This is a genomic window from Lederbergia graminis (assembly GCF_042655485.1).
GTDB lineage: Bacteria > Bacillota > Bacilli > Bacillales > Bacillaceae_C > Lederbergia > Lederbergia graminis.
In genome coordinates this window covers 115,344-173,014 of the sequence record NZ_JBHSMC010000003.1, presented here as the reverse complement: position 1 = coordinate 173,014, position 57,671 = coordinate 115,344, and the positions used below count along the sequence as shown (strand labels likewise).

At 35.1% G+C, this 57,671-nt stretch carries 70 protein-coding genes and 1 pseudogene (1 of these 71 only partly in view); 8 read left to right on the top strand and 63 right to left on the bottom strand.

Features of this window, described 5'->3' with window-relative positions; genetic code table 11:
- Window positions 1-61, bottom strand: the 5' end (the start) of a protein-coding gene (locus ACFPM4_RS05415) for an aminoglycoside phosphotransferase family protein (protein WP_382348692.1). Its footprint begins 824 nt before the window's first position; the window shows 61 of its 885 coding nt (coding positions 1-61); the start codon lies at window positions 59-61; the stop codon falls past the left edge of the window.
- Window positions 62-330: 269 nt separating this feature from the next.
- Between ACFPM4_RS05415 and ACFPM4_RS05410 the strand changes: the two genes are divergently transcribed.
- On the top strand, window positions 331-813 hold the full coding sequence (locus tag ACFPM4_RS05410; RefSeq protein WP_382348689.1) for a hypothetical protein: 483 nt from the start codon (window positions 331-333) through the stop codon (window positions 811-813).
- A gap of 58 nt (window positions 814-871) precedes the next feature.
- Here the strand turns inward: ACFPM4_RS05410 and ACFPM4_RS05405 are convergent, their stop codons facing one another.
- The 13 genes from ACFPM4_RS05405 to ACFPM4_RS05345 all read right to left on the bottom strand — a co-directional run bounded on the left by ACFPM4_RS05405 (window position 872) and on the right by ACFPM4_RS05345 (window position 8,455).
- On the bottom strand, window positions 872-1,345 hold the full coding sequence (locus ACFPM4_RS05405) for a phosphotransferase family protein (protein WP_382348686.1): 474 nt from the start codon (window positions 1,343-1,345) through the stop codon (window positions 872-874).
- Window positions 1,333-1,806 (bottom strand): phosphotransferase, encoded by a 474-nt coding sequence (locus tag ACFPM4_RS05400; protein WP_382348683.1) that lies wholly within the window; start codon window positions 1,804-1,806, stop codon window positions 1,333-1,335. The genes ACFPM4_RS05405 and ACFPM4_RS05400 overlap by 13 nt, the downstream gene beginning before the upstream one ends.
- 49 nt (window positions 1,807-1,855) lie before the next feature.
- Window positions 1,856-2,650, bottom strand: coding sequence for an alpha/beta hydrolase family protein (locus ACFPM4_RS05395; RefSeq protein ID WP_382348680.1), 795 nt, complete (start codon window positions 2,648-2,650; stop codon window positions 1,856-1,858).
- Between the two features lie 73 nt (window positions 2,651-2,723).
- Window positions 2,724-3,272 carry an AAA family ATPase gene (locus ACFPM4_RS05390; RefSeq protein ID WP_382348938.1) on the bottom strand — a complete coding sequence of 183 codons (549 nt, stop codon included), beginning with the start codon at window positions 3,270-3,272 and terminating at the stop codon, window positions 2,724-2,726.
- A 76-nt stretch (window positions 3,273-3,348) separates the two neighbouring features.
- Window positions 3,349-3,846, bottom strand: a complete 498-nt coding sequence (locus ACFPM4_RS05385) for a kinase (RefSeq protein WP_382348677.1) — start codon at window positions 3,844-3,846, stop codon at window positions 3,349-3,351.
- 10 nt (window positions 3,847-3,856) lie between these two features.
- Window positions 3,857-4,285, bottom strand: a complete 429-nt coding sequence (locus ACFPM4_RS05380) for an NUDIX hydrolase (protein ID WP_382348674.1) — start codon at window positions 4,283-4,285, stop codon at window positions 3,857-3,859.
- Window positions 4,286-4,318: 33 nt separating this feature from the next.
- Entirely contained in the window at window positions 4,319-4,792 is a 474-nt protein-coding gene (locus ACFPM4_RS05375) for an NUDIX hydrolase (protein ID WP_382348671.1), read from the bottom strand.
- A gap of 42 nt (window positions 4,793-4,834) precedes the next feature.
- Window positions 4,835-5,512 carry an HAD family hydrolase gene (locus tag ACFPM4_RS05370; RefSeq protein WP_382348668.1) on the bottom strand — a complete coding sequence of 226 codons (678 nt, stop codon included), beginning with the start codon at window positions 5,510-5,512 and terminating at the stop codon, window positions 4,835-4,837.
- A gap of 21 nt (window positions 5,513-5,533) precedes the next feature.
- Window positions 5,534-5,785 carry a hypothetical protein gene (locus tag ACFPM4_RS05365; RefSeq protein WP_382348665.1) on the bottom strand — a complete coding sequence of 84 codons (252 nt, stop codon included), beginning with the start codon at window positions 5,783-5,785 and terminating at the stop codon, window positions 5,534-5,536.
- A gap of 76 nt (window positions 5,786-5,861) precedes the next feature.
- On the bottom strand, window positions 5,862-6,188 hold the full coding sequence (locus tag ACFPM4_RS05360; RefSeq protein ID WP_382348662.1) for a hypothetical protein: 327 nt from the start codon (window positions 6,186-6,188) through the stop codon (window positions 5,862-5,864).
- Window positions 6,189-6,210: 22 nt separating this feature from the next.
- Window positions 6,211-6,834: a hypothetical protein gene (locus ACFPM4_RS05355; RefSeq protein WP_382348659.1), complete on the bottom strand. Its 624-nt coding sequence runs from the start codon at window positions 6,832-6,834 to the stop codon at window positions 6,211-6,213.
- A gap of 22 nt (window positions 6,835-6,856) precedes the next feature.
- Window positions 6,857-7,636, bottom strand: a complete 780-nt coding sequence (locus ACFPM4_RS05350) for a Cof-type HAD-IIB family hydrolase (RefSeq protein WP_382348656.1) — start codon at window positions 7,634-7,636, stop codon at window positions 6,857-6,859.
- 249 nt (window positions 7,637-7,885) lie between these two features.
- Window positions 7,886-8,455, bottom strand: a complete 570-nt coding sequence (locus ACFPM4_RS05345) for a DUF6434 domain-containing protein (protein ID WP_382348653.1) — start codon at window positions 8,453-8,455, stop codon at window positions 7,886-7,888.
- Window positions 8,456-8,701: 246 nt separating this feature from the next.
- Between ACFPM4_RS05345 and ACFPM4_RS05340 the strand changes: the two genes are divergently transcribed.
- Window positions 8,702-9,460 (top strand): polyphosphate polymerase domain-containing protein, encoded by a 759-nt coding sequence (locus ACFPM4_RS05340; protein ID WP_382348651.1) that lies wholly within the window; start codon window positions 8,702-8,704, stop codon window positions 9,458-9,460.
- A gap of 1 nt (window position 9,461) precedes the next feature.
- Entirely contained in the window at window positions 9,462-10,130 is a 669-nt protein-coding gene (locus ACFPM4_RS05335) for a DUF4956 domain-containing protein (RefSeq protein ID WP_382348648.1), read from the top strand.
- 48 nt (window positions 10,131-10,178) lie between these two features.
- Here the strand turns inward: ACFPM4_RS05335 and ACFPM4_RS05330 are convergent, their stop codons facing one another.
- The 8 genes from ACFPM4_RS05330 to ACFPM4_RS05295 form a co-directional block, all read right to left on the bottom strand.
- A complete protein-coding gene (locus tag ACFPM4_RS05330) occupies window positions 10,179-11,138 on the bottom strand; it encodes an alpha/beta hydrolase (protein ID WP_382348645.1) in 960 nt (319 codons plus the stop codon).
- Between the two features lie 39 nt (window positions 11,139-11,177).
- Window positions 11,178-11,522: an HIT family protein gene (locus ACFPM4_RS05325; RefSeq protein WP_382348642.1), complete on the bottom strand. Its 345-nt coding sequence runs from the start codon at window positions 11,520-11,522 to the stop codon at window positions 11,178-11,180.
- Entirely contained in the window at window positions 11,509-12,567 is a 1,059-nt protein-coding gene (locus tag ACFPM4_RS05320) for a DUF2332 domain-containing protein (protein WP_382348639.1), read from the bottom strand. Before ACFPM4_RS05320 ends, ACFPM4_RS05325 begins: the two co-directional genes overlap by 14 nt.
- Window positions 12,568-12,676: 109 nt before the next feature.
- Window positions 12,677-13,465, bottom strand: a complete 789-nt coding sequence (locus tag ACFPM4_RS05315; protein ID WP_382348636.1) for a DUF2935 domain-containing protein — start codon at window positions 13,463-13,465, stop codon at window positions 12,677-12,679.
- An 86-nt stretch (window positions 13,466-13,551) separates the two neighbouring features.
- Complete coding sequence (locus tag ACFPM4_RS05310; protein ID WP_382348633.1) at window positions 13,552-14,016, bottom strand: NUDIX domain-containing protein; 465 nt, start codon at window positions 14,014-14,016, stop codon at window positions 13,552-13,554.
- Window positions 14,017-14,043: 27 nt separating this feature from the next.
- Complete coding sequence (locus tag ACFPM4_RS05305) at window positions 14,044-14,532, bottom strand: NUDIX domain-containing protein (protein WP_382348630.1); 489 nt, start codon at window positions 14,530-14,532, stop codon at window positions 14,044-14,046.
- Between the two features lie 157 nt (window positions 14,533-14,689).
- Window positions 14,690-15,208, bottom strand: a complete 519-nt coding sequence (locus ACFPM4_RS05300) for a GNAT family N-acetyltransferase (protein ID WP_382348627.1) — start codon at window positions 15,206-15,208, stop codon at window positions 14,690-14,692.
- A gap of 13 nt (window positions 15,209-15,221) precedes the next feature.
- The gene (locus ACFPM4_RS05295) at window positions 15,222-15,884 is read right to left on the bottom strand and encodes an HAD family hydrolase (protein WP_382348624.1); all 663 of its coding nucleotides are present in this window, start codon (window positions 15,882-15,884) and stop codon (window positions 15,222-15,224) included.
- A 241-nt stretch (window positions 15,885-16,125) separates the two neighbouring features.
- Here ACFPM4_RS05295 and ACFPM4_RS05290 point away from each other — a divergent pair, with 241 nt between their 5' ends.
- A complete protein-coding gene (locus tag ACFPM4_RS05290; protein WP_382348935.1) occupies window positions 16,126-16,569 on the top strand; it encodes an 8-oxo-dGTP diphosphatase in 444 nt (147 codons plus the stop codon).
- A 117-nt stretch (window positions 16,570-16,686) separates the two neighbouring features.
- Here the strand turns inward: ACFPM4_RS05290 and ACFPM4_RS05285 are convergent, their stop codons facing one another.
- The 8 genes from ACFPM4_RS05285 to ACFPM4_RS05250 form a co-directional block, all read right to left on the bottom strand.
- The gene (locus ACFPM4_RS05285; protein WP_382348621.1) at window positions 16,687-17,295 is read right to left on the bottom strand and encodes a transglutaminase-like domain-containing protein; all 609 of its coding nucleotides are present in this window, start codon (window positions 17,293-17,295) and stop codon (window positions 16,687-16,689) included.
- Between the two features lie 56 nt (window positions 17,296-17,351).
- Window positions 17,352-17,969 (bottom strand): class I SAM-dependent methyltransferase, encoded by a 618-nt coding sequence (locus tag ACFPM4_RS05280; protein WP_382348618.1) that lies wholly within the window; start codon window positions 17,967-17,969, stop codon window positions 17,352-17,354.
- Window positions 17,970-18,073: 104 nt separating this feature from the next.
- Complete coding sequence (locus ACFPM4_RS05275; protein WP_382348615.1) at window positions 18,074-18,700, bottom strand: NUDIX hydrolase; 627 nt, start codon at window positions 18,698-18,700, stop codon at window positions 18,074-18,076.
- 37 nt (window positions 18,701-18,737) lie between these two features.
- Window positions 18,738-19,187: a DUF3997 domain-containing protein gene (locus ACFPM4_RS05270; protein WP_382348612.1), complete on the bottom strand. Its 450-nt coding sequence runs from the start codon at window positions 19,185-19,187 to the stop codon at window positions 18,738-18,740.
- Between the two features lie 35 nt (window positions 19,188-19,222).
- Window positions 19,223-19,699, bottom strand: coding sequence for a GNAT family N-acetyltransferase (locus ACFPM4_RS05265; protein WP_382348932.1), 477 nt, complete (start codon window positions 19,697-19,699; stop codon window positions 19,223-19,225).
- Window positions 19,700-19,908: 209 nt separating this feature from the next.
- A complete protein-coding gene (locus ACFPM4_RS05260) occupies window positions 19,909-20,916 on the bottom strand; it encodes a DUF3231 family protein (protein WP_382348609.1) in 1,008 nt (335 codons plus the stop codon).
- A 139-nt stretch (window positions 20,917-21,055) separates the two neighbouring features.
- Entirely contained in the window at window positions 21,056-21,445 is a 390-nt protein-coding gene (locus ACFPM4_RS05255) for an HIT family protein (protein WP_382348606.1), read from the bottom strand.
- Window positions 21,446-21,478: 33 nt separating this feature from the next.
- A complete protein-coding gene (locus ACFPM4_RS05250; protein WP_382348603.1) occupies window positions 21,479-22,000 on the bottom strand; it encodes a GNAT family N-acetyltransferase in 522 nt (173 codons plus the stop codon).
- A gap of 803 nt (window positions 22,001-22,803) precedes the next feature.
- Between ACFPM4_RS05250 and ACFPM4_RS05245 the strand changes: the two genes are divergently transcribed.
- Entirely contained in the window at window positions 22,804-23,418 is a 615-nt protein-coding gene (locus tag ACFPM4_RS05245; RefSeq protein ID WP_382348600.1) for a class I SAM-dependent methyltransferase, read from the top strand.
- On the opposite strand, the gene ACFPM4_RS05240 is transcribed toward ACFPM4_RS05245, so the two are convergent.
- The 4 genes from ACFPM4_RS05240 to ACFPM4_RS05225 are packed head-to-tail and all read right to left on the bottom strand — an operon-like array spanning window position 23,419 to window position 25,559.
- Entirely contained in the window at window positions 23,419-23,874 is a 456-nt protein-coding gene (locus ACFPM4_RS05240) for an SRPBCC family protein (protein ID WP_382348597.1), read from the bottom strand. It abuts the gene before it with no gap.
- A gap of 22 nt (window positions 23,875-23,896) precedes the next feature.
- Window positions 23,897-24,436, bottom strand: coding sequence for a GrpB family protein (locus tag ACFPM4_RS05235; RefSeq protein WP_382348594.1), 540 nt, complete (start codon window positions 24,434-24,436; stop codon window positions 23,897-23,899).
- Between the two features lie 13 nt (window positions 24,437-24,449).
- On the bottom strand, window positions 24,450-25,037 hold the full coding sequence (locus tag ACFPM4_RS05230) for a YdeI/OmpD-associated family protein (protein ID WP_382348591.1): 588 nt from the start codon (window positions 25,035-25,037) through the stop codon (window positions 24,450-24,452).
- Between the two features lie 30 nt (window positions 25,038-25,067).
- Window positions 25,068-25,559 carry an NUDIX hydrolase gene (locus ACFPM4_RS05225; protein ID WP_382348588.1) on the bottom strand — a complete coding sequence of 164 codons (492 nt, stop codon included), beginning with the start codon at window positions 25,557-25,559 and terminating at the stop codon, window positions 25,068-25,070.
- Window positions 25,560-25,814: 255 nt separating this feature from the next.
- Here ACFPM4_RS05225 and ACFPM4_RS05220 point away from each other — a divergent pair, with 255 nt between their 5' ends.
- Window positions 25,815-26,144 carry a PadR family transcriptional regulator gene (locus ACFPM4_RS05220; protein WP_144926561.1) on the top strand — a complete coding sequence of 110 codons (330 nt, stop codon included), beginning with the start codon at window positions 25,815-25,817 and terminating at the stop codon, window positions 26,142-26,144.
- Between the two features lie 16 nt (window positions 26,145-26,160).
- Window positions 26,161-26,886 carry a pentapeptide repeat-containing protein gene (locus ACFPM4_RS05215; protein ID WP_382348585.1) on the top strand — a complete coding sequence of 242 codons (726 nt, stop codon included), beginning with the start codon at window positions 26,161-26,163 and terminating at the stop codon, window positions 26,884-26,886.
- A gap of 118 nt (window positions 26,887-27,004) precedes the next feature.
- On the opposite strand, the gene ACFPM4_RS05210 is transcribed toward ACFPM4_RS05215, so the two are convergent.
- The 4 genes from ACFPM4_RS05210 to ACFPM4_RS05195 all read right to left on the bottom strand — a co-directional run bounded on the left by ACFPM4_RS05210 (window position 27,005) and on the right by ACFPM4_RS05195 (window position 29,464).
- Window positions 27,005-28,051 (bottom strand): phosphotransferase enzyme family protein, encoded by a 1,047-nt coding sequence (locus ACFPM4_RS05210; RefSeq protein ID WP_382348582.1) that lies wholly within the window; start codon window positions 28,049-28,051, stop codon window positions 27,005-27,007.
- A gap of 46 nt (window positions 28,052-28,097) precedes the next feature.
- Window positions 28,098-28,505 (bottom strand): NUDIX hydrolase, encoded by a 408-nt coding sequence (locus ACFPM4_RS05205; RefSeq protein WP_144926552.1) that lies wholly within the window; start codon window positions 28,503-28,505, stop codon window positions 28,098-28,100.
- Between the two features lie 154 nt (window positions 28,506-28,659).
- Window positions 28,660-29,121 (bottom strand): SRPBCC family protein, encoded by a 462-nt coding sequence (locus ACFPM4_RS05200; RefSeq protein ID WP_382348579.1) that lies wholly within the window; start codon window positions 29,119-29,121, stop codon window positions 28,660-28,662.
- Window positions 29,122-29,254: 133 nt separating this feature from the next.
- On the bottom strand, window positions 29,255-29,464 hold the full coding sequence (locus ACFPM4_RS05195; protein WP_382348576.1) for a hypothetical protein: 210 nt from the start codon (window positions 29,462-29,464) through the stop codon (window positions 29,255-29,257).
- A 248-nt stretch (window positions 29,465-29,712) separates the two neighbouring features.
- Between ACFPM4_RS05195 and ACFPM4_RS05190 the strand changes: the two are divergent.
- Window positions 29,713-30,681: pseudogene (locus ACFPM4_RS05190) on the top strand (NAD(P)-dependent alcohol dehydrogenase).
- Between the two features lie 168 nt (window positions 30,682-30,849).
- Here the strand turns inward: ACFPM4_RS05190 and ACFPM4_RS05185 are convergent.
- The 25 genes from ACFPM4_RS05185 to ACFPM4_RS05065 all read right to left on the bottom strand — a co-directional run bounded on the left by ACFPM4_RS05185 (window position 30,850) and on the right by ACFPM4_RS05065 (window position 57,229).
- Window positions 30,850-31,683, bottom strand: a complete 834-nt coding sequence (locus ACFPM4_RS05185) for a nucleotidyltransferase domain-containing protein (protein WP_382348573.1) — start codon at window positions 31,681-31,683, stop codon at window positions 30,850-30,852.
- A gap of 121 nt (window positions 31,684-31,804) precedes the next feature.
- Complete coding sequence (locus tag ACFPM4_RS05180) at window positions 31,805-32,200, bottom strand: hypothetical protein (protein WP_382348570.1); 396 nt, start codon at window positions 32,198-32,200, stop codon at window positions 31,805-31,807.
- A 28-nt stretch (window positions 32,201-32,228) separates the two neighbouring features.
- Window positions 32,229-33,080, bottom strand: a complete 852-nt coding sequence (locus tag ACFPM4_RS05175; protein ID WP_382348567.1) for a DUF817 domain-containing protein — start codon at window positions 33,078-33,080, stop codon at window positions 32,229-32,231.
- A 61-nt stretch (window positions 33,081-33,141) separates the two neighbouring features.
- Window positions 33,142-33,357: a helix-turn-helix domain-containing protein gene (locus ACFPM4_RS05170; RefSeq protein WP_382348564.1), complete on the bottom strand. Its 216-nt coding sequence runs from the start codon at window positions 33,355-33,357 to the stop codon at window positions 33,142-33,144.
- Window positions 33,358-33,368: 11 nt separating this feature from the next.
- Entirely contained in the window at window positions 33,369-33,845 is a 477-nt protein-coding gene (locus ACFPM4_RS05165) for a DUF2975 domain-containing protein (RefSeq protein WP_382348561.1), read from the bottom strand.
- Between the two features lie 168 nt (window positions 33,846-34,013).
- Window positions 34,014-34,469: a hypothetical protein gene (locus tag ACFPM4_RS05160; RefSeq protein ID WP_382348558.1), complete on the bottom strand. Its 456-nt coding sequence runs from the start codon at window positions 34,467-34,469 to the stop codon at window positions 34,014-34,016.
- 119 nt (window positions 34,470-34,588) lie between these two features.
- Window positions 34,589-34,975, bottom strand: a complete 387-nt coding sequence (locus ACFPM4_RS05155) for a hypothetical protein (RefSeq protein WP_382348555.1) — start codon at window positions 34,973-34,975, stop codon at window positions 34,589-34,591.
- A 129-nt stretch (window positions 34,976-35,104) separates the two neighbouring features.
- Complete coding sequence (locus ACFPM4_RS05150) at window positions 35,105-35,887, bottom strand: class I SAM-dependent methyltransferase (RefSeq protein WP_382348552.1); 783 nt, start codon at window positions 35,885-35,887, stop codon at window positions 35,105-35,107.
- Window positions 35,888-35,921: 34 nt separating this feature from the next.
- Window positions 35,922-36,539 carry a hypothetical protein gene (locus tag ACFPM4_RS05145; protein WP_382348549.1) on the bottom strand — a complete coding sequence of 206 codons (618 nt, stop codon included), beginning with the start codon at window positions 36,537-36,539 and terminating at the stop codon, window positions 35,922-35,924.
- 12 nt (window positions 36,540-36,551) lie between these two features.
- On the bottom strand, window positions 36,552-37,145 hold the full coding sequence (locus tag ACFPM4_RS05140; RefSeq protein ID WP_382348546.1) for a class I SAM-dependent methyltransferase: 594 nt from the start codon (window positions 37,143-37,145) through the stop codon (window positions 36,552-36,554).
- A gap of 19 nt (window positions 37,146-37,164) precedes the next feature.
- Window positions 37,165-37,755 (bottom strand): AAA family ATPase, encoded by a 591-nt coding sequence (locus tag ACFPM4_RS05135; RefSeq protein WP_382348543.1) that lies wholly within the window; start codon window positions 37,753-37,755, stop codon window positions 37,165-37,167.
- Window positions 37,756-37,782: 27 nt separating this feature from the next.
- Window positions 37,783-38,343, bottom strand: a complete 561-nt coding sequence (locus tag ACFPM4_RS05130; protein ID WP_382348540.1) for a GNAT family N-acetyltransferase — start codon at window positions 38,341-38,343, stop codon at window positions 37,783-37,785.
- 200 nt (window positions 38,344-38,543) lie between these two features.
- A complete protein-coding gene (locus ACFPM4_RS05125) occupies window positions 38,544-39,860 on the bottom strand; it encodes a DUF4129 domain-containing protein (protein WP_382348537.1) in 1,317 nt (438 codons plus the stop codon).
- A 15-nt stretch (window positions 39,861-39,875) separates the two neighbouring features.
- Entirely contained in the window at window positions 39,876-40,973 is a 1,098-nt protein-coding gene (locus ACFPM4_RS05120) for a DUF58 domain-containing protein (RefSeq protein WP_382348534.1), read from the bottom strand.
- A gap of 3 nt (window positions 40,974-40,976) precedes the next feature.
- Entirely contained in the window at window positions 40,977-41,939 is a 963-nt protein-coding gene (locus ACFPM4_RS05115) for an AAA family ATPase (protein WP_382348929.1), read from the bottom strand.
- Window positions 41,940-42,002: 63 nt separating this feature from the next.
- Complete coding sequence (locus ACFPM4_RS05110) at window positions 42,003-43,190, bottom strand: ROK family protein (protein WP_382348531.1); 1,188 nt, start codon at window positions 43,188-43,190, stop codon at window positions 42,003-42,005.
- A gap of 137 nt (window positions 43,191-43,327) precedes the next feature.
- A complete protein-coding gene (locus ACFPM4_RS05105) occupies window positions 43,328-46,468 on the bottom strand; it encodes a glycoside hydrolase family 97 N-terminal domain-containing protein (protein ID WP_382348528.1) in 3,141 nt (1,046 codons plus the stop codon).
- Between the two features lie 234 nt (window positions 46,469-46,702).
- Complete coding sequence (gene srtB, locus ACFPM4_RS05100; protein ID WP_382348525.1) at window positions 46,703-47,542, bottom strand: class B sortase; 840 nt, start codon at window positions 47,540-47,542, stop codon at window positions 46,703-46,705.
- Between the two features lie 66 nt (window positions 47,543-47,608).
- Window positions 47,609-48,940: an LPXTG cell wall anchor domain-containing protein gene (locus tag ACFPM4_RS05095; RefSeq protein WP_382348522.1), complete on the bottom strand. Its 1,332-nt coding sequence runs from the start codon at window positions 48,938-48,940 to the stop codon at window positions 47,609-47,611.
- Between the two features lie 97 nt (window positions 48,941-49,037).
- The gene (locus ACFPM4_RS05090; protein ID WP_382348519.1) at window positions 49,038-49,688 is read right to left on the bottom strand and encodes an LPXTG cell wall anchor domain-containing protein; all 651 of its coding nucleotides are present in this window, start codon (window positions 49,686-49,688) and stop codon (window positions 49,038-49,040) included.
- 453 nt (window positions 49,689-50,141) lie between these two features.
- Window positions 50,142-51,923, bottom strand: coding sequence for a glycoside hydrolase family 66 protein (locus tag ACFPM4_RS05085; protein ID WP_382348516.1), 1,782 nt, complete (start codon window positions 51,921-51,923; stop codon window positions 50,142-50,144).
- Between the two features lie 234 nt (window positions 51,924-52,157).
- Window positions 52,158-53,384, bottom strand: a complete 1,227-nt coding sequence (locus tag ACFPM4_RS05080) for an extracellular solute-binding protein (protein WP_382348513.1) — start codon at window positions 53,382-53,384, stop codon at window positions 52,158-52,160.
- Window positions 53,385-53,430: 46 nt separating this feature from the next.
- Window positions 53,431-54,975, bottom strand: a complete 1,545-nt coding sequence (locus tag ACFPM4_RS05075; protein ID WP_382348510.1) for a response regulator transcription factor — start codon at window positions 54,973-54,975, stop codon at window positions 53,431-53,433.
- Window positions 54,968-56,764, bottom strand: a complete 1,797-nt coding sequence (locus ACFPM4_RS05070; protein ID WP_382348507.1) for a sensor histidine kinase — start codon at window positions 56,762-56,764, stop codon at window positions 54,968-54,970. The genes ACFPM4_RS05075 and ACFPM4_RS05070 overlap by 8 nt, the downstream gene beginning before the upstream one ends.
- Window positions 56,765-56,953: 189 nt before the next feature.
- Window positions 56,954-57,229 carry a hypothetical protein gene (locus ACFPM4_RS05065; protein WP_382348504.1) on the bottom strand — a complete coding sequence of 92 codons (276 nt, stop codon included), beginning with the start codon at window positions 57,227-57,229 and terminating at the stop codon, window positions 56,954-56,956.
- Window positions 57,230-57,671: the final 442 nt, after the last annotated feature.

Sequence of the window (57,671 nt, the reverse complement as noted above, 5' to 3'; positions counted from 1 at the left end):
CCCATTGAGGAAATTGTTCTCTAATTAAACTTTCAACTAACTTAACATTAAAAATAACCATGTTTTACATTACCCCTATTTTGTTTTAGGGGAACGACGTTGTTTCTGGGCTACTTACGCGTTATCCCCTTATTGTTTTGCCCTCTAATATTTTGATTGTTTCTCATTTCAATCGCCTCCCATTTATATATACGATACCATATTATCCAATATATCCCACCTATATTTCGAATTTTGTAGGCATTTACACTGTCATCTAGGTGCTTACCTACATATGGTACAAATAGCGAATGCCCAAATACGTTTGTTATGAAGGAATGGAGGTATGGCATGACAAATTTTCTTTCTTTTACTGGAACAGTCACAATGATTAATAATTTTTTTACGAATGAAAATGATGGCTGTCATAAAATAATTACGGTAGAAAACGGACTAGGAGGAATAGTAAATTTTGTAGTATCCCCTAGCACTTACATTGTCGACCATGTAGCGTTGACAATTGGGGATCTTGTAACGGGTTATTACGATGGAGATGCACCGGCAATTCTTATTTATCCACCACAGTATCCAGCACTTGTGATGGTGAAAAATAGTCCATATCAAAATGTAAAAGTTGACTATTTTAATCAGCAATTGGTGAGTAGTGATGGGCAATTACAATTAAATATATCCCCATTCACGAAAATTTTCATAAGAAATGGGCTATCCTTTACAAATAGCCCAGCTAACCGTGATTTAATTGTAATCTATGGTGTTGCCACAAAAAGTATCCCAGCTATGACAACACCTTTTAAAATTATTGTTCTATGTTAAATAACTCGACCACATTTGTGGCGAGTCTCCTTTTTTTGTACAAGTTTATTGTATCTATCTAATCCAGCGTCATTTCCACCACTCGTCTCGCAAACTTTGCATAGGCCTCAATTAGATCGGGGCTTTGATCAAATGCCCATCTCACATTGTCGAAGGCCCTTAACAGCATAAAAGGTTTCATATTTGTCAGGTCTTCTTCTTTTAAACCATAGCCTTCTAAAAATGCACTCAATTCCTGCGAAGTAGGACCTCCACCAAGCATTTGGCACTTCCATATTTCATTAATGTCTTCATGTGGTACTACACTAACTTGTGCACTGCCCCAATCTAGCAATGATACTTGTCCTTCGTCGCTAATAATCGTATTTTTCAAGGAAATATCTCCATGATTTAAGCCAAATTTGAATTTTTCATTCTTGATATTCTCGAACAATTTTCGAACTCTTTTTGATTCTGTCTTATTGATGACACCTAACTCAATTAGTTGATCATGTTCCGTTAAACTGTTGATATTATAATTTACGTAGCCCAACCAACTGCATCTGACCCTGGGTGGGGAGGAGAAGAAAAAACACCTTGTCCTGCATCATCCAAATTTTCTCCAAATCCTTTAACGGGTATATTGTGAATAATATGGAGGTATTCTCCAAGTTTTCGCCAAATTTGATCTCGATGTTTTGGACTATCTAACCCATTATCACCATCTACGAACGTTTGAATCATATATGCTGTTTCACCAAATATCCCCACTGACAGAACTTCTGGACTAGGAATTCCTGCAGCTAGCGCTTGCTCAATGCACCATTTTTCTTTCAAAAATGTAGGATATGTATCTTTACTGTTCATGCGGATGACGACTTTATTGCTATTTGTTTCTACAACACAAACCTCATTAACAATACCTTTACCTAGTATTTGATATGAATCTTTTGCTGTTTCTTGTAAAAAATCTTCTGCGATTTGTTCTGCTTTTTTAATAACTGTATTAGTCATTAATTTCTCCTTATATTTCCTAGTTAAATAGATTCTTATATGTAGAAATTCAAATTATACTGAACCTCTTTTTAATCCACTCTGACCACAAATCAAACGTATCTACCGGGAGAGTTTTGTCATGACCCGCTCCATTTATCATCATTAAATCGATACAATCAGAGCCATTCCTTTTTAACTTGTTATAAAAATTCTCAGTATGATATGGGCGAATAACAGTGTCCTCTTCTCCATGTATTAGTAGAATTGGATTTTTCACCAGGACATCTATATACCTATTAGGGTTACATGGATGTTTCCCCTTCAAAAAATTTTCCCATTCATTTACATCAAGATTTCGAAATGTATTTTCATGGCATCTTTTTAAATATGGATAAAGGGTTGTTAAATCATCTTCTGGATATAAGGGATCTTCATTTTGAAGGTGTGCTTCTAATAGCGGACTAAAAACAATGGTAGCATCTGATAATTGCGATACTCCTTGAGCACACATAGCTATCCCACCACCATAACTATGCCCTACCAAGATTAAGTGATTAACATCCCATTCCACTTCATTTTGAGATGCTAGATCAATCGTTTTTCGTTTGGATAGTAACTCTAGCGCCAATAATGCCCCTTCTAATGAAGATGTAGGTCCAAAATTACCATAACTTTGCCAACTGCCTGGATAACGTGGATGTAACATAGTAAATCCAGCCTCTGAAATTCGATTTCCTAATAATGCCTCTTTTGGTTGGTTGGGCAAACCTGGAAGCCAAACAATCCCAATTTTATTGTTCTTATCCTTTTTAGGTAGATATAAATCAGCTAGTATATCTTTATTTCGCACAAATGCTTGCATGAGCTCACCTCTGATCTAGGACTAGTGCATGTTCCTATAGATAGAAACTGTAACTTAAAAGGAATCAACCTTCTCAATACTTCATGTCAGAAATTTGAACTATTTCCTTCATAACTGAATCAACTTCCTTGTTATCATGAATGACAAATAAGTAGTCCGCTTCATCTTCTATAGGATCTGCGATATCCTCTTTTAAACTATCTTTCTGTTGACGAGTAAGTACTTCCTGGAAGTTAGAAGCACTCCTAAATATTTTAGTACTGCGTTGACTTTTCTCAACTCGCTGTTGGAGAATAAGATTTGGTATATCAAAATGTACCAGAATACGGATAAATTGCTGTTTAGGAAATAGCTTTTCGAGAAGATATATTCTATCTTTGCGACTTCGATTGGAATTACAAATAATAAAGTGAAAATCCGTATTTTCTTTCGCATATTCTACAAGTAACTTTGATATGGAATGCTTAAGAGTATTAGGTCCCTTTTTTGGTTGTAGGTTCTTATAGTATGTATTTATAAATTCCGCATGATTATCTTGATCCATAACAAATGAATTCGATAACTCTTTTTCTAGTGCTCTTGCAAATGTTGTTTTTCCACTATGGGTTTTACCAACAGTTATTCAATACTACCTCCCCAATTCAAATGCTTTATTATCTGCTTCAATTAACTAGGTTAATAGATAAAAATACAAATAACTATTTCTCTATCTGCTTTAAAATAACTTCCAATACATCTTTTTGAGACATTTCTTCAGTTAAACTTATTTCATTTTCCACACCTAGATAGTCCTTGGGATTCCACCAAGTACGTAAAGATTCCTCCCCGAATTCGCTCTTTTTCGGGCTAGAGTTATGGCGTTTAAGTGTTTCTTCAAATGGCAAATCAAAGTAAAATGTATATGATTTTCGATCAAAGAATTCGATTAGACCATGAAGCATTTCTCCATAGTAATAGGAGTATAATATCCCTTCGACAATAACAAACTCACATTTATCTTTTCCGTATTCAGCGATTTGCCGAATCAAATCAATTGATAGATTTCCTTCTCTATCCCGTACCTTTAACATGTCACGGCGAACAGTGTCCTGAGAAACTAAAAGGTTCCCGCGTCCTAGGTGCGCTTGAAGATTTTTCGCCGTTGTTGTTTTTCCACTTCCTGAATTACCACGAATAATGATTAGCTTTGATTCCATGTTCCTCACCCTAGTCACGTTTTATCAATAATTCCGCCTTTTTAATACTATCTATCAAGTAATCTGGTGCTTTTGAATTTTGTTGCATTTCCTCTACTGTTAGCCAATGAACATTTTCAACTTCATTAGAACTCTTTGGAAATACCTCACCAGAATCGTACTCACAGAGAAACACAACGTCTACTACATTTTCTCCCTTATCAGTAATGAAGGATGTACTATGTACATAGATTAATTCATCCCTCACTTCCACCCCAACTTCCTCATAAATCTCACGTATTAGTGTTCTTTCTAAAATATCTTTACTGTTTCCTTCAAGCTCCACTTTGCCACCAACTAGAGATAGTAAGCCCCCTGCATGCTCCTCTTTCTTACTGCGTTCAATGATAAGCCACTTTTCATTATTACGTATAGCTGCTTCTACATTTACAATAAACATCTCTCTGACCCTCCATATGTGGTTAATATTAATTCAGTCATTATAAAGCCTAGACAATAAGTTATAATTTGGATTTACTTCCCATGTTTCATATGGAATAAAATACTTTGAATTCATTGCATCAAGAGTTCGCGATTTTTGTTGTGGTCGCGTTATATATTCATCTATATTATCTTCCGTAATTTTAATATACTTTGCCTCTTTTATTTCTTCAGGTTGGATTTTTATTTCACCACTAACATACTCAGCCTTGAACACCACTGATAAAACGTGTTTCGTTGCATTGTAATAGACACCTGTTATACCGATGGGTCGAATTGTAATCCCTGTCTCCTCTAAAAACTCTCTGCTAACTGCTTTATCTAATGGCTCACCAACCTCAACATTTCCTCCTGGCATTTCCCAAGTATATGAACGCCAATGAGTTTTAACCAATAAGACCTCCTCTTTCTCATTCATAACGAAGGCAGAAACTGAAATGCCATGTTTAGGTACTTCATAATCCATACAATATCCGCTCCAATATAATATGATTTTTCATACTAAATCTCAGAAAAAATCCATTAATTCTTTTAAGTTTCGAAATTCAGTTAGGCTATTTTGTTCCTCTACTTTAATATTTGTGGGATTGTAGAAGTAGAAGTGGATTCCAGCTCCATTAGCAGCAGGGTAATCATTTGTTAAGGAATCTCCTATATAAATAGTCTCCTCTTTCTTAAGTTGTAATTTTTTTAAACAAAATTCCAATGATCTTGCATCAGGTTTCGCAATGCCATTTTCTTCAGAAATGAATATTCCTTCAAAATATCCTTCAATATTTGCTGCTTTCAATCTTCCTCTTTGCGTTTCACTATAACCATTTGTCATACAAAACAAGCGATGTTTTTCCGCTAAATAATCTAATACTTCTATAGCGTTAGGTTCCAAAAAGGAGGAACTACAAAAGAACTCCCAATATGTTTCCGCAATATATTTTTCATTAAAAGTTTGAGCAAAATCCTTAAGTGAATCATAAATAGTAAGTTGTATCACATCCAGAACTGATTTCTCTCCTCTTTGTCCCCAATGATGTCTACTTACATGAGCATAAATATTTAGAAGATGCTCTAATCTCTCATCATCCCTACCAGTTAAGATGTTATGTGTAATAAATGCTTCTATTAATGACTCTCTTTCACATTTATTAAAATTTAATAGAGTTTGGTCTAAATCAAAGCCAATGTTCATTTTCTTCTCCTAAAAAAATAGTTACTTACTAATTTCCTTATGACTCTTATCAGTTTGGTTAATTACATTGCTATTCTTAATGCTTCCATATATCCCAATTGCTAATCCTAGTAACATAGATACCATACCAATTGTTTGTGCTTCATAAAGCAATAAGAAACCTCCAACTATTGTTAAATGAATACCTAAAAGCTGAATTTGCAATACAGTTGGTTTTATGAATTCCACATAGCAAAAGAATAAAAAAGCGGTTACAACCATAAGTATTGTCATCATATAAATGACTTCCACTACGCCCACGACTTCCCCTCCAAAATACTATGTATTTCTATTACTGTAGTACTATTAATTAAAATGTTACTTGCTTTTTAACTTTCGCAAAATAGAATATTGCTATTATCAAGCAAATCATACTCAAACCCCAAATTGCTCCAGAAACACCTATCCGAAGTGATATCTCTTCTGCAGCCATTGGGTGTTGATAGTCAAAAGCAAATGCGTTTAATGCAAAATATACAGCTCCAGAGACAAGTAGCAAATGCAGTAGTATCCAAATATATCCAAAAGCATGATTTTTATTTTTCACCCAGATTAACAGAATAATTAAGATGCTAATCACCATAATGCCTGAAAAGCCACCTATTAACAGTCCCATCACTTCTTGCTCTAATGGCATAAGTAAACACCTCCCAAAAACCCTATTCCTTACTAATATCTCTTTCTTGAATCTTAATTTTCAGTAGTAGCACCGTGTTGTGTTCTTTAATTATATTTTTTATTGATTCCTCATCAGATAAATTAAGTGATCTCATGAAGTTATTATTGGATTCCAAGTATATTGCTAAAACTTTTGTTTCACCCATTTTTATTTCTACTTCTTCATCGCCAATTGCATAATCCCAAGCTGTAAATATATCCGTTTTAGGTTCGTTTTCAATTAAAGTGGGGTGAGTTCGGACATTAGGTCCATAAAGGAACAGTAATGAATCCTCTGAGCTTGGATTAATCATTCCAAATCCCAATTTACCCTCGTCATTTTCTTTTGGACTGTTTCCATAAGATAAATGTGTTAATGGTTCAGGATCCTTTTTTCCATCTATGTATCTTTCCACCCAAAGGTTTATCCACCTTTTATCGGCTTGAGGTAATTTCAGTTCAAAATCAAATAGTAATCCCAAAGATAATTCCTCGAATGTATTCACATACTCAGAATCAGAATTCTTGGCTATCGTAACCTTCTTTTCATTCGAATTACTACAACCTATACTAGAGATGAAAAAAATTAATAAGATGGAACTCAAAATTATTCTGTTTTTTATCACTGAATGGCCTCCTGGCTTACACTTAAAATAAATACTTCTCAAAGGCATGGAAAACTCCATCCTGATCATTTGAATTCGTCACATCATCAGCAATTTCTTTAACATCATCTGGAGCGTTATCCATAGCAATTCCCACTCCTGCAAATTGAAGCATATCGATATCGTTATAGTAATCACCAATTGCTATTATTTCGGAAGGATTTATACCATACATATTCAAAACTTTCTTTAGACCATTTGTTTTATAAGCATCGAATGGAATATATTCTTTAAAAAACTCCAAATCTACTCTTTTTCTGATATTAGAAGGAAGGTCCATCTCCTGCCAGCCACCTACTTTTTTCTTATCATTAATAGTCAGTTTCATTATCCTATCCTTTATCTGTAAAACATCATTTTGAAAAGATGGAGTAATATCGAATTTTGTATAATCATTTTCTTGAAAGGCTTGAAGTGATTCTGTGAAGTAATTGAATGCGGTACACATCGAAAAATCAATGTTGTTTTTACGACAATAAGCAATTAGAGGAGAAATTTCATTAATTGAATAGGAGTATTCATGTATTAATTCCCAAGTACTACTTTTTATAATTGCAGCACCATCATGTGTAATTAATATTCCATTAAACCCCAACTGATCAACAATCCATTTCGTCTGCATAGGATACCTTCCAGTCGCAATAACTACAATAATTCCCGCGTCTTGAGCTTTCTTAACTGCCTGAACATGTTTGATGGGTAACTTTCCATTACTATCTAATAAAGTTCCATCAAGATCTAAAGCAGCCAACTTGTATCTCATAAAATATTCCTCCGTCCTTATTCCTATAAACTAATAAATTCGATAGAAATTGATAAAACCCTTCTCCTATATTCCTTTAGATTCCTAGGTTTTGGAATCAGTTTAACTTTTTCACGCTTGATTAGCATTACTAACTGTCCTAAAACTAATAGTATTCGAGCTTTCATGTAAATAAAATTAATATAAAACAGGGGCCTATTTCTAATAACAGTAGAAATAGGCCTTGAAATGTTAAGGTGTTCTTAAAGGTTAATTATTAGATTCATATTTGTTGCTACCAGGGAGTTTCTTAATTTCATTCCAGGCTTCAATCGCTTCTTCACGACTTTTCCCTTGATTTTTAGGATCTGCAAAAAAGTCACGAATGAATTGATTATATTCAAATTGAGGAGCAATTTTTTTCTTGTATGATGGATCTTTCTTGTGTTCCTCTTCCTCATACCAAGCGTTTACAACATCACGATAAGTCTTTCCAACGTTGTTCTTAAAGTAGTTTTGAATAAAGGTCGAAAAGTGAAATTTTGGGATTACTGTCTTAAAGAATGCTCTTACATCCTGACTACAACGATGGTTTTCCGTAATGACTGTATCCAGACTTAAATCTGTTTGTGGTTCTTTGTTCTTATGTACTCGGGATTTTCTGATAGGCTTTATTATCTCTCCTGTCAGAAGAAATGTTTCGATTCTATCGGAAATCTCTATTTTAGAGCCAGAAGTACTCATTTCATTCTCTCTACAAAATAATTGTAATTCTTCTTTTAACCAATAGTAATCTCTAAAACTTTCTACACTAATATCTTTTGTTAGATAAGGTCTCATCAAACACAACCCCATTTACTACTTATCTTCATAATAGAACGTTTGTTTCCTTTTATCAAATTTTATAAAAAGTTAAAACAACAAAAGTGACTAGCTTAACATAAAAGCAGTCCCCTAAAAAACTTTTCCCTCCAATTCCCTTTCTTCATTTAACACATCGAATTCTCACACATTTCTAATCTTATTCACATTGGTATCTTATTTGAGACTTATAGAATGAAATTACACACAAGGAGGATGAAGGAAATGGCAATTGAAATCTTTAGAAGAAAGGAACAAAAATATTTAATAACGACAAAACAGTACAAACAATTAGTCCAACTAATCTCACCAAACATGCGTCCTGATAAGTATGGAATAGATGGAAGGTACACTGTCACAAGTCTATATTTTGAAAGTGACGATCACAAAATTTACTTTGAAACTAAGAATAAACTTAAATACCGTCAAAAGCTTCGATTACGAATCTATGATAATACGGACATTAATGGGACTGCTTTTTTTGAAGTAAAGCAAAAGCATAAAAAGGTCGTCAATAAAAGGAGAATGCTTCTTCCGTTGTCTGAAGCCTATCGATATATCGAACGCCAAGATCCATGTATTGATAATTACGAAGGATCGAATTTACAAGTCTTACGAGAAATTGATTATTTCCGTAACTTATATCGTTTGGAGCCGGAAATGATTGTCAGCTATGACCGTCATGCACTGCATTGTATAACCGATCCCGACTTGAGGATAACTTTCGATTTTAATTTACGTTGTAGAAATAATGATCTTTCTCTAGAAAATGGCCCATATGGAGCATATTTCATTGATCCTGATCTTGTTGTACTTGAAGTAAAAGTAAATGATAGTGTGCCATTATGGCTTACTCGAATTTTACAACAACTTAATTGTGAACAAAGAAGTGCGTCGAAGTTTTGTACCAGTCTGGAACTGTTAAAAAGCAATACAATTCCAAATCATGTAGTAAAAGAAAATGTAACTGTAGGAGCGATGTAAAATGGAAATCTTATTTCAAATAAACGGAAGTCAATCAACCTATTTAATGAGTCTATTAGCAATGGTAATCACAACAATCCTTAGTATCATCATCACAAAGGTGTATCAACTAACATTCACAGGTGAGCGCTATTCACAAAATTTTGTCCATACGATTGTTATTATGAGTGTCGTTGTCTCGGTTATTATGAAAGTAGTAAGTGGTAATGCTGGAGTTGCATTTGGGCTATTCGCTGTATTTTCTCTCATTCGTTTTAGAAGTGCGGTTACAGATGCAAAGGATATTGCTTATATCTTCTTCGGTTTATCAGTAGGTATGACGAGCGGACTTTATCAATTTGATTTAGCAATCTTACTAACTGCTTTTTCTTGTCTTATATTTTATTTTCTTCATAAATACAATTATGGAAAAGGGAAAGATACACAAATTTTAAAAGTAACTGTCCCAGAAAATCTAAATCATGAAAATCTACTGGATGATATCTTTAACCAATTTACGATTAGTCATACCTTACGCCAAGTGGAAACTACTAATCTCGGAACAATGATTTTGTATACTTATGCCATTCGCAGTAAAAATGATGTTAATGACAAAGACTTACTAGATCGAATACGTGAGAGAAACGCTAATCTGAAGGTTTCCTTAACATATTTGGAAAATCAAAATTAATCATAAAGGCCATCGAGCTTTCAGATTGGAAAGCTAAATGGCCTATTTTTATATTTTAAAAAACAAATCCGGCAGTATATTGTAAATAAATTGGTTCACCCAGTGCCATGTATGGATACCGCCTTCCGCTTCTATAAAATAAAAGTTTCCTTCTTTTGGGTCTGATGAATATAGAAAGCGATCGGTTAGTTTTTTCATCTCATCCATTTGCGGTTTCATGTTCGGGTAAGCAATATCTTGAATGCCAGAAGCACAGAATAAATAGTAATCCTTGGGACTATAGCCACTATCTTTTGCAACTTTCGCTAAGTATTCAGCAGTTTCTTTTGCCATTTTACCTTCCGCCTTCTGAGTAATTGCCCAACAATCACCACATAAAGGAATAAAATATTGGACGTAATCAAGCGCATGAATGAATGTATACCAAGTAGTGACTGACCCCATCGAAAATCCTCCGAAGGCTCTATGGGCACGGCTAGCTTTCAAATCTTCTTTATCCGCCGTTGTTACATGGGTGTGATACTTCGTTTCTACAAACGGAATTATGTCATGAACCAATTCATCATGAAAATATTTCGTTTCTACTATTGGTAAAGGATGATCCAGGGACTCCACATGAGCAAGTTTAGGGTCATTTTTTAAGCCATTTTTCAGACCGTTAAATGTTGGTGTTACAACGATGAGAGGTTCGACATCGCCATTGGCAATCATATTATCCAGTATATTCTTTAATTCTCTGTTTTCACCCGGACCGCCAAATAGAAGATTCTCATCTTCACCGCCACCATGCATCAAATATAAAACATTATACTTCCTATTCGTATCAGTAGCGTCATAACAATACGGAAGATACACATTCAAGTGCTTCGTATTTGAACCATCGTTTAGGTTAGGGACATGATAATGTAAACTTTCAATAATTCCCTGTTTCTCATGTTCTTTTCTGTACGCATCCGGCAACATTATAAATTCTTTCGACTTAGTTGAAGCTACAGTTTCTTTTTCCATCATCATTTCTCCTTTTCATCATTTGTATCTATCAACTTATTAATCTCTAATTCGTTTCCCATAAATTACATGCCAGTGCATATGTTTAGTCGTTTGATATTCACCGACATTCATAGAAACGGTACAAGCACCAAACTTCTCATTCATTTCAGTAGCAACTACTTGAATAACACTAAATATTTCCTGCATTATAACGTTTTCTTCTTCTTGAACAGTAATGATGGACTCTATATGCTTTTTCGGAATGACAACAATATGTTCTTCCCAATAAGGTCGAGTATGGTGAAAAGCTAAAACATTTTCCGTTTCCAAAACGACATTTACAGATGTTCTCCCATTTAGTACCTCATCACAATAGAAATCATGATATTCATTTGTTGCCATCGTTATCCTCCTCCATAATGAATCCTTTCCATTCAAACCAACGGCCATGTCCATCTGTTTCAGCTATTGTATATTTATTTTCTACTCCATTTACATAAAAGTCTAAATGTAAATATCTATCTTGAATGTTATTGTAAATATGAAATACGTCTCTGTTTCTACCAATTTCCTCTACCGTTTGTAAAAGCTGTTTCTTTATTTCTAATGACATTTGGTTAGCCACATGCGTGTGAAAAATACAAATGACACTGTCTATTGAAATGTTGTTAATAATATTCGGTAATAAAGTGACACCATCACCTTCCATTAACTTTAAAGGAACTTCACTTACATAACTTGCAGCCTCTTCAAACATAGAAATCCTTTCTTTATGTTCAGGCCATATTAAGGAAGTTAGCCATAATTTATCATCTTCATTTTGTAGGTTTATTGTATTTAGATCGATACCTATCCTTGTTGATACTTGCGGTGGTGTCAAATGTAGAATTGGAGCATTATCTCCTTTTATTTCTGATGTTAAATGAAGCCGGGAATCTCTATTCCCATATATCTCATTTGTCCCATAGGAGTATGAATATTGATCCCATAGAAGCTGTAGCCCTGCACTTGTACCGATTTCAATAAGTGCTAGGGGTTTCTTTGTTTTTTCATAAACTGTACAAAAAACTGGATAAAGATAAGAACATCTTCTTACTTCGTTCGTTTGCACTAGCCTAGTTTTAAGAATTTGCACAATATCATTCCGATATGTAATACAAAAATCCTTAAAGAATTTAAATGAATCTTTAGATGATCTCGGATTATCGACAATACTCGGATAAAACTCTTTTAATGGATGTTCTTTTCCTTTTAGTAAAAGATAATGAACTGCGCCAAACAAGAGATTGGGAACAGGTTGTCCTGCAGCAGCATTAGAACAAATTACTAACAACTCATCGTCCTTAGAAATTTGGATAGATAAAAATTCGTATAGAGCACTTGAGCCTTTGCATTCTTTTTCAGCAAAGATTAAAAAAGTATTAGATAAGACTTCGTTATTAGTCAAAGAAACTCCTCCCTTCAGTAACCACTATTTACATGAGAAAACACTTAAAATCCCTGCCCAAACTCTCCATGAAAAAAGCTGCCTTATATGGCAGCAAAACTTCATTTACTTATTGGTTTGAAAGATGAGCATCAAATAAATCTATTATTTCCAAAAATCTTTCAGCTTCTCTGAATGTATGATCAGCCAAAAGTGGATGAATATTACTTTTAATTCGACAAGCCTCTATTAATTCCCTTGCTGTTTTCTTAAAATCCCGTAATGAAGCTACAGAAACTCTGTTTTGATCCAAGAATTGATCTAATATTGGAACCGTTTCGGAGTGTGGACGCATCGAGTCTAGGTCAATCGCTTGGAAAACTAGTTGGTCAAAATCATGACCAAACTCCCTCGCCTGATCTACCAGCTTTCTTTCTGAAGGATCTAAGAGATGCCCGATAAATTTAGCATGGTCAGCCATAATCCTTAAAAAGAATAGGTTTTCTTGAATAATCGTATCGCGTTCAGGGGCTAGTTTTCCTTCGTTGAGGTCTTTTATTCTGTTGGCAAAATAGGCGGCTTCTCTGCTAATATGATCAACTAATAATGGAAAGTTATTGGATTGGATTTCACAACGCAAAGTTAACCCTAATACTTTTCTCTTAAAGCTCCAAATAGAAACAGCTGCTTGATAAACCTCAGAGTTAAAAGCTTGAACTTGGCGAATATCCGAATTTACGTTTAACCTTGCCAGCTTCTCCTCTATTCGTTCAAAAAGAGTAATGAACTGTTGGGCTTCTGCAATTAATTGCTTCTGCTCATGGGTAAATCCAAGGCTTAAAAATAAAGCATGCTCCTTCATAATCCTTGACCAAAATTGAATTTCGTCTAATGACCTCTCAACAATCGGATTAGCCATTTTGCGCCTCCTTATTTTCCATCTCCTTTCATATTTATATGTTAGGAAATATTACCTTAATACTTAATAATGAATTTTCTGATTTTTCACCCCATATCTCCAATATACATCGATTTAACTTCACCTTGCGTCTTATACATTAATAGATGTGGAATCAGTGCTTTTGGGCGAAAATTAGAATTGGCCAATTCATCCAACGCTATCCATTCAACTCCAACTTGATCACTGTCAGGATTTGTGCCTTTGAACGTATGTATCTCATTCTCAAGTGTACAAGCAAATAGATGCACAACTACATGAACCTCACTATCCCATTTTGCATGTTCGTGATTTCTCCCAATATATTCACTTACAAATAGAAGCTCTTTTACATCAACATGTACTCCTAATTCCTCTAAGCATTCTCTAACAACCGCCTCTTTAAGCGGCTCCCCTGGTTCTTGTCCACCACCCGGTAAGATATTCGTATACTCGTTATAATCAAATTTTTTTACAGTTAATAACTTGTTCTCCCTAATAATTACTGCTTGAACGGAGCTTCTTATTTTCATGATAGATTCCTCTGGTTTTCATCATTTTTACGCCCTATATACGTCATATGATATGTATTTTGTGTTGGTCGCTATATCTTGCTCTACTTTCTGCAGACCCGAGGTTGGTTCTAAAGTGGCTTTTATAAATTCCTTCGTCAAATCAATCACGTTTGGATGTGACAAAGCATCTTCTATTGGGAAATACGCAATATTTGAAATTTCATTTGAATCTATTACTTGATCGGTTTCTGATATAAACTCCATTTCAAATACTACATAAATGGAGCCTTCTTTATTTTCACGAACTTGCTTAACTCCGTTTCTAATCCCTACTATTCTCTTAGGTGCTAATATTAACCCCGTCTCTTCCCTCATCTCCCTCACAACTGCCTCTTCTAGTGATTCCCCCACCTCAACAACTCCACCTGGAATCATCCATAGACCCTTATTTGTTCCATAGTTTACTTGAACTAGCAACACTTCGTTATCTCTAAGCAACACTCCACCTGTTGAAACCATATGTAAGGGAATCATCTTGTAATCTCCTTTAAAAACACATTTGTAAAATTAATATACTTATTCAAGATAAATACTTTAATTCCTGCTAAAGAATTTAAACCGCAACGGAGCTCAAAATAAAAGAGCTGAATCAGACTGAATTCAGCTCGTAATCTATTAAAATTGTAAGTAGTCAAATTAAAACAGATGTATCTAGCCAACCATATCCAATATCTTTATATTGAATACCTTCTAGCTCCAATATCCCTTCTTTTACTCTTTCACCTCCTAGTGCTTCATAAAATTTTATTGCAGGAGTGTTATCTTCTAATACAAGGACTAGTAAAGAATTGATGCCGTTAGTGGATAAGTGTTTTATCACCGCGTTGAATAATTGTTTTCCAATTCCTTTACTCTGATATTCTTTCAATAGATATATAGCATAAAGTTCTCCCTTATATATTGGATCGTTATTCCGCTCAGGTCCTCCTGAAGCAAAACCAACTATATTGCCGTTCATATCTTCAGCAACAAAAATAAATGTGTCTTCATTTTCTATAAGGTATCTCTGACGTTCTTTGGACCATTCATATGTTAGGCTAGCAATAAATTCATCTGCAACAATTCCTTTATATGTAGTGTGCCAACTATCAATATGCACTTTCGCAATTCCTTGGAGATCATTTAAAGATGCTAATCTAATTTTAAACATCATGTCCATCTCCTTAATCTATCTCCCTAATAATAAATGGAATCTCTACCAAATCATCTACTATGTAATCTGCATTGACATTTTTCCACTGAAAATCCTTCTTCCAAACCCCCATCATTCCAACTCTTTGAGCAGCTGCTACATCATTTACTGGATGGTCTCCAATAAATATACATTCATGAGCTGATACACCTAGTTTATTTATTGCTCTATGAAACATTTCAGGATCTGGCTTTTTTATCCCTTCCCACTCCGATACCAAAATAACATCAAAAAACTCTTTGATGCCCAAAGCAACTATATTATCCATTTGAAATTGCCCATACCCATTTGTAATCATCCCCAAGAGAATATTACTTGTTTTCAATTCAACTAACATTTGTCTAAGATTAGGAAAAGCAATACAGTGATTTTTAAATTCAATAATATAATCTTGAAGTAGTTCTTCCCAAGTTATCTCGGAAATCTCAAATTCCTCGACTAATTGTTGGTACACTTTATCCTTCCAGACATACCCTCGTTTATCCAATTCTATAAATCTTGCAACATACTTCTCTTTCGGGATATGCCCTAAATCGAGAATCAGCCTTTCATATTGGCGATTAATGAAAGATTTTACTGAACTATCCCTATCTAATAATGTTCCATCTAAATCAAATATAGCAGCTTTAATCACTTACAGAATCTCTCCTTTACGAGATGTTGCTCCTTAATATTAGGAATGAGTCATCGATATATTACATGTTCCCAGTTTTTTTCAGGTGTTCTTACTACCTTATTCGATAATCTCTAAAATACACCTGCCACTTTTCCATGTTTTTACTATATAATTTATAATAAATATGATCGTGAAAAACTACTAATCTATTAAGGGGTACATACAATTGGCTGAAGATACAAAAATAAGCTTATATACAATGTGTTTAGTACAAGATGGAGATAAGGTGCTTTTATTAAAAAGACCAAGTAAACGTGGATTTCCTGGCTATCTTGGTCCTGGAGGAAAAGTTGAATTCCCAGAGAGCTTAACGGAAGCAGCTATTCGAGAAGTCAGGGAAGAAACCGGGCTAACAGTTAAAAACTTAATCTATAAAGGGATAGATGAGTTTGTAGATCCAAATAACAATTTTAGATATATGGTATTTAATTATCTTGCCACTTCTTATGAAGGGGAATTACTAGAAAATCCGCCTGAAGGAGAACTACTTTGGGTACCAATCGACGAGGCACTAAATTTGCCTATGCAAGACTGGTTCAAAAGAAGATTCCCTTTATTTTTTGAGGAGGGGACCTTTGAAATTTATGCAATGTATGATCAACAAAAACAGGAAACTCTAAAAACAGCGGTAAAAAGTATTTGAAATCGAACACAGTCAGGCAATTTCTTTATTCAAAGAGATTGCCTGATATATATATATTTGTAATGAAAGCAGAGTGAATATAATTTTCAGGAATATTCCGTGAGAGGTTTTTCAAATTTAAAGCCTATCAGGTAAGTTTTGAGTATACATTATTAATGCATTTGCATTCGTATCTAATGTTGCAATAGTTTTTTCGTTAGGAGAAGTATAAATAATCGGGTAGTCTATTTCATCCAAATCTTCTCTGATATTAAATGCTAATTTTTCTTCATGGACCGAAAACTCAGCTTGTACCCCTTGCTTATTTCCACGAGCATCTAAACGTACCCAGCGATTTAACGTTTTCAAATAAACCCCATTAAGTGCGTGAAGTGAATAGCCACCCTCTGGAGAATCAAATAACATTAACCTTTGATAACAAAAACCCGTTGGTATATTGATTGCTCTTAATAAAGCTGCTAATAAATTTGATTTAGCATAACAAATACCTTCTTTATACTTTAGAACGTCTGATGCTTTACAGGTAACTTTATTACTTTGTATATCCCAGGAGTGAGAAACTTGATCTCTGACAAATTCATAAGCCACTTTAACTTTTTCTAATTCAGATTGTTCTTCATTAAATAATTCTTTAACAGTCTTACTAATTAATGGATGGGAATAATTAATGACCTCTGATTCTTTTAGGTACTCATCAAAATTTGAAGATTCAGGTGTAATTTGCATCAGTGTTCCCCCTCACATCCCAAATTAATTATTCATATTTTTTTACTTCCACACATTTATTTTCTCAAAATGATAGATTGAAAATGATATTTCCCACCTACTACCTCTTTTGATACTACATTAAAATACTCTATGTAAAAGAACTCAGATAGTAATTCTTTTATGGACTCATCATCATAAAAGGAAAAGAATCTCTTTGGGTTATAGGGATCTTCTTCCCAAATCCCTTCATGATTTTCTCCGCCATAAACACCGAGATAAAATAAGCCACCTGTTATCAAAACCCTTTTCATCTCCTGAAGGACAGTTCTTATGCTTTCTTTTGGAACATGTAGTAAACAATTAAGGGCCCATATAGCTTCAAAGTGATTGTCTGGAAATTCAAGATGATAGAAGCTCATCACTTGAGCGTCTAAACCCTTCTCTTTACATATCTTGACCATTTCAGGAGAAATATCCGTACAGATAGGATGTAATCCTTCATCTTTAAAATAAAGACTATCCTTCCCTGTTCCCGCTCCAATTTCCAATAAACGGCTATATTTATCACTTTTTATTTTATTTATAAATATAGATCTTTCTTTCACTTTCCAATCTTGCAGCTTAACTTGATCTCTTTCCGTAGCCATATTGTTATATGATTCTATAATCTTTTGTTGATATGAATTATTCATACTGCCTCCAAGATTGTTTTATTACTTCCACAAAAAAATAAAATCTGTAGAAATTCAAATTTTCATTGCAGCAAACATGTCCGTTCCCTCGATACAAAAACAAGTCAACTTGTTACATGTTCTTTTATTTTTTGGACGACCTCCTGATAAAATAAAGTGTCATGAGGTACAAATTTATCCTTACCTACAGTTTCAGCAAACATATTTTTATTACCTTCTTTATCTATTTTAAAGCCGCTAACTTGGATTGTTTCTCGCTCGCCTAACCAAAGCTCACTGAAATCCTTCAATTCCACTAGCACAATTCCAGCAACTTCATCTATTTGAACAGTAAAATCCGTTAGTTGATGTTCACATTTATACAGAAAAGTATGTGCCAATTCTTTGTCAATAAGATTCTCATTTATTACACAGTATTCTAGAATGCCTAACTTCTGTAAATCATAAAAATCAACATCAATACCGACTTCCTCTTTTATCTCCCTAATACCATCCTGAACGGATTCATCTGCCAGTAAATGTCCACCAACTGTAATATCCAATAGCCCCGGATAGTCTTTCTTTTCATCACTCCGTAGTTGTAGATAAATATACTCTTTACCATTTATATTCGTCACAAACCAACAATGAAAAGTTTCATGCCAATATCCTAATCTATGGACATCACTACGGGAAGCAACCCCTATGACATTTCTTTTGTCATCAAATATCTTAATAAATTCGTTTTCCATTTATAGACCTCTAAATCTTTGATTTTCAAGTAAAAAACTACCTATATTCATTCACATACTTCAGTTTTACACTCTCCAGGACACCTAACTCATTCCTTTTTTCTTCAAAATCACCCTCATCAAATGGACCATATACCTCTTCTGAATGAACAGCCAATATCCAAAAGTTCGCATTATCCTCATCCGGTATTTTATAGCCATTATTACTATTCGGGTCTCTCTTCAATCCAAGTTGTTTCACAAGAATGTAGTTATCATCCCATCCCAACATCACCACTTTTGCTGGAATAATTATACTACTCCAGTGTGTATCACTAATCTGCCTTGATGTCTCTGATGATATTATTACTTGATGTGCGGAAAGACTTTCAACTGAATAATCACCTGGAAGTTCTAAACTAAAATCCTGGACTCCAGGACAGCCTGTTAATAGCAATAAAGATAATACTGAAATAATGAAATAACTGAATTTCCTCCCTTTTAACATGTAAGCCCCCTTATACTAAACCAAACTCGTTGTATTTAATCTTTTAAAACTTTTTTATAGAATACAAGAGTTGCGTACTCATTTAACTTCTTTTTAACTCCTGTTTGGCTATATCCCATCTTTTCATATAGATGACAATTTCGTTCTTCTTCTAATAATGTATCTAGTTCCCACGATTGTGCTTTCGGGAACATTTTCTCGATGATCGTTATAGTTTTCTGAGCAATTCCGTTTCCTTGAAATGCTGGGTGAATGAACATTGGACTAATACAAAACTGATAGTTCTCTTTCCAGTAAATACAGATAGCACCTACTAGAATATTGTCTGCGAGTATTTTATAAAACCCACCATTTGATCGATTAATTCTTCTTATCACTTTTTCGATTGTTTCATTTGCAGGATTTGTTTCGTAATCTTGATATTTTTGTAACAATGGCATAAATGATTCAACTTGAAGTTCAAAAATTGCTTGTGCATCATTATTCGTTGCCCTTTCTAACACAACCTCCATTAACTTCACCGACTTACCTCATGTTTTTGTAAAACTATTAACTGTTTTCTATGTATTTATTTTTTTAAAATGACTCACTTAAATAAGACCCCAGAACGCAATTACCCTATTAACCTACTTTTCGACTGAATGATTAAAATTAGCTAGAATATACACATGGAGAAAAAAGAGCGCTCTTCTTCTTTTCCTCTATGTGTATAAAACTTATGCTAGTCCTTAGCCAATTCTTCCCTAGAAATTGCTAGAGGAGGCTGCTCTAACCATTCGTTTGCAATCAATATATTGACACCATCTTCCGCATACTTTAAAATTTCTCCCGACAAACGGGTAAAGTCAACAACCAAATCACTTTTTCGACTAGCAGAAATAGCTGCTCCGTAGTTACCAATTCCAGCGTACATCATTAGTCCAAAGTGGAACATCATTAATTTATCAGAAAAAGGGGATTCTGTAGAATCCGTGACTTCGTGATCAAATGACATTGGAACCGGCAATGAATTATTTTTTAAGTAATCACCAAAAACACTAATATGCTTTAAGGCAATTTCTTTTCCTCTTAGCATATAATCACGAACCTTTTTCGTCCCAGTTACTTGAGAAAAAGCTGTTGCTAGGCTTGTTCCTATTTGATTTGTTTCAATATTAAACTGCAGCTGGCTTACTTCTTCTCCAGTTAGTGCTTCCCGTCTTCCAAGCCCCTCCAATAAAAACGATTGTTTCTGTACAAACTCATTTTTTTGCGGATATGGTATAGTGGGCGGGCGTGAATCTAGCCCTTTATCTATCAGAACTTCTGTAATTTCATTATAAAGTTGCACCGTTGAGGTTAAACATTTTGAAAAAAACCCGCGTATATCTTGTCTATAAATATGCTGTAAAACTCTTCCATATGTAGTTATACCACCATTTGTCATTTGCTTCATATATTTTATATAGAAAGTATCCGTAAACAGACGTTTTGCTTTTGTATTAACGTCCTTTTCAATAAAACCTATTGGTACCTGAATTTCTTCCTTAGCGAAGATTTGCCGAATTTTCTCTAAATGTTGTTTAGATAAATCTATGGAGTGTGCCATTAATTTTTCTATTTGGCGATCCTCAACATTTTTAAGAAAATACGTAAAAACACAAACTGACATACTGTCTGCCATATATGTACTCCATAAATATGACAGTTCAGCAGAAGTTAACTTAACTTGCTCATGGTGACTTCCCAATTGAATAACCTCCAATTTAAATCTATTCCGTTCTAATAATATGCCTCATTTTAGTAAAAGATATGAGAATAAATTTACCTGAGAGATTGGAGAGCTACACCTAACAAAACTAGATTAATTTGTTGCAATCGTTAAGTCATCAACCAGGCCGCTGCTGGTTTTCTATACTTTTTAACCAATGCCGAATTCCTTTGCCTGCATAGGGTTCGTCACTAAAACGAGGAATTACGTGTAGATGGGCATGCATAATATGCTGACCACCTGTCGTATTGCAGTTCCAGCCAATGTTATAACCATCCGGTCGGTATTTTTCATCTAAAAGAGCTTTTACCTCATGCAATAAAGAATAGGTTGCAGACCACTCATCCACTGTTAAATCGAAAACTGTTTCACGATGTTCAATCGGAACTATGATGCCAGAACCAATTAACACTTCTTGCGGAATTTGTAAAAACATACAATGTTCATTTCTTAGAATTACTTCTTGCTCTTCTACTGATTCAAGATGACAAAATGGACATTCTTCCACTGTAAAATCTCCTCCTATAGAGGCTTTTCGAATTTATAATTCGATCCAAAACCTTTTGATTACATTTCCGTCTTCTTCAATAAAAATCGTATCTGGAACTCCACCGTTATTCAAAATTGTTTTTTCTGATGCAATGTTATGTTCATCACAAGTAACAAGAACCTTCTCCAATCCTAACTCTCTAGTTTTCTGTAGAGATAAAGATAATAGTTTTGTTGCATATCCTTTTCGAGGTTCAGAGGGACGGATACCGTATCCAATGTGGCCACCTCGGTCTAATAATCTCTTTGTTAATCGATGACGGATATTAACAGCACCTATCACTTTTTTGTTTTCGTCCACTAGCCAATATGTGGAGGCAGGCACCCACTTTTCAGGAATATTTTCCTCTTTCTCCGAGTCTAGTAATGATTTAATCATCTCTTGAAAGTTTGATGGTTCCAAACTTATTACCCAAGGTACCATGACCTCTCCACTTTCTTTCCACTCTTGATAAAAAGATAGATATTCAGATTCATAATCCATTGATGGACGAATTAAAAATACTTGCGACATGTAAGCTCCCCCTTTGTGAGTATTTTTTAATTATTTAATGTGTTATCCCCTCTTAAAAAGTCGGGCATTCGTGACATTAATTTTTCTTTTTCTTGAGTAAAACCATACCATCTTTTGTAACAAAGGTAACCGAATAATTATGTAAAAAGCATTTGGTTCATCCCAAATGCTTTTTAGGGCAACTAATATTAATTTGATACTTTATATATCAATAACATTCTTGGCAAAAGTTATTTTTTTTACTATAAATTGTTATTCCAGTTCTACCCTCTTCATTTTCCAATTATTAATTACCATATTTGAAACATACCGAATTACTAACATCCCGATGAAAATAAATAGCCCAGTTAATAGAATTGTGAGGTTCATTCCTAATGGATTAAACCAAGAATTATTAGGAGGCGTTATTAACCTTCCCCCTAACACTACTGAGAAAATAATGCTGATGATCTGTGCTATAAGAATAAATAGAAGTTTGATTTTCCTTAATAAAAGTCCTGTAAAAATAACAAATAATATTATTCCTGTTAATAAAAACGGGGAACCATTCGGAAACTGAGATGTTTCAAAGTAGTGATACAGAAAGGATAATGGTGCTAATAAAAGTACAAAACATATGATCTTAATTAAAATTACCTTCTTTCATTTATATCTATAAAAAACTACTATCTATAATTTCGACAAATAGCAATATTTCCCTGCACTTATTGTTAATTTAATTCAGTTCGTTTAATTAGACAGCCTAAATTATCATTGTTAATATGGTCATACTAAAAAACACTGAATAAACAAAAGGAGTTAATATGGAAAATAACGTGTTTGAACAGATGGCAAAAAGGTATGATACAGAAGATAGAATAGAATTAGCTAATGTGATTGCTAAAGAAGTCCGCTCTACATTACAGAATTGCGAAACGAAAACTTTGATGGATTATGGGAGTGGTACGGGGCTAGTTAGTTTAGAGTTAGTTGATTTAGTACAATCTATTTTGTTGGTAGACTCATCCCAACAAATGTTAGAGGTTGCAGAGGCTAAGATTACGCAAAGAGGAATTCCAAACGCTAAGGTGCTATACTCCGATTTTACTCAAGAAACCCCTGATGTAAAGGTAGATATCATTCTCATGTCGCTCGTTCTTCTTCATATTCCCGATACTAAAAAGATACTACATAATTTATTCGGGATGTTAAATAATGGTGGAAAGCTTATTATTGTTGATTTTGATAAGAACGACAAAATATATCATCCGAAAGTTCATAATGGCTTTGCGCATGAAGAGCTAAAAGAAACATTGTCCCAGGTTGGTTTCTCCTCTATGGAAATGAAAACATTTTATCACGGGGAAAATATTTTCATGAAACAAGATGCTTCCATGTTTATTTCGACTAGTATAAAAAAAGATGCTGAATCATCCTAACTATTGGCTGCTTTCAGCAATCTTTTTCAACGCTTTTGCACGTGATCTTATAAATTCAGTCATATATTTTTCTAAAAATAATTTATCTGCTATAACACCTAAGGGACCTAATGGGGATTTATATTCAAAGATATCCACCATGATAGTTCCCTTTTCTTTCTCCATAAATTGATGGGTATGAGTAAAAGAATGGAATGCACCTTTCACCATCACATCCACAAATTTCGTTGGTTTCTTCAAATAGGTTACTTTCGCTGTTAACTTTTGTTTTATACCGAAGTGAGTTGCTTCCCACGTAACATGATCGCCTTCTTCTAATAACCCTTGTGTAACACCGCCAACTGCTTTCTCCTTTGTTCTTGTTGTGGTCTTCGTATGTATTTCTACATCTCTAGCTAGATCAAAGCAAATATCTATTGGAGCTTGTATAAAAATTTCGTGCCGAATAATGGGCATTTACATCACCACTCCAATCATTTCATATTCTGTTCCTACTCCACTCAAGTGCTCTTTTCTCCAAATTTTTCACGAACTCATGTTTACCATTGCTGTATGCTTCAATGTCTTTTGGAAACTCTTTCGCAAGGTGTTCCTTCAACTTTCCATATGCTATCTTCTCATTTTCATGAGCTCTCAAATAATCACGAACTGCTAAATGGCGTTCAATTTCGTTTGTATTGTCATACTGAAAAACATGGATTTGGTGTGTGCGGTTTTCTCCACCTTTTCGGAAATAACGTCTTCCTTTCATGCCAAACTCCCCGAGTGGTTCGTAACCAATTTCAACCATGCTTTTATTGAAATTATCAACTTTCTCCATGTCCTTTACTATTGGCATCATATCGATGATCGGCTTCGCTTTTAAATTTGGGATTGCTGTACTGCCGATATGATGAATTCCAACAAGTTCCTCCTTAAAAATCCCCTTTACTAAGGCAGCTTCTGTTTCAAATAATTGTTTCCAATTTTGATCGTAATCTATCACAACAATATTCATAGCACGATTAATAATAACCATTCACCCCCTAGAACTAATCATGCAATCCTTTTCCGGCGAGAATTTGCTCCATATATTTTTCAATTCTCGACTCTCGCGTCTTGGATTGCTTCGCTTTGGAAAAATAGATTACATATGCTCTTTGCCGACCTAGTGTTAAAGCTTCAAAAGCAGTTTTCAAATCTGGATATTCGTCGAATTTCTGAAGCAATTCCACTGGAATCTCTAATTCCTCTTTCTTATCAACATTCACTTCCACATTCGCTTTTTCTACTGCTTCATTAATGTAATCTTTTATTATAGACTCTAGCTGAACTACCTCTTCTGTATTCGTAAAACGAATCTGACGTTGAGTTTGTGAATTTTCTCCAGGTTTGACTAGAATATTGTTCACATCAGTTATCAAGATTCCCTTAAAAAACATCAGCGCAAAGTATTCCTTAAATGGTTGCATGATGGCGATATTATTGTTTTGAAACGTATAACATGGTTTATTCCATTTCAATTCTTCCGTAAGTCCGCATTCTAAAATGATTTCTCGTAGCTGCGTCATTTCTTCCTGCCACTTAGTCGTCTTATTTAAAAATTCATCAATTTTAGGATTCATTTTGTTTTTTGTCATGATGCATATCTTCACTTTCTTTTATTTTTTTCAAATACAATATTGTAGTACTTCCCATTCATCATAGCTAACTGCATCTATATCTAAATTCTTTGTTCTTATCCATTCAAATGCCTTCAGCACCAATGGTGAAGCATTATTAATATGAACATCAGACTCCGAAACCCATACAGCTCCAAGCGAATCTTGCCCCTCAAATTGTTCCGGCACGATGATTTCTCCACCTACTATTTTCACCATGTAATAAACTGCTATATGATGGACATGTGTAAATTCCTTCCATAACCAAGGGAGTGTAAAGTCGATCACTCCAATATTATCTTCAATTTTAATAGCAAGCCCAGTTTCTTCTAGAAATTCACGTTTCATTGCATTCGCTAATGACTCCCCTTCTTCTAAGCTACCTCCAGGAAGGTCATATCTATTTATATAAGGGCCACCGTTTTTATGAATTACTAACAGTTTATCATCTTGTATGCAAACACCATAAACCCCAAATGCTCTATGAAATTTTTTAGTCATATCATTCTCCTTTTCTTACTTTAATTCGCTATTTTCAAAGATAAACCTGCATTTTTGGGCAGATATTTAGCTAACAAAAAACTTATTTCGCTTAATCCCGCTCTATAAAAAGAGTTTATGCGTTCTAACTTTTTCACCATCTAGACCTCTTTATCGTTCATTTATACATAAACAGATCTCAGCAAAATTATACCTGACAATATACCTTGACAGACATAGTAATATGTATTACGTTATACTAAAGGAGGTGAGTTTGTGGGCGAACAAAAATTGAACTCCGACTTACTCCGGGGGCATGCAGACACCATGATATTAAAGCTCCTACTAGACGGAGATAAATACGGTTATGAAATTAGTAAGCTTATACGAGTAAATTCTGATGAGCAATTTGAGTTAAAGGAAGCAACCATGTATTCCAGTCTTAAGCGACTTGAAAAAGAAGGGGATATTGAATCTTATTGGGGGGATGCGACTCAAGGCGGAAGGCGCAAATATTATAAGATTTCACCATCTGGAGTACAGACATATAAACAAAATAAAGAAAATTGGGAGCAAGCAAAAATTATATTAGATCGATTGCTATAAGGGAGGATAATAAAGGATGATCCAACAATTAGAGGAGCATGTGCATACTATTTTCACACCTTATTTACATGTGACTGCAGCTCAAGAACTTCAAGAAGAACTTTTACAAAACCTAAAAGAAAAATACAATGATTATAAGCAACAAGGTTTAAACGATAAAGAAGCCTATGATTTTACAATTAATTCTATTGGTGAAGTTTCCGAGCTCGTAGAATCTATTCATGACCACATTAACGAGGCGAAGCAGAATGGAAGTGTGAATATTCCTGATGAAATTGCCCCCAATTCTAGATTCCATTCCACTACACTACGTAACGAAAATTTTACTTCGATGGATTTAGAGGGTACCACATTTTCACATTCTGATTTAACTGATAGTACATTCACTTCCAGTGATTTAGAAAACTGTACATTTGAAAATGTTAATTTTACCAGCTCATCTTTTGTAAGCTCTGATCTACAAAACGTAGTATTTAAAGATTGTATATTTAATAGCGTGAATTTTACTAGTTGTGATTTGGATAGCGTTATCATTGATGGAGGAACATTTAATCAGGTTACATTTAACTCTTGTTGTTTTGATAATACAAAGTTTCATCATGTAATACTTAATAACGTTCAATTTAATGATTCAGATGTAAATGACATTGAATTGGAAGGCGTAAGTGTAGATAAGATAACATACGACTTTCTAAGTGATGCAAACGTAAACCTTAGTAAGGTTACATTAAAGTCGATATAGTTTTTGTGATGTTGAAATATTCCAAGGTTTCTACTAATCTACGCTGATTGGATTCCTGACAATTTCCCATATGACAGGAATCCTTTGTATCCTGAATCTCCAAACAAATCCTGAGTATTTATTTGAATGCATTCACCCAGCGATTTAGATCCTTTATAATATTTAAAGCCCACTGTACTTCATCGAGCATATTCGCTGCATGGCGTTGTGCAGCTTCTTCATCATCCAATAAGGCAATCCAGCCTCCGATTGACCATAGTGGTTGTCGCGCCATTGCGATTGGAAGTGCAGCTCTTTCAGTTTTTGATAAATGGTTGTTCAACCCTTCATCGTAAGCATCCACGAGTCGACGTAATTTATCTAAACGCTTATCTGTGATTGGTTCTGCGGAACAATCATAGAAGTACAAAATAAGAGCAAGATCATCAATCCGAGCACGTTCTCCCATATAATCAAAATCATTTACTAGGACAATTCGTCCATCTTTAAAAAACACATTATTATCCCAGTAATCCCCATGGACAATTTGCTTAGGCAATAAAGGAATGTCCGTTGTAATTACACTTTGCGCCAACAGCTCTGCTGCATCTGCTAGTTTTGTATTTTCAGATGATTGATTCCATCTCCGTATCCTATTTATCCCTTTCCATGTCATATTCATTACATTTTCTGGGTCAATATAATTAGCAAAACGGGGAGTTTTTCCATCTGGACTACACTCGATATTTTGAAGAATGCTATGGATTCGTCCTAACAGAGGAAGACCCTTCATAAGATACTTCCATGAATTCATGTGTTCATCACTTTCTACATATCTCTCTACCTCCACGAGCCGATGTTCAAAAACTACCCATGAATGTCCTGATTGAGTAAGCTCGACTTCTGAAACGGGTATTCCCTGCATATGAAGTGTATGACGAACAAGATTAATATCAGCTAATCTTGCAGCATTTACATATGGTCGGTACACTCGGATGACAAAGCGGTCACTGTTATGTATAGCGAGGAGATTTAAACAGGAAGACCCACCAAGATCTTTGATTATTTTCAAATGTGGGAACCCATATGAGTTTCGGACAATATGAAGTAGTTCTTCGGATGGAATTGCGCGTAAACCACGTGCTCCATTACCAGCATTATCATTTAATCTCGATTGCTCATACATTATATCGCCACCTATTTTTAGCTTTCACTTGTAGTTAGGATTTCGGCTAGAATTCTACATAGAAAGGATGTGTACTCTCATCTAAACAATGCTCAATTCTCTGCCTGAAGTTTTTCCAAGTAACCATTTCCAATGCTTGCTCTATTGGAAAAAATCCTACTTCCAAACTTTCCGAACTTGTCGTTGGTACTCCTCCAATTGGTTTCGCCAGGAATAATGTATTACATATACTTCTGTCTACATTTTGATAGATTCCACAAAATTTTGTAATTTCTACATCAATCCCTGATTCTTCCTTTGTTTCTCTAATTGCGGCTTCTTTCAACGATTCTCCTTCTTCTACTTGTCCACCTGGCATTTCCCAACCTCTTCTAGGTCCTTTGATCAATAATAATTCGTCCTTATCATTCACAACAATTGTTGCCGCTGAAACAATATGTTTAGGTATTTTCATATCTTTTCCCCCAAATATAGTTCATATATATCTACAATTCGGCAGAAGTACCTTTTCCCCTGCATAATTAATAAATTCACTCCAACGCAAATAAGCGACAATCTTTAATAGATTATCGCTTAGGCAAAAAAATATTGGCAGTTATCATACTAGTTTATACATGAGCATCAGGAGATTTATCTGCTACAACATTCAATATAACATTATGTTCGAGTAGTGCCTTTAGAGCGCACAGTACCATCGTGTATCCTCCCATTGAATCAATTGCATAGCTGACGATCTCATCTCCGTTTCCTGGAAAATCAAAATTGGTAATCGAAACAAAAGTTTCCTCTTCACCTCTAGGCGTAAATATCCATTCTGTTTTCGTATTATCAGATGATTGAATCCTAATCAATTTGTTTTGCTCGACTTTTTCTACTAGAAGATCATCCGAAACACCATACATTTCCCATTCCCACTTAATCTGCTTTCCTTCTTCTAATCTTCCACTACTCTTTGTGAACCAAAAATTCGTCGAAATTTCCGGATTAATGAATGCTTCAAATACTTCCTCAACAGGTCTCCGTATAAGCATCTCTGCTTTTACAACTGGCTTTTTATTAAGTGTAAGCATTTTGTTCTCCTTTCACCTTTTAAAACTGCTCTACCTTGGTCTATTTTAATTTACTTTATAAGCATATCTCACGCATTAAGCAATTAAACACAAAAATCCTGAATTCAAAAAGATAAAATCAGGATTTTTGTATTTAACGGGATGCTTTCGGTGGCTGGCACACGTCACATTTCCGTTGGTTATTTTCTTTAAATTTTTTAAATGTCTTCTCAAAATTAGTACCACACGCACATTTAAATAATAACTTCTGAGAAAAACCATGGTACTCTGTCGTTAGTAACGTACTATCCGAATTTTTCTCCACAAATTCTTTTATTTTCTCGATTGTCCATCTTTTATTCATTCTTATACCACTCCATATGCTTTAAAAGTACAAGCTTTTTTCACTTAGTATTTTCTTTAGCTTCTTATTGTAACACGTGATAGGACTCAATGAAATAGAACTGTCATCATTGTTATATACAGATACTCAGCATCATGATCAACTTTTATTTATATTTTGTAAATTCAATCAATTTATGAATCTATTTAATTTATCATTCGTAAGATAGTGAATAGCCACTGTACTTATGTTAATTAGGAGGAAATCCGATGAAAGCAGTAGTTAGTAAAAAGTATGGTTCACCTGAAGTTCTTGAAACAACAGAAGTAGAAAGACCAAGCGTTTTAGATGGGCAAGTCTTGGTAAAAGTTCATGCCGCCTCCTTAAATTTTAGTAACGTTGTTTTATTAAGAGGGGAGCCATTTTTAGCTCGCTTCGCTTTTGGATTAAGGAAACCAAAATACTCCATTCCAGGAAGTGACATTGCTGGCGTTGTGGAGGAAATTGGCAATAATGTTACCCAATTTCAAATAGGCGATAAGGTGTTTGGCGATCTCTCTGGTTGTGGTTGGGGAGGTTTCGCAGAATATGTTTCTGTTTCAGAAAAAGCATTAGCTCTTATGCCACGCAATATCTCCTATGAGGAAGCTGCAGCTGCACCCATGGCGAGTGTCACCGCCTTACAAGCCTTACGTGATAAGGGGAAACTTACATCCGGACAAAAGGTTTTAATTTACGGAGCATCTGGAGGAGTTGGTACCTACGCTGTGCAAATAGCTAAATCCCTAGGAGGAGAAGTTACAGGTGTATGTAGTACCAAAAATGTAGAGATTCTGAAATCTCTTGGAGTTGACCACGTAATTGATTATAAAAAAGACGACTTCACACAAACCTCTCAACGATATGATGTAATTCTCGCTGTCAATGGATCCATCCCGCTTTCGGCATATAAAAAACTACTAAAAAAGAATGGTAACTTTGTCCTTGTTGGCGGTGGTTCTACAGCACAATTATTTCAAACTATGTTTCTAGGTCCCTTTATTTCAATGAGCGGGAAGAAACTGAATAACTTCCTCCATTGACCAAGCCAGAAAGATCTTGTTTATGTAAAAGAATTATTAGAATCTGGTAAAGTAAAATCTGTTATAGATAAGACCTATGAATTATCGAATATACAACAAGCTTTCCATTATTTCGAAGAAGGGCACGCTCAAGGGAAAGTTGTGATTACGATATAAATATGTACCTACCAATATATAATCTTCTTTTTGGGAATCATTCAGCGGCTTTGATTCCCTTCTGAAGGGATTTTTCTACTTCTTGGGAATCATACTGCGGTTTTGATTCCCTCCTGAAAAGATTTCTCCTTCTCGGGAATCATACACCGCCTTTGATTCTTCTATATCTCACATCACCATACGTAAGATACGATCTACCCATTCTGGATTTTCCGCTATCCCTAGTTTTTCACATAAACTTTTATGAACTCGTTTAAACTCCGGGAACATACTTTGCATCACATGTGTAATTTGAGTTGGATCGCGGCTGCTATCCCATTTTTCTAAAAGCAACAATTGCGAGTCTGATAGTTTACTTCTATTCCCCTCTAATTTTGCCCAATCACCAAATGTGTTTGGTTGAATACCTGCATCCATATACCAAGCAGTCACCATCGATAACCGCATATTATCTAGACAGTGGAGAGCATAATATAATTCATTTCTCATCACTCTCCGATAAACTTCATGCGCATAAGCAAAGAATTTTGTTCTCCAAATCTCCACTTCTTCCATTGTTGGCTTATACATCAACTTCATTGATTTCTCTAACGCATCGTTCACTAATCCAGTACTATCGTGAACAATATTGATATTTTGTAGCCAGATGGAAGGTTGAATATCTGTTATTTTATAATAAAAGCTATCTACTTTAATAAATGAGTCATAGTGAGCAATACTGTATGAAGTCCATGGGAAATCCTCGAAATATAGTACGTTTCCCCAATTACGAGCTCGTTGTTTTTTATGCAAACGATAGTCTTCGAAGCATTCATCCTTCACAACAATTCGTAAATCAATGTCTGAAAACAAATCCGTGTTTTGATTTCCTATTGAACCTCCATAATAAATAGCTAATACGTTAGGATCATGAATCAAATCTTGTTCAATTGCAGCTTTTATTCTTTGCCTATGTTTCGGAATCTGTAAATCTCTTTCTTTATGGTTAGATACTAATCCCACACATTGTAAACCAGCTCCTTTGTCTTGATTACGTTTGTACTAAAACTTCGCTACATAAGAGAAAATCCCTGCCTCACACAGTAAAAAGGCGTTAACCCTATTGGATTAACGCCTAAAATCATCACATTTCAGCCTCTATGCGAGCATTTTCAACTTCATCACCTGTAATTTGAAGGAATATGCTCTTATTCTTCTCTAATTGAACCGGAATTTTTTTATTGATTGGAGTAGTGTCCCCATTCTCTAATTGAATCGCCACTCCCATTTGTGCTTCCCCATCTAAAACAAAATCGTCTTCATGAAATTCGAAACTAAGCCAATCTTCTTTCTGTATCTTTTCAAAATTCGCATACACCGTTGTTTGCGAGTGATTCAGCAAATCTACTCGCAAGCCATAGAAATCAAAATTTGCATTGTTCTTAATATTGATGACCAACATATTTTCTTTCGGCTCCATTGGTTTACTCGGACTATATGGACGGTCCATACAAGCTGATAACAAAATCATAAGTAACACCATAGTAAAAGAAAGTTTTTTCATGATTCTATTCCTTTCCTAGCGTATTATCTAAATGCCTAAATTCTAATTTATTTTTCTGTTTCACAAGCTTCAATGTTGCTACAATTAGAAAGCTAACGATTACAAGTAATACCCAAGAACTCACTTTCCCTATGTGCACTAGTTGCCATGTATCGGCTTGATTTGGATATTGCCATGCACCAAAAAAAGTGGCAATATTTTCTGCTATCCAAACGAAAAAGCCAATAAGTACGAATGAAAGTGCGATTGGCATGCGATAAGTAATTCCGTTAACTTCATACTTAACCCAAGATTTCCAAAAGACTATCAGGACAAGTCCCGCTAGCCAATAACGTATATCAATCCAAAAGTGGTGAGTAAAAAAATTCAAATATATAGCTGCTGCAAGAGGTACAACTAAAATAAAAGGTGGCCATTTTACTAATTCTACATGTAACCTTCTCCAAGCCTGACAAAGATAACTTGCTACACTTGCATACATGAATCCACTATACAAAGGAACTCCAAAGATTTTCATATATCCTTCTTCTGGATAAGACCATGATCCCATATGGACTTTAAAAATTTCGAGTCCTAGCCCAATGAGGTGGAATAAAGTGATTACTTTTAATTCGTCGCGTGTTTCAAGACCGGATTTCAACATCCACCATTGCATTAACAAAAAGATTATTAGCAACCAATCATATCGCGGTAAGAATGGAAGTGGAATCATCTTCGTAATAGCCAAGGAAGCAAATACGACGACTGGAAATATACATGATAATGCTTGCTCCCAACCAAAATGAAAAAGTTGTAGGATTCTTTTGACAATAGGATTGGAAGTAAGTCTCACTTCGTTTTGAATAGTTGAAGTCATAGGTACACTCCTTATTTTCTTCATCATCGTAATAAATCAACATTCCTGCAGGGAATAACAATTAGTCATCTACTTCCGCTCGGTATTCGAGGATATCCCCTGGTTGACAATCTAACGCCTTACAAATAGCGGCGAGGGTTGACAATCGGATTGCTTTTGCCTTCCCATTCTTTAAGATAGAAAGATTAGCCATTGTAATCCCTACTTTTTCCGATAGCTCCGTGACACTCATTTTCCTTTTTGCCAACATCACATCAATATTTATAATAATCCCCATTGTTATCACCTCTAGACCGTTAAATCATTTTCAATTTTGAAGTTAATTGCTTCTTGTAAAAGCTTTTGGAGAACTGCAGCAAAGACCGCGATTACGATGGAAGCAAAAATAGGAACCATTCCGACAATGACAAGACCTGGCGCATCGTCTAGTTGTGCTAAAAGAAATACGAATGGCAAAATTACCGTATACAAACTACCGATGATAATTGCACAGACTTTAATATTTTTCAGGTGTTTTACTGACCGTTCTGAAAATGCCTCGTTTCTGTCAATGTAATTTAACAGCTTAAAGGCCTGATATAGTGCCACAAAGAAAGGAATAACGGAAGTAAACAAACCAATTACAATCGGATAGAGTATGTGAGCATAATCTGGATTTGCCGGATTTTTCACCACATCAACTAAAAGTAATATACTTAATGCTAAAACTGATACTCCCATAAGAAAAACTGCTATTTTTAAAAAGAGTGTTGAACCATGTTTCATAAAAAGCACCTCATCAAATTATTTTCATATTGATTATAACAACATATTTATCGTTTTACAATAAATAAATATTCTTTTTAGATATATAATTGCTCTTAAGCAATAAAAAAGGAGCATTCCTAATGGTTAGAAATGCTCCTTACATATGCAGTTTTAGTGCCTTTTATTTCATGAATTGGCTTCTTTCCTCCCTCTATAAAGTAATACAATGATTGCTACAAGGATTGCGACAATAACTACTCCAATAACAGGAATTATGTATTTTGTCACTATATTCATCCAATGAAAAGGTGCTTCATGAACAAAAACTGCCTTTTTCCATTGATTATCATCCACTTCTACAGCGATTGCCTCTTCATTAGAGATTCCTTTTATTTCAAAATATTTTGTACCTCTTGGATATGCATTTGAAGCATCACCATAGTACCTTCCACTCATGTCATTCGGTTTCGTTTTGACCTTACCAATCTTCTTTCCAATTTCATCCTCTATTACGGATTCATCTAACACCTTATATACATTTCCATTCCAAACAACAAATGGATACGCCCAACTTAGGGCAACTACAGTGGTTGAAGAGATAAAAAATAGTAACACAAGCAATAATGCCGTTTTTTTCATCATTATTCCCTCCAATAAAAAAGGTATCACAACCTTTCTCTATATCTTATTTCTTCATATAGTTAAATTGTCCTCTAATTTAAGACACTTCGTTTTCATATTATATATAGCAGTATCTGCTGTTATGACTTCATCTGTTCGTTAAACATTTTTTTCCTTAAGATTTCATCCACTATCCAAAATAGGAAAGCAGATATGAATGTTATAAGAACAAATAGTAAATGCTCAAAAATGTAAGATAACACTAACCCAATTATTAGACCAAAGATAACATGAAACAAAAATGAATTTTTATATCGTTGTTTTTCATTTACATATTTTGTTTTATAGTCAGATAAAATAGATACAGGTATTCCTAAAAATAGGATAAACGGAGCCGTGCCTATAAGAAGAAGACCAAATCCAGCAAATAACGTTTCATAACCATCCACTATTACTACAAAAAAGTTAAGAATTAATCCAGTTAAGAGAGTAGTTAATACAAAACCTAGAAGCTTCCTTAAAACCATCAAATCCCTCCATAAAATTAATATTAAATGCCTTTCAATATCATAAAATTCCATTTACATATTCTAGCTTTCTCTAAAATAAAAAGGTGCACACATCCCGAATGGTTGTATGCACCTGTTTTTCTTATGCTAATCTACCTTCATCTTCACCGCTCTAGTAGCAATGAATGTTTTAATATGTTTATCTATTATCCTCGTTCCACCGAAATCATCTTCATAAAAGCCTGTTATGACAAAACCCGCATCGATTTGGCCTTGGATTTGGTCCTCCAAAGTATGAGCATATTCAATTGTTTGCTCAGAATCCAGATGGTTTTGCACCTCATCTGCTGGCAAATGATCCAATGTCGAAGATGGAATCGAGTGCTTCACTTCAAGAATACCTTTTTCCTCCAACGTTTCATCAAAAAGCCATAATAGTGGATTTGTAAAACCAGAAATTAATATCCCTTTATTTTTTAATACACGGGCTGCTTCTTTCCAAACAGGAAGAACATCTTGTACAAATAAATTTGAGACAGGATGAATAATCATATCAAAATATTCATCTTCAAACATATTAAGATCTGCCATGTCGCCAAAGACCGTTTTTACTGTTAATCCCTCGCGTTCTGCAACCATTTCATCTTGTTGCAATTGTTTCTTCGATAAATCAATCACCGTTACATCTGCTCCTGCTGCTGCAAGAACCGGACCTTGTTGTCCCCCACCAGATGCTAAACAAAGAATTTTCACTCCATCTAAAGATGTCGGAAACCAATCTCTTGGAACAGGTTTTTTAGTCGTTAGGTAAATCTCCCAGTCCCCACGTTTACTTCTTTCAATAATTTCACTGTTTACAGGTAGAGTATACGCTGATCCCTCTTCCACTTTCTTATCCCAAGCAATGCTGTTATGCATTTTTGTATCCATAGCACATCCTCCAATCTAGTGCTGCCTAATTAATTTAAATGAATGGTTGAATTTCTGATATGTTAATATACTTACTAGGAACTGTTACTCCTTGGTGTTTACGCAAAAATTGGACAACTGGAGCAATATGTCCACCTTTATAATCCTTTACTTCAATATAAGAATTGACATAACCTTGTGTAGTTTCGTACCCTGTACTGCAATCGTATCCTAGTTGCAATGGGGAAGTTCCTTTCATACCTAAGTGTTTACATTCCAATATATGGGCATAATCCGCGATATAATCATTTGCAAACTCTACTGGAATCTCAATACGTAAGAGCACATTACCTACATATTGTTTAACTAGCTCCATCCCCAAATCACCAAAATAAATATGGTCTTTTAGCCATCTGGGGAATGGTTCCAGAAATCCCTCAACTAAATAGCAGTCTTTAAATTCCTCAGGAGGTTTTGGACAAGCAACTGGCCGGTATGCATAAAGTCCATCATTCAAAACTTGGTCGAGCCTTTCCTCCCTTGTGTAATGATAAAAAACAAAATTCCTGTTTTGTGTATACTCGATTTTATGGTGATCTATTTTATATCCTTTATCCCTTAGATATACCCCTCTATTTAATAGAAGTTCATCAGCTAACCTTGCCTTTATCACAAAGATTACCCCTCACTTCCTCAACTTACATATATAAAAAGGATATTCCGGAAACTCATCATATAAGTCTTGTTTTTCTAACGTATAATTTGTATTGCTTATGTATTCCTGAAGCATTTCAATAGGCGAGTATTTTATATTTGCCATGAACATGATATATCCACCCCGTTTTAATAAGCGAAAACATGCATCTAGACATCTAGTAAATTCACCTACCTCGTTAATAGCGGAACCAATCAGGGTGATAAGATCAAATTCTTCCTTTGGTAAACTAGGGTCAAAGATGCTTTTACAGATAATAGTAGCTGGATTAGGATGTCCTTCTCGCTTTTGACGATAGGTAAATAATTCACATATTTCCTCGTCGATTTCAATGGAAGTTAATTGTCCTCTACCGTTTAACCAGTAGCCTAGATAATCGTCCCAATCACCAGTACCGATGCCAACATTAAACACTTGCATTCCCTCAGTCACTGGAAATGTTTTTCTTATATAATCTCTCGTAACTACTTCTGTATGTAAACATTGTGGTGAGCTATTCCATGGACCAGCTTCCGGGCTTTTCATGTCTAGATAAAATTGTAATAGTTTAGCGTCCATATCCATGATGATCCCCCTTTTGCCCTCATAATCGAAAGTGTTGTAGTTGCGTTTTAATTCTATCTATCTTTTTGCGAAGGTTACTCCTGTTGTCTGGCAGTAAAGTGATGCCTGACATTTCTGCAATTGTTTCCGCTACTTGCTCAATCGTCATATCATCTGTATGTATTTTCTTTTCAAAAACATCGTCTGATAATCCTTGCAAACACCGATCTATTTGTTGTTCGCCCCATGAATTTTTTCTTTCTCCCCTACTGCGTAATCTTTTTTTCAATGTTTCCTTCGAGGCCCAGAGGACAAAATGGTTCACGATAGTGCCATCAACTCTTAATCTACCTACAATCTCTTCAAAATATTGTGGGTTCACAATTGTCATTGGCACTATGATAATTCCATCATATTCATTGGCAATATATTTTAAGAAGGTATAATTCCCCTCTCGCCATGCACTGAAATCTTGAAAGTCATTCTTGTGAATTTCTTTCGGAAAATACTTTCTAATAAAAAACCCCACATTTTCTGGATCATAAACAAAAGAATTAGGGATTCTTCTATGTAACTCGTATGATGTTTGTGTTTTTCCTGCACCAAACGCTCCATTTACCCAAATAATCATGTTTTCACCTACACTATTAGGCTATCATTATGTGATAGCCTCCATCTCGTTTTTCAAAATTCCGTAATACACTAGGTCCTCAAATCGATTTTCTTTCATTACATGATCCCGTAAAACACCTTCTTGCTGCATCCCGATTTTTTGCAAAACCCTCCCGGAAGCTGGATTGGATGCGAAATAACGAGCAAACACTTTATGGTAGTTTTTTTCCTCAAAAGCAAATTGAACAATAGCTTGCGCAGCTTCTGTCGCGAAACCATTTCCCCAATAGGCTTCCCCTATCCAATAACCGATTTCTCCTTGATGAAACGAGTGGTTATGAGATAGGGCAACCGCTCCATAAATTTCTCCCGTTTCTTTATCGGTTACGGCAAATTCGTATGCTTTGCCTGCAATAAAATTGTCGTAATGATGCTCTATCCATGTTAAAGCATGATGAAGAGTATAAGGATATGGTAAGTACAAAGTGTTGATAAAAATATTATAGTTATTACAAAGGTTTGTAACTGCTTCAGCATCTGATTTATCAAATAGTCGAAGTAATAATCTGTTCGTCTTAATCGTTTTATTTTGTCTGTCGTATAGCAATTTCAAAACCTCCTCTTCTCTAAAACGGTGCTATTTATGTTTTCTTTTCTTCACTATCCATATATTAAAATAATACAGGATCCAATATAGGACAGGTATGAAAAACACATAATATCTTTGATTGTCTGGAAGATAGATTAATAGAATGATGCCAATAATAAGCATGAGTGGCATCATTGTATTATAAAACTTGGCTTTACTCACTTTTTATCTCCATTCTTTATTAATAGATAAATCTCATTCATCGTCTTCTCATCAATATCCCGTTCTCCGTATCTTGTTTTTTCATAGGAATCCATTAACAATTCAATCCGTTCTTTATCGTCAGGTAACAGCGATCGTAGTTCACTTAATATTTCACGTGGTGTACTTGCAGGTTGAATGGCAATACCTTGTTGGTTACTCAAGTAATTGCGATATATATAGCGTACCTTTTCTTGCATATTTAACGAATTCCAGTCCCGCTCCCGTTTAAATATTTTCCCAACGAGGTTCGCTACTTTTTCCTGCTGAGCCTTTTTCCACTCGTCCCAATCAAATACGCTTTCTTTTTCATCTGTATAATAGCCGTCTTCTTTCTGAAAATGAGCTCGATTACCTATTTGTTTTAAAAAGGCAATAAATTTTAAAAACATCCTTTTTAGCCACAGACGACTTCTTTTGATCATTAACAATAAGACAAATACTACAAGCACAATTAAGCAAATATAGACGAAATAAAGCATCACTGTTTCTAGAAATTTCATAATTGCTGATTGTTTCGCTGGTTCCTGCATACCAGGCAAAAGTGGGTTTCCTGGGGGTGATTCCATTGGAGGTATCTCACCCTCGCTAGTCGATTGGCCGAAAAGCCATTTCAAAATAGTTCTAATGGTATTCCAAATAGTATCACGAATGATGGTACCCGTTGTCAATAGAATGGCAATAATAACTGTAATGATGAATAACAAGCGATTATGTCTTTTCACACCACTGCTCACATATGGGTTTTCCTCTTTTGATAGGGAGGATGCTTTCAGTGTCTCTGTATTCGTAATGAACAACGTAATAACGACTGCAACTACTCCACATGTGGAGACGATATTTTCATATATTAATAGCCGATCGACGAAGTGAAAGATAAAGTAACAGATAAAATAAATAATAAAAGCCATTAACCATAAATAAGAAATTGGTAATAAACTATCCCAATTGCGACTTGCATACAACATTCCTCTATAAGCTACGATAGAATGCAGAATGATGAGTAGGAATAAAAAAACTAGGTTATCCGCTAACATATAGCTTGGAATAATCCCTATGATTATTGCGAGCAAAGGATAAATAGACCAATTCATTGGTAAGATATTTTTCACCATCATTCCAAATGAAAAAACTCCGAATACAATAGGAAGCCATAACATGATAGCTTCTTTTGGAAGGAGAAACGTACCTATTAAAAGGATGATAGGAAAGAATAAAAGGTATTCCACAAAACCACGCACAATGTCTAACGCTATTTTTCTGGTAAACTGCATTTCCCTTCCCCCTTCCTAACCTGCTCTTTTATATAAAACATCTTGATGGAGGGAATGAACCTCAACAGAATTTCCATTCGCCTCTAATTTCTTACAAAGCTCCTCCATCTTCTCCGTCATAATGTTGGAGATAATGAGTATATCCGTGCCTTCTATTTGTTTATCTACTTCGGCTTGGAGAAAATAGTCAAAGTACGTACTCGTACCTATTTTTAACTTCGCCATTGTTTCTAATAGATACGTCAGTTGTTGTTTTCCATTGGCTGGATCAATACTGATTGCTTGTTTGTCATCTTTATCAATGTACGAATTACATCCAAACCCAATATGGATTCCTTTGGATATGGCATATTGAGTGATGGAAGCAGCATAGGAAATCGTTTCTTCCATTGATGCTTCGTCGACAATGGGACGCCATATGTCTTCTGTTTGATTAAAGTTTAAATAAATCATAATGTGATGGTCTGCAGAAAAATCCTTTTTCGTAACTTGTAATCTATTCGTTCTTGCAGTTGATTTCCAATTAATAGAATTTAGTGGATCTCCACTCGCATAATCACGAACACCAGCTGTTAAAAATGGATCATCGATAATCCACCTTTTGGCAATCACCTCACCTAACCAACTGTGGGCAGGTAATGGTAAATCCTCTTGCTTTATAAGTGGAGGGTATACAATGATTTCTGCTGTCGAATCCACACTTGTAAATGTTTTATCAATACCAAATATATCTCCTGTTGAAAGCGAAACGGTCTGGAACTGGTAAAATCCACGTTTCGTACATGTTAGCTTCTGTCTACGAGTAACTTTTTGATACGGCATTAAGCTAAATAAAGTGCGATGAAATGCATTACTATTAATCTCATTATCTAGCGCAGCAGATTGATGAAATTGTAAGCTCGGGTCAATCTTTGATTCAAGTCGCAACCATGGAACAGGGAGCAATTTGGGATTAGAAACTTCGTCAATCATTTCTACAACTTCCCCTTCAAAAACAGCCCGTTCACTAAAAGAGCGATTATACTCGACCTTCCTTAATCCCCATTTCCCAAAGACGAAACTTTGAATACCTATCACCACAAACGTAGTAAAGATAAACCATGCGATATTCATAAATTATGAGAGTCCTTTCCCAGATAATTCTTCTGTAGGAACCCGGACATCTTTGATAATTCCGTCTAAAATTGCAGCAATCTGATTTTCTCTTACTCGTTTTGCATGTGATAGGATGATTCGGTGTCCAAGTACTGGTTTCACCATTGCTTTCACATCATCTGGAGTGACAAATTCTCTTCCTTTTATTAAGGCATGAACTTGAATGGTCTTCAGCAATGCTTGGCTACCACGTGGACTAACCCCAAGTTCGATATCATCATGATTACGTGTCTTTTCAATGATATCCATTACATATTCATACATATCATCACTTATAAAAACGTGTGAATAAATTTGTTGTGCCTCTACAATTTCTTCTTTAGTTGCAACTGCCTCTAATTGATGAAGAGGATTTTTTCCCTTAAATCGCTTTAAAATAGCAATTCCTTCTTCTTTGTTGGGATAACCCATATTTATTTTTAACAAAAAACGATCTAGCTGTGCTTCTGGGAGTGGGAAAGTGCCTTGGCTTTCTAGTGGATTTTGCGTTGCGATGACTATAAACGGATTTTCTAATGTATGTGTTTCACCATCAATGGTTGTCTGTCTTTCTTCCATACATTCTAAGAGGCTCGACTGCGTTCTAGGTGTAGCTCGATTAATTTCATCCGCTAAAACGATATTAGAAAAAATTGGACCTGGTCGAAATACAAATTCAGATTCCTTCTGACTATAGAAGTTAATACCAGTTACATCAGAAGGTAGTAAATCAGGAGTAAACTGTATGCGTTTATATGTACAATCTAATGATTGTGCCAGCGATTTTGCTAATAACGTCTTCCCTGTTCCCGGAACATCCTCCAACAAAATATGTCCTGAAGAAATAAGTGCGACCATTATATGATCAATCGTTTCGTCTTTGCCAATGATGACTTGCTGAATATTTTCCTTCACTTTATCAACGAGATGTTTCACTAAATTCATTTGCACTGGGTATCTCCCCTTTTCCTCTCAAATTCAAATTCAATCGGTAATACTCTTTTACTACTACTTGTATATTGGTGATGTAAAAATCTCCTCTAGCACAAGTGCGCAAGCACCAATTAACCACACATCATCACCTAAATCTGAAATATGGACATTTATTTTTTTCTCATAACCGGAAAAGAAATTATTTTCTACCTCTTGTAATATCCCATCCTTCACATATGGCATTCCTCTGAGCCCTTCACCTCCAAGTATGATTGCTTCTGGGTTTAAAAAGTTAATGACACTTTTCAGCCCTACTCCTAGATTTTTCCCCTGTTTTATAAGGAGTTGTTGAATATCTTTGTTCCCATTTTCTGCCGCAACATAGAGTGTATCTATATTAATTGAATCAACATCTGTATTGGCAAGATGTAAATCTGCTGCCTCTTGAATAAGATATTGATCAGAAGTATACATTTCTAGACATCCGTTTTGGCCACAGTAACAGCGCTTTCCATTTCTTTCTATTATCATATGTCCAAATTCACCAGCACCACCGTAATTTCCACGGAATAACGTTCTATTAATGACAATTCCAGCTCCAATACCAACCCCAAAAGTGACTCCGATGTAGTGGTTATACACTTTACCAACTCCATCCCAAAGGTGGGCCAAAGAGAAAACGTTTGCATCATTATCTATCAAAACAGGAACATTAAAATGTTTTTCTAATGGTTGAAAATCAATATCCTTCCAATTAAGAATAGGAGAATAATCAAGGATTTTTTTAGAAGGATTTACTATTCCTGAAATGGCAATTCCAATCCCATTTAGTTTTTGTTCCTTGTCCAGAGTGCTTAATAAACTTTCCATTTTATCGATTATTTTACTCAACATTGCTTTTTTTGTAATATTCCCTTCTAAATCAAAGGAAATTTTCCGCATAATTTTCGCATTAAAATCCGCAATCGCCATAATAATTTGCTTTGGCTCAATTTTTATTCCAATAACGGAACCAATATTCTCATTAAATTTTAATAGGATTGGTTTCCTGCCACCATTAGATGATCCTGCTCCTACTTCATTTACATATGATTCCGATATTAATGAATCTACAATGTTAGTAATGGTAGATAAACCTAGGTTTGTATTTTTAGCAAGGGTTGTACGTGAAATGGGCCCATTTAGGCGAATTTGATTAATTACAAGTGATCTATTTAATTCCTTTATTAGGTCTTTATTTCCTTTACGTAATTGTTTAGTCATTCATCTTTCTCCTAGACTATATTTTCCCTATCTTGCTGTAAGAATCTTCAATAATATTATTATAATAACATACTAACGAAATAATCCCCATCATTGAAATGGGGATTATCATCATACTAAGACGGTAGGTAATTACTTCACTTTATAAGTTCAATGGAGTTAAGTGGTCCTTCGTAAAGTCCACCGCCTCCAGTACCGTCAAATACGCGTATACTAATTATATTCTCTTCACCAAATTTTATAGCAGAAGCAGGGATTACATATTCCCGTACTTTTTCCCATGCCGTTTCCATGCCTTCCCCATTATTTCCAGAAGGAAAGACCCCGGATTGACCAATTTTCTCTCCATTAAAATAAGTTACATCAACATCATCAATTTTTCCTAGGGTTATCTTTAATGAATACCCGTTCCACTCTATTGGAATATGGATTTTTTTCCGATACCAACCATATACATTATCAGCTGTATACTGGGAATGAGTTTCCCAAGATGAAGGCAGTGTTACCGAAGACCAGTCACTATCATCAAACTCCATATCTTTCCACTTTGGAGCGTCCCCTTGTTTAAACAACCAATTTCCGGACAAGTTAATCACTGGTAATGCAACAATAACAGGCTCGTGATTGCCAATAGAAACTTCATAGATGCCTATATCTGTAGGAAGTTTATATGAAAACCTTACTGTTTTTGTTCCTCCCCCTGCTTTTGCATGCACTTCTACGGTTTGCGTTTCTACTTGTTCTCCATTAATGTATAAGGGAACATCGACAGAGCCAGTTGAACTGCCAAGATTTTTTACTGTAGCCGTAGCAATGATCGTATTGGATGCGGCCTCCAATTGGAAATCACTATATTCAAATGATGGTTCTTTCTCCGTAACTTTGATGTTTTTGATTTCGTTATTAATTTTTATGGAGTAATCCCCTAACTCAAAGAGTTTATCATAGATTAATTGCACTTCTTTTTGAGTTTGAGGTGCAATTCTAATAGTCTCCTCTACAACGGTTTCATCATCTATTTGCATTTCTACCTTTTTGCTAGCTAAAACATTTCCATCGTTTTCAACGGTAATGTGAATATCTAGTACATCATTGGCTTGTATAGTTGTTGGTAATTCAGTGAAAGTGATCTTTACATTAGGTCGTGAATACTGCGGAATTACAGCTTGTTCCTCCTCTGTAGCGGGGTAAATTCTAACAGCTTGCCCTCCCCCAGCAGCAAGAGAAGCAATTAGTGTATCTTCACTATTCACTATTACTTTTGTCAGATCAACTGGAGTAGGATTCTTTGCCCAGTGTGCCTCTTCACCATCGGAGTAAATTTCCGCAACATATTGCTGGTCGTTTTCCAAGAAGCCGAGTGGAATCGTTATTTCCCTTGTCTCTTCATCTGTGATACTACCAATATACCACTCTTCGCCACTACGACGGACAATCGTTACATAATTACCAATCTCGGCATTCGGTACGATAATATCATCCCAGGTCACAGGGACATCTTTAATAAATTTAAATTCTGGTAAAATTTCACCTTGTGCATCCAAATAGTTTTCTGGTAGGTCTGTAACCATCTGAGCGCCGCTTGTGATAATTACATATAGTGCTAGCTGTTGGGCTCGAGTCGAAGGAACACGTTCCTCCCTGCCCGCGATTTCTACATCAAAAATACCTGGTGTGTAATCGATTGGTCCTGCCATCATCCTTGTAAATGGCAAGGTTGTTAGATGTGAAAGATAATGCCCTGCACTCCAAGCATTATACTCCATTCCCATCACACCTTCGCTACTTACCCAATTCGGGTATGTACGGACTAAACCAGTACTTTTAATCGGCTCATGAATATTCAGCATTATTTTATGCTCGGCAGCTTTTTTTATCGTGTGCAGGTAATGGTTTACCATATATTGACCGTGGTGATGGTATCCTTCTGGATTTTTCATACCATAATCGGCAACATAGCCACTTTTTATTGCACTTATTCCTAAGTTTTCATAGAGTGAGTAAGCTTCATCCATTTGCGTTTCATAATTGATGATATCCCCAGATGTTTCGTTGTGAGCAATATAATGAACACCGCGCTCTTTTCCATATTGAACTACTTCTTCTAAATCAAAATCCGGATATGCCTTCGTAAAATCGAATAAATGGCCATTATCCATCCAATTACCGTCCCAGCCAATATTCCAACCTTCCACAAGTAGTCCTATGTCTTGCTGTTTGCTATCTAAGTACTGATGGGCAAAATCAATATATCTCTTAGCATTTTCGGTTGTAGCACCATGCTTATCTCCAGATGCCCAAGTTGACTTATCGATATGCATTTCCCACCATATACCGACATACTTCATTGGTGTGATCCAGGATGTATCCGCCAATACATTGGGATCATTAAGATTTTCTATCAAATCCGATTCTACTAATGCTCCTGCATTCTCTCCGATTTGAATCGTTCTCCATGGCGTAATGACAGGATAGGATTCTTTTATAACTTTCACCTCACTATTTGGCCAAGGAGCCAAAATAGATGTTAGTGTGTTTTTCCCGCTCCTTTTTAATGCCATTCCTGCATAATCAACAAGTGCAGCTTCATGAATAGTTATATGAATGCCCTCTGGTGTTTTCATAGTGAATGGAGTGTGAACCTCAAATACCTCATTTAATGGAGTTTGCTCATAATTATATTCATAGCTATCCCAGTCCTTTGGAATCCACCAGGATGTATTATTATCGGCTAATTTGAATTCTGTGTCTTCCGAGGTAATTTGTAGTACCCCACTTAGGTTTTCCTGCTTTGGTAGTATGTATCTAAAACCGACACCATCATTAAACACTCTGAATTCTACATCCATTTTTCGGTTTGGTGTATCCTTTTCCTGCAAATGGACCGTTAATTGTTTATAATGATTTTCAACAGATTGCTTTTCTCCCCATACCGGCTCCCATGTTTCTTCAAATTCTTCTATAGATGTATTTATTATTTCAAAATTTTGCTGAAGCGGTTCCTGATTTCTTAATTGAAAACCTAACTGAGAGGGTTCAATTACATTTGTTCCATTAAAGGAAACTTCATATTGCGGGGTTCCATTACTTGAAAGTCTAAATATTAAACCTACTTTTCCGTCTGGTGAATGGACTAGTTCTTCCGTGCTAACTGTTGATTTCTCCATAGCATCTGTCTCTTTTTTCTTATCAAATGTAAATTTATATATACCTAGACTGATAAGTAATAACACTATACATATAGACAGTATAGTAATAATCATTCTTCTTTGTATCACTTCGCTCCTCCCCCTTTCCCACGTGTATAAAAGTGCTTACATAAATTATAGTCCACAAGGTTTTGAAGGAATATGACTGAAGCCATATATAGTAAATTCAGACACTGTCCTGTTAATAAACTTCACCATACCTCTATGAATTTCCTAAAAATAAAAAGCATCGAACGATCAATGAACTGCCCCTGTCTACCTTGACAGGGGGGCAGTTCACAATCCAATGCTTTTTATTACTTATTATTCTGCTATTAATTTTGCTTGCACAACAAGGCGGGCATCATCAAAATCATAATCACAAGTCGATAGTGTTAGTATCTTATCATCATATTCAATACTTGTATCTAATTCGTATTGTGATTTTTCTTCGACTTTTTGCAAGAACCCTTGAAACTCATCTCCATCCTTAAAATTCGGATTGATATAATTAAAATCTGTGTCTGTAATATAAACAGCGAAAATTTCCCATTTCATTTCCCTGTATAAAGTCTCAAATGTAATGGTACGATTCGCTTTATAGAAGTCCGGGTTTCTATATTTCACTAGGCCTTTAAACATCGAACCATCCTTCATATGATGACCATATATAATTGTATTCTGATCCAAATCATCAATCGAATTACGGTAATCTAAGAATAAGGCACCTGCACTGCTTTTTTCTTTTTGGAAATTGTGATCTAAGTAATAATCATTATCTTTTGCTTGGACAACAGGGTAATCAATAACAGTGTTATCAATTTTAATCCAGCCAACCGTCTCCTCATTAATTTCAAGTAATGGTTCAAAATGCTGTGATATTTCTTTATAGGCTACCGTTGACTCATCTTTTTCTTCCCGCGTTACCAAGGAATCCTCTTCAGCTTGATTTGTTTCTAGAATTATTTCTTCTTTCGTTTCATGAGCGATTGGTTCTTTATGTTGATAGAAGGTTTCTTGGATTTCTTTATTTGTATTTTTATTTTCAGCGCTTGCTACCATATACTTTCCTATATTAAAGATTGAAAAAATAAAAATCCCAATACAAAGAGATATCCCTAAATAGAAAATTATTCTTTTCAGTTCCCACTTATTATTTTTCACTATATATCCCACCTCTAGAAAAAAGATGCAGCCATTTACATTTTTATGACTGCATCTTTTTTTAGATTAATGTAACATTCTTTTTCTGTAAAAAACTAAACCAGCACAACCTGCTAACGCTAAACCTGCCAAACTAACAAATCCTGAAATTGCAGTATCGCCTGTTTTTGGGTTTTCTACAGAATTATCCGATTCGTCCTTAAGGTCAGTTCCTTCATTTTCTGATTTATCACCAGCTTTATCATCTGGTTCCTCGCCGGTTTCATCACTTGGTTCCTCACCAGTTTCATCGCCTGGTTCCTCACCAGTTTCATCGCCTGGTTCTTCGCCAGTTTCATCGCCTGGTTCTTCGCCAGTTTCATCGCCTGGTTCTTCGCCAGTTTCATCGCCTGGTTCTTCGCCAGTTTCATCGCCTGGTTCTTCGCCTGGCTCTTCACCTGGTTCATCGCCTGGCTCTTCACCTGGTTCATCGCCGGTTTCATTGCCTGGTTCTTCACCTACAATATCTGTAGTAGATGTAAGAGTTATAGAATCTACTTGAATATAAGCATCAGACTCAACTCCCTTTATTGAAATCACATCACCTGGATTTAAATCCCATGTTCCAACTTCTAAAAATTTAGCTGCTGACCAGTCCCATTGTCCTGTATAATACCATTTAATTTGTTTGCTAATATCCTCAACTGTGACTTTTAAGTGTTTTTCAGTTGTTTCACTAACATAGCGTATTGTCATGTTATATTTAGCTTTTTTAAGCTCCGCTGGAATTGTATAAGATGCTGTGACTTTTTCTAAATTAGTAATATATTGATTATCCTCATTGACAATTCCCATTCCAACCTGTTCTTCTGAATCAAATGCACCCGTTTCGGCTTCAATCGTATAACGTACATAATCTGGTATGGAGACTACTGCAGGAGCACTTGGATCATATTCAGAAACATATTTCAGGTTAACTGCATCGAGCCACCCATATGTACCATCATCTGGTGCAAGAATACTTATAACATCTCCAGCATTGAGATTTAAGTATACCTCTTGCAGTGGGTCTAATGTGATTGTTCCCAAATCAAAACCAGTATCAATACGTGAAACAGTTCCAACAGCTTCCCCATTCACTTCAATATTATAAGCTGTTCTGTTCCCAGTACTTAATATCGACAACTCATATTGCCCATCTGCAAATGAATCATGATCTCCAACAGAGAATTCAATTTTTTCTTTTGGTTGTAAATCAGCTGTTAATCCGTCGTTATTAATAACCCCATCATAATAAACTTCCCCTTCATATCTGAGTACATTATCCCCTGTTGCCGTTTTATCTTCAGCAAATACAGCTGGTGAACCTAGGGATAATATTAAGATTAGGCCTAATAATATTATTTTTATCTTCTTCATTATATCCCCCGTCTCTCCCTTAAAAATAGTTTGTCCTTACTAAAATGCAGCCACGGTTATATCCCATGACTGCAAATTTAGTAGTTATACAATTTAATTAGTTAGTAGCTTTTTTCCTATAGAAAAATAATCCAGTAAAAGCAACTAATGCCAATCCAGAAAGAACGATGTACATTGCAACACCAGTGTCACCAGTTTCAGGATTATCTACAGAACCTGCTTCCTCATTATTCTCGTCACCTTCATCTTCGACAGGTTGCTCACCAGCAGCTGAAGAAGTTAGTGTTAATGTATCAATTTGAATATACGGGTCAGTACCTTCTGTGTGTAACGTAATAACATCTCCCGGATTCACATCCCAAGTACCTGCATCTAAAACTTTTGCGTTTGCCCAATCCCAGTCACCTTCACCAGTTGGTTCCCATTTAATTTCTTTACTTGCATCGCCAACAGTAACTTTTAAATGAGCTGCCTCAGGATTTACTCCACTAATATAACGCAATGATAGTTTGTATTCTCCAGCCTCTAATTCAGCTGGGACAGTATAAGATGCTGTAATATTTTGAAAGCCACTGATAAATTCATTGTCCTCGCCTTCCACTACTGCTCCTCTTTCTACTTGATCTTCTGGATCAAACGTACCAGATTCAGCTTCAAACGTATGACTACCTTCTGCAGCTAAAGCAACACCTGAGATAGATAATAGTAACATTGTTAATACAAAAATAGAGAATAATTTCTTTTTCATTTTACGTAACCCCTTTCATTTCTTTTATTTAATGTCGTAGAAAACGTATAAATAAATACTAATTCCCTGTTTTCCCCCCTTATCATTAGATAGAAGACGATTCCAAACAATCATTCTTATAAACTAAGAAACAAAAACTTATTTCACTCAGTGAAGTAAGTAGTAGAAAGAATGGTAGTGAAACTTCTCTATCCCTTGAGTTTATAACCCCTAAACAAAAGATAGCATAATCCATTTCCACTAACAAGATAAATTGTCTATCTATTCAGAACTGCGTAACATATTGCACTAATTCAATTATATTACGTTTATTAGTGTCTTATTTACAGGAAATTACACTATCGTTCTGATTCATCTGACTATATTAAGATTGATACATGAACCACAAAAAGGACATGCCCATAACAGAGCATGCCCATTGGTACAGAATGCTAGATAAATAGTTAGTTGTTATTACCCCTCTGACTTTCTCATAAATATCATATCCCAATATTCAAGAGATGGTACAGTAAATTGAATAAAATTACCATTCTCATTTTTTCCCTTTGTAAAGGAGAGATTAGTTGCTTTCGCATCATTTAGATCAGGAGAGGCCATCCAAACAGAATCTATTTCATTTGAATAATAGTATTTTACTTCAAAGTTGGTTATTTTTGTAGGGGTTTCTTTCACACCATCATTTGCACGCCAGTCATTCCTAGAAACACCTAATAGATTTATTATGTGAATGATCTCATAATTTTCATCCTTCTTTCCGAAGGACCAAACTTTATTTGCTTGACCTAGGGAACTACTAGCATATCCAAGAAACTCGATTCTATTTGTTGTTTCTGTTTGGCCATCACGTAGTAAATTCTCATAGGCAACAATAAAGTCATATAGTTTTACAGTTCTTGCTTGTAGTTCATCGTTCATTACTAAATTTTGCGCCGGGAAATATTCATTACATAACATATTTCCATTATCACCTAATTCCATTCGTGAACCACCCGCTGCAAATACTGTTGCATTTGTGAGCATGACAGCTGCAGTATTAAAGAAGCTACCTGGATTTTTCTCCCCATAGTCATAACTCATATAAGCTGGGACAACTAACGACTTTCCACCGCTCTCCTTGCGAGACTGTTCTATTTCCTTCTTTAAGGAATAATAACTATCATATTGTAAGCCTTCACTATCATAATCCCACGGCCAAATTTCCGTATAAAGAACATCTACATCACTTTTATTTACATTTTCGATTCCTTTAGCACCAACAGGATTAAAAGCCAAGTATTTGTCCCCAATTACCTTTTTAGCTGCATTAAGAAACTCAGTGTAAGTATCCGTAACATACAAAGTTTCCCCAGCTGCATTTTTCATCTTTCCCCAGTCACCTACCGTGTCACCATGCCATCCATCAAAATCAAATGCCTCGAATACCTTTAAATGTTGTTCAAAAATATATTCCTGCCACTCCTTATTTCTCATATCAAAGAAAAATAAGTGAGTAATTCCAGTAGGAGTGGAGTCCGACATTTTAAAGTTAAAATGACCTTCACCGCGATTGTTATCTTCAGCAAAATATAACGCCCATTCCTGTTTTACTCCATCCTCTTCATACCCATTTGTTGCTGCATATACCATGTTGTAAGCCATATTAACCATATTGACTGCTTTTGCATCCTTGATATAATTCCGGATTGTCGATCCGTAAATTGGACGCCCAGACCAATCATCCCATTTATCGAGGTTTTCCGAAATTGGTTTATGATGGCGATATTTCCAATCATAGTATTCTAAGGCATTAATATGATAACTCTTTAACTTTTCAATTCTTTCCGTAGTATTTACATTTTCTCTAAAGTCCCAAACATATCCATAGCGAGGAAACTTGATCCATTCAGAGGATACATCTATACCTATTGTTGTAGATGCAATAAGTTTTTCTCCTTCACTAAAAATATCAACTACTAATAAGTAGCCTGTAAAATCTATGTCAGGCATTTGTAATTCTTTTATCAATTGCAGAGTACCATTTTCTTCACACATAAAAGTGGTTGTAATTGTTGGCATTACTTGATTTTCAAGATGATGCAATTTGAACTCCATACTACCATCTGTAATTTCAAAACCTGTTTCATTCGTATAATAGACCTGAATTTCCACCATATCATTAGGTGAATACATCGCCTTGTCTTTCGTTATTGATAGATTTGATTGTAATCGATTTCTTGCTAATGCACTTTTTCCCACAACAAATTGCCCACCTTTCCTGTTGTACAGTTTATTCCCTTTTCCTGGGATAGAATTTCTAAGATGTTTGCTTAAGTAAAGTCAAAACTAATATTTATACGTTAAGTTTAATACAGGAGACGATAGATGTTTAGCAAAACTAGACTTCTGATAATTTTGCACACGCTATTGTTGAAAAATCACACCAAAAAATAAAAGCAACTCATTCCATGGAATAAGCTACTTTACTATTCTTTATTTTTGTTGTAATAGATTATCAATTTCAAGTGTTGCCGCATCAAGTCCTGCTTCAATTCCAATATTACCTGCATACATTTCCTTCATATAAGAAGCATAAATATGATCTATTTTGCTCCATTCTGCAATGGAAGGTCTTAAAAATGCAAGATCTAGTCCTATCGCAAAGTTTTGGAAATATAGTGAATCTAATGTTAAGGGGTTAAATTTAACATCTTTATTAGTTGGCATTAATCCTGTTTTATACATCAATTCTTGTGGTTTTGAAGTTGTCATCCATTTTAAAAACTGCCAACTCTCGTCCAAATACTTTGTCCCTTTCATAATCACTAGATTCTCCCCTCCTAACACAGCTGCGTTTCCGCGGGTAACAGGAAAGGGAGTTGATACAGTCTTGTGCATAATCTCGGAAAGCTTTTCTTCGGAACGTATACTATAATACCAAGGTCCTTCATCAATCATCAATAACTTACCATCTATAACATCTTCCCATGCATCATTAATGGAAGACATATGCTTAGGAACTAAGACGTTCGCTTCGTACAATTCCAATAATTGCTCCATTGCTTCGATACTAGCCTCACTATTAAAATAACCATCTGCTTTCGTCGCTGTTGGATCCAGTAGTTGCCCACCAAAAGCATAGAAGTATTGTAGGCTGCTCCACGTATCAAAACCAGCCATTAATATTATATAATTATTATTCCGTGCAACTTCTAACACTTCAGATAATGATGCTGGAGGTTGCTCCATACCCGCCTGCTGTAAAAGCGCTTTATTATAAATGGCAACCTTTGTATTCGTGTTAAGTGGTAATCCATAATACTTTTCCTTGTATTTCGCTGTTTCAAGTGGTCTAGGCAAAAATCTCTCTTTCACACTAGAAAAATCCTCCATATTACTAACAGGATAAATCAAATTATGCTCTGCATAAAATGGTAGTTGAACGCTGTCCATCCTGACAATATCTGGCGTTTTATTTGCAGCTGCTCTTGAAATAAGACTCCTATTAAACTGATCATTAGGAGGACGCCCAACTGCATTAATGATAATGTTAGGAAACTCTTCTTCGAATAATGGAATTATTTCGTTTTCAAAAATCCTAGTTTCTTCTTCACTATACGTATGCCAAATTACAAGTTCTACTGGGGTTGGCATCCTATTTATATCGGAGCTATCATTAATAATCGAAGTATTACATCCAGAAAGTAATGCAATAGCCAAACATAATATAAACAAACACATTCTCATTGAATCAGCCCCTGATATGTTAATAATCCCTCGATTGTTGTGACTTAATCCTGTATTCAACTGGTGAATAATCAACCATTTTCTTAAATAATTTACTAAAATATTTGACATCGTTAAAGCCAGATTTAGCAGCAACTTCATAAACTTTTAACGATGTTTGTTCTAATAACTCTTTCGCTTTCTTTATCCGTAGTTCCATCACATAATCAATAAAGTTCTTACCATAATATTGTTTGAAGAGAACACTAAAGTAATTTCGGCTAATATGGACATGGTTAGCAACCATATTTAAGGATAAATCTGTTGTATAGTTTTTATGAATATAATCTACTGCTTTTATCATAAATTCATTATCATTACTAGTCGACAGATTGCTTTCACTAACCAATGATACACATTCCTCGATTTGGGATAATAATGTCGATTTTAATTGCACTAATGTCTCTGTTTTTTTTATTTGTTCATACTTATCTAGTAAGTAATCAATATCAATATGTTTGATAAAAATCTTACTTAGCAAATCACACACATCTTTTTTTACCACATCTGGTTGAGAACCACTTCTATTGTACGTTTCAAACCGGTCGTCCAGAAATTCAATTAACTTTTGCTTATCATATGGAAGAAGCAACTGTTTCAACCATTTACTATCTAACGGCTCTAAACCTTTTTCTTGGATTTGCTTATCACTAAAAACGAATTCATCAGGTAGATAGAAGTGTTGGCTACTAGCTATTTGGCTATTTTCATAGCCTACTTTTACACCAGATAAACTCTCCATTTCACAGTATCCAAATGTAAACGTGTATTCTATAACATTCTCTAAATTTCTTTTCACTTTTTCGATAAAATACTTTGAATCTTGAGGCGCCGGAACTAAAAAGATTAGCTCACTACTGCCGGTAGGAAAGCAAATACATAGTTCCGTATGCTCATACAGATATTTTTGTACATCTTCTAGTATTAAGGTTTTATGTAAATATCCATACTTCCCTTCTTCCATTTGTTGATTATTAATTCTCACTGTTACGATTACGCACCTGTTCTCAAGCCATTCAACTGCTTGTGGTAGCTTCACTTCTTTGCCTTCTATAATTATTTCCTTTAAAAACAATTCCAGCTTCTGTCTTTCCTCTTGAAGTGCAGATTGTTTTGCCAGTTGCACCTTTTGTTTTAGCGATTGATTTTCTTCAATTAATTTAACTGTTTTCCTAATTAAGTTTACAAATTCTTGCGGTTCCATCGTTGCTTTTAAAACGTAGTCAATTGCTCCTAATTTAAGTCCTTCATGAACATACTCAAAATCGGTATGACTGCTTACTAGGATCACCTTCAAGTCTGGATTAATAGCTAGCATCTTTTTCATTAGTGTTAATCCATCCATTACAGGCATCTTTATATCCGTTATTAAGATATCTATCCGTTCATCTTTAATAGCTTTAAGTGCTTCTTCTCCATTTGTAAAGTCACCTAGTAAGTTAATATTTTCACCATGCCAATTAACGGAAGCTTTCAAACCAAATCTTATAATTGGCTCGTCATCTACAATAATCAAGTTATACATTACGTCCATCTCCGTTTTTTGGGTACAATATTAAAATTGTCTGCGTCCCATTTGAATTACTTTCAATCTTCATATTGGAATTCGGGTTAAAATATAAACTAATAGATTCATATACATGGGTTAGTCCTATCCCCACAAATGAAACTTTCTTCTCACTAGATAATGACAAATTATTTAATTTACTACTATCGAATCCAATTCCATCATCTGTAATTGTAATTTTTATTCCTTCATCCTCACACTTCTGCACCTTAATTTTAATCTCACCAGAAACACCTTTTGGAACAATTCCATGGAAAACAGAGTTTTCAATTATTGGTTGAATTAGCATTCGCGGAATTAACTCTTCCAGTACTTCATCATCTGCTGATATTTGTAAATTAAATGTTTGATCATAGCGGATTTGAAGGATGACAAGGAATTTCTTAACAATATCTAGTTCTTCCTTCAATGTTACAAAAGTACCGTTCTTTCCCATACTTGCTTCTAACAATTTACTTAAAGCTGCTAAGGCGGCACTAGCTTTTTCCGTTTGCTCAAGCTTTACGAGCCAATTGATGGTACTGAGTGTATTAAACAAGAAGTGAGGATTAATGCGGTAGTTAAGCGCTCTTAATTCCGCCTCCATTTTTTTACTTTCTTCTAACTTTACTTGCTCCATTAAATTATCTACTTGAAAAATCATTTGGTTAAATTGCTTACTCAATATACCGATTTCGTCCTTAGACTGAATTTCAGTTGTAGTTTGGAAATTCCCTTTTCCAACTTGTACCATTTGTTTCGTCAATTTTTTAATTGGATTTGTCATACGCTTTGCAGCGATGAATCCAAAAACAAGAGCTATTAATGTAAATATGAGTGCTGTAATTAGTGTAATTTTTTGTACATTTGTAATCCCGCCGGTAATTTCCTCCATTGGAACGATTCCGATTAAAATCCAATCATTTGTCAGCGTTTTTCTAACACCATAATATTTCGTATCCAAATGTGTAAACTCAAACTCAGGTGAATTCCCATCTGTTATTACATCAAATAGTTCAGTATTTTTAATTGTTTTGTTAATCTTATCTAAGTCTTTATCAATCATTATTTTGCCCAATTTATTAACTACAAAAAATTTCCCTGTTTCTCCAAGCTTCACCTGTTCAATTTGTTTTAAAATTGTTTTTCCATCCATGCTAACATGGATTAGTCCTATATTTTCCATCGTATCGAAATCCTTCATTACTCGAGAAATTGGTAAAACAAGATCCCCGTGATCAGCGGCACCACTATATTGGTCATACTGTAATCCTTGCCATACAATTCCTCCATCCTTCACTAAGGATTCCTTATACCAAGTAGTAGATTCGAATGGTTGATTTAATAATTTCAACTGTGTAAATGACCCGCTCCCCCAGCTGTTTGTATTAGATCTAAGGATATATATCATTCTGACAAATGAACTCGAGTAAATTTGAGAATTCAGATAATCCGTAATAAACTTTGTGTTATTTTCCTTTATTTTTGGATCTAGTTCTGCTTCCTTTTCCATCATCATCCTCTCTTGAATTTCTTTATTGCTATAAATTAAATCAGATAAATCACTGCCAACTGTAAAAATAAAAGAAAGAGAATCAGCCGCCTGCGTTGCAATTTGCATGGAAGTTTCTCTTACATTATTTTTTACGATATTGGAGGAAGAGAAAAAATAGAAACCACTTATAAAAGTAGTAGGAATTAATACAACAACGATAATAGAAAGAAGTAATTTTGTACTAATACTATTTCCTAATATTTTCTTTGGCATTTTGTTGCCCCTTCTTTGCATTCTATAATGATGTAATATAACTATTTTAATGGAATTTCAGTAATTTTGTAACATTGTTTATCCAACTAAAGCCAAGGGACCTATTATTATCTTCCTATTCCTCAAGAATTTAAGAAACTGCTTACATTAATCGCAAGGTGTTTTATATTACGATTAACCGCTTTCAAATTACTCATTTAACCAAAATAGTGTCTTTTTTTCTGATTTATATATCACATCGGTAAAAAAGACACTATTATAAAACGACCGTTTTTCCCACTTGTTTTTATATTTCTTTGGCTCTACTCTGAACGTAAGTTTGCGGATGGCTATTACTCGCAATAGGTTGTGTACTAATGCAACGATTCCAAACTCGACATGCACTTTGTCGAGTCCTCTTAAAAGATTTTTTTGTTCTTTTTTTAAATTTTCTTCTTTATAAAAATGCATAATCAATTCAGGCATAATGTTGATTGTAGCGGAAGGCACGAGACTCCTACCATGAAAATAAAGCTTTAAAAAGTTGAATCTAACTTATACATGAATCGTATAGACAACTACCACTAGCATTATTTCCGTTCTCTGTGGTGTATTTTTGGTATACATGATTGACTGTGGGAAGTACGGGAGGGCACTGAAGAAGTCCCTGAATTTCGCAATATGGTAAAACTTAGCTGTTGATTTCCGTTCCAGGCGGCTTCGCTTACCGCGGGGCGAGCGGTGAGCCGCTTCAGTCGCTGAGCTCCTTGCAGGGTCTCACCTGTCTCGCTTGTACCCGCAGGGAGAGGCTTCCGAACCGTGTCTAGCTAAAGGCGCCATCGGCTCGAGGTCAAATAACCTGAGACAAAAAAGGCAAAAAGCGCCTTTCATTGTCTCAGAACATTTGCTTGTCGCCGATTGGCGGGCG

Coding starts and splice junctions, on each gene's coding strand:
- ACFPM4_RS05410 (WP_382348689.1), top strand. CDS start 331: ATGACAAATTTTCTTTCTTTTACTGGAACAGTCACAATGATTAATAAT.
- ACFPM4_RS05400 (WP_382348683.1), bottom strand. CDS start 1,806: ATGACTAATACAGTTATTAAAAAAGCAGAACAAATCGCAGAAGATTTT.
- ACFPM4_RS05395 (WP_382348680.1), bottom strand. CDS start 2,650: ATGCAAGCATTTGTGCGAAATAAAGATATACTAGCTGATTTATATCTA.
- ACFPM4_RS05385 (WP_382348677.1), bottom strand. CDS start 3,846: ATGGAATCAAAGCTAATCATTATTCGTGGTAATTCAGGAAGTGGAAAA.
- ACFPM4_RS05380 (WP_382348674.1), bottom strand. CDS start 4,285: ATGTTTATTGTAAATGTAGAAGCAGCTATACGTAATAATGAAAAGTGG.
- ACFPM4_RS05375 (WP_382348671.1), bottom strand. CDS start 4,792: ATGGATTATGAAGTACCTAAACATGGCATTTCAGTTTCTGCCTTCGTT.
- ACFPM4_RS05370 (WP_382348668.1), bottom strand. CDS start 5,512: ATGAACATTGGCTTTGATTTAGACCAAACTCTATTAAATTTTAATAAA.
- ACFPM4_RS05365 (WP_382348665.1), bottom strand. CDS start 5,785: ATGACAATACTTATGGTTGTAACCGCTTTTTTATTCTTTTGCTATGTG.
- ACFPM4_RS05360 (WP_382348662.1), bottom strand. CDS start 6,188: ATGCCATTAGAGCAAGAAGTGATGGGACTGTTAATAGGTGGCTTTTCA.
- ACFPM4_RS05350 (WP_382348656.1), bottom strand. CDS start 7,636: ATGAGATACAAGTTGGCTGCTTTAGATCTTGATGGAACTTTATTAGAT.
- ACFPM4_RS05345 (WP_382348653.1), bottom strand. CDS start 8,455: ATGAGACCTTATCTAACAAAAGATATTAGTGTAGAAAGTTTTAGAGAT.
- ACFPM4_RS05340 (WP_382348651.1), top strand. CDS start 8,702: ATGGCAATTGAAATCTTTAGAAGAAAGGAACAAAAATATTTAATAACG.
- ACFPM4_RS05335 (WP_382348648.1), top strand. CDS start 9,462: ATGGAAATCTTATTTCAAATAAACGGAAGTCAATCAACCTATTTAATG.
- ACFPM4_RS05330 (WP_382348645.1), bottom strand. CDS start 11,138: ATGGAAAAAGAAACTGTAGCTTCAACTAAGTCGAAAGAATTTATAATG.
- ACFPM4_RS05325 (WP_382348642.1), bottom strand. CDS start 11,522: ATGGCAACAAATGAATATCATGATTTCTATTGTGATGAGGTACTAAAT.
- ACFPM4_RS05315 (WP_382348636.1), bottom strand. CDS start 13,465: ATGGCTAATCCGATTGTTGAGAGGTCATTAGACGAAATTCAATTTTGG.
- ACFPM4_RS05310 (WP_382348633.1), bottom strand. CDS start 14,016: ATGAAAATAAGAAGCTCCGTTCAAGCAGTAATTATTAGGGAGAACAAG.
- ACFPM4_RS05305 (WP_382348630.1), bottom strand. CDS start 14,532: ATGATTCCCTTACATATGGTTTCAACAGGTGGAGTGTTGCTTAGAGAT.
- ACFPM4_RS05300 (WP_382348627.1), bottom strand. CDS start 15,208: ATGTTTAAAATTAGATTAGCATCTTTAAATGATCTCCAAGGAATTGCG.
- ACFPM4_RS05290 (WP_382348935.1), top strand. CDS start 16,126: ATGTGTTTAGTACAAGATGGAGATAAGGTGCTTTTATTAAAAAGACCA.
- ACFPM4_RS05285 (WP_382348621.1), bottom strand. CDS start 17,295: ATGCAAATTACACCTGAATCTTCAAATTTTGATGAGTACCTAAAAGAA.
- ACFPM4_RS05280 (WP_382348618.1), bottom strand. CDS start 17,969: ATGAATAATTCATATCAACAAAAGATTATAGAATCATATAACAATATG.
- ACFPM4_RS05275 (WP_382348615.1), bottom strand. CDS start 18,700: ATGGAAAACGAATTTATTAAGATATTTGATGACAAAAGAAATGTCATA.
- ACFPM4_RS05270 (WP_382348612.1), bottom strand. CDS start 19,187: ATGTTAAAAGGGAGGAAATTCAGTTATTTCATTATTTCAGTATTATCT.
- ACFPM4_RS05265 (WP_382348932.1), bottom strand. CDS start 19,699: ATGGAGGTTGTGTTAGAAAGGGCAACGAATAATGATGCACAAGCAATT.
- ACFPM4_RS05250 (WP_382348603.1), bottom strand. CDS start 22,000: ATGTCGCAAGTATTTTTAATTCGTCCATCAATGGATTATGAATCTGAA.
- ACFPM4_RS05245 (WP_382348600.1), top strand. CDS start 22,804: ATGGAAAATAACGTGTTTGAACAGATGGCAAAAAGGTATGATACAGAA.
- ACFPM4_RS05240 (WP_382348597.1), bottom strand. CDS start 23,874: ATGCCCATTATTCGGCACGAAATTTTTATACAAGCTCCAATAGATATT.
- ACFPM4_RS05235 (WP_382348594.1), bottom strand. CDS start 24,436: ATGGTTATTATTAATCGTGCTATGAATATTGTTGTGATAGATTACGAT.
- ACFPM4_RS05230 (WP_382348591.1), bottom strand. CDS start 25,037: ATGACAAAAAACAAAATGAATCCTAAAATTGATGAATTTTTAAATAAG.
- ACFPM4_RS05225 (WP_382348588.1), bottom strand. CDS start 25,559: ATGACTAAAAAATTTCATAGAGCATTTGGGGTTTATGGTGTTTGCATA.
- ACFPM4_RS05215 (WP_382348585.1), top strand. CDS start 26,161: ATGATCCAACAATTAGAGGAGCATGTGCATACTATTTTCACACCTTAT.
- ACFPM4_RS05210 (WP_382348582.1), bottom strand. CDS start 28,051: ATGTATGAGCAATCGAGATTAAATGATAATGCTGGTAATGGAGCACGT.
- ACFPM4_RS05205 (WP_144926552.1), bottom strand. CDS start 28,505: ATGAAAATACCTAAACATATTGTTTCAGCGGCAACAATTGTTGTGAAT.
- ACFPM4_RS05200 (WP_382348579.1), bottom strand. CDS start 29,121: ATGCTTACACTTAATAAAAAGCCAGTTGTAAAAGCAGAGATGCTTATA.
- ACFPM4_RS05195 (WP_382348576.1), bottom strand. CDS start 29,464: ATGAATAAAAGATGGACAATCGAGAAAATAAAAGAATTTGTGGAGAAA.
- ACFPM4_RS05175 (WP_382348567.1), bottom strand. CDS start 33,080: ATGACTTCAACTATTCAAAACGAAGTGAGACTTACTTCCAATCCTATT.
- ACFPM4_RS05170 (WP_382348564.1), bottom strand. CDS start 33,357: ATGGGGATTATTATAAATATTGATGTGATGTTGGCAAAAAGGAAAATG.
- ACFPM4_RS05165 (WP_382348561.1), bottom strand. CDS start 33,845: ATGAAACATGGTTCAACACTCTTTTTAAAAATAGCAGTTTTTCTTATG.
- ACFPM4_RS05160 (WP_382348558.1), bottom strand. CDS start 34,469: ATGATGAAAAAAACGGCATTATTGCTTGTGTTACTATTTTTTATCTCT.
- ACFPM4_RS05155 (WP_382348555.1), bottom strand. CDS start 34,975: ATGGTTTTAAGGAAGCTTCTAGGTTTTGTATTAACTACTCTCTTAACT.
- ACFPM4_RS05150 (WP_382348552.1), bottom strand. CDS start 35,887: ATGGATACAAAAATGCATAACAGCATTGCTTGGGATAAGAAAGTGGAA.
- ACFPM4_RS05140 (WP_382348546.1), bottom strand. CDS start 37,145: ATGGATATGGACGCTAAACTATTACAATTTTATCTAGACATGAAAAGC.
- ACFPM4_RS05135 (WP_382348543.1), bottom strand. CDS start 37,755: ATGATTATTTGGGTAAATGGAGCGTTTGGTGCAGGAAAAACACAAACA.
- ACFPM4_RS05125 (WP_382348537.1), bottom strand. CDS start 39,860: ATGCAGTTTACCAGAAAAATAGCGTTAGACATTGTGCGTGGTTTTGTG.
- ACFPM4_RS05120 (WP_382348534.1), bottom strand. CDS start 40,973: ATGAATATCGCATGGTTTATCTTTACTACGTTTGTGGTGATAGGTATT.
- ACFPM4_RS05115 (WP_382348929.1), bottom strand. CDS start 41,939: ATGAATTTAGTGAAACATCTCGTTGATAAAGTGAAGGAAAATATTCAG.
- ACFPM4_RS05110 (WP_382348531.1), bottom strand. CDS start 43,190: ATGACTAAACAATTACGTAAAGGAAATAAAGACCTAATAAAGGAATTA.
- ACFPM4_RS05095 (WP_382348522.1), bottom strand. CDS start 48,940: ATGAAGAAGATAAAAATAATATTATTAGGCCTAATCTTAATATTATCC.
- ACFPM4_RS05090 (WP_382348519.1), bottom strand. CDS start 49,688: ATGAAAAAGAAATTATTCTCTATTTTTGTATTAACAATGTTACTATTA.
- ACFPM4_RS05075 (WP_382348510.1), bottom strand. CDS start 54,975: ATGTATAACTTGATTATTGTAGATGACGAGCCAATTATAAGATTTGGT.
- ACFPM4_RS05070 (WP_382348507.1), bottom strand. CDS start 56,764: ATGCCAAAGAAAATATTAGGAAATAGTATTAGTACAAAATTACTTCTT.
- ACFPM4_RS05065 (WP_382348504.1), bottom strand. CDS start 57,229: ATGCCTGAATTGATTATGCATTTTTATAAAGAAGAAAATTTAAAAAAA.